This is a genomic window from Jiangella aurantiaca (assembly GCF_004349105.1).
Lineage (GTDB): Bacteria > Actinomycetota > Actinomycetes > Jiangellales > Jiangellaceae > Jiangella > Jiangella aurantiaca.
In genome coordinates, this window is the sequence record NZ_SMLB01000005.1 from 1 (window position 1) to 56431 (window position 56431).

56 protein-coding genes are annotated in these 56431 nt (G+C 72.5%); 29 read left to right on the forward strand and 27 right to left on the reverse strand.

Annotated features, from left to right (window positions below; all coding sequences use genetic code 11):
- The 4 genes from E1262_RS30195 to E1262_RS05050 form a co-directional block, all read right to left on the reverse strand.
- Positions 1 to 262, reverse strand: a 262-nt coding sequence (locus E1262_RS30195; RefSeq protein ID WP_162605777.1) for a hypothetical protein, incomplete at its 3' end; no start/stop codon positions are given.
- Complete coding sequence (locus tag E1262_RS05040) at positions 249 to 2159, reverse strand: multicopper oxidase family protein (protein ID WP_132101953.1); 1911 nt, start codon at positions 2157 to 2159, stop codon at positions 249 to 251. The genes E1262_RS30195 and E1262_RS05040, both read right to left, overlap by 14 nt.
- A complete protein-coding gene (locus tag E1262_RS05045; protein ID WP_132101954.1) occupies positions 2156 to 2578 on the reverse strand; it encodes a DUF6220 domain-containing protein in 423 nt (140 codons plus the stop codon). Before E1262_RS05045 ends, E1262_RS05040 begins: the two co-directional genes overlap by 4 nt.
- Before the next feature lie 150 nt (positions 2579 to 2728).
- A complete protein-coding gene (locus E1262_RS05050; RefSeq protein ID WP_132101955.1) occupies positions 2729 to 3571 on the reverse strand; it encodes a PPK2 family polyphosphate kinase in 843 nt (280 codons plus the stop codon).
- 111 nt (positions 3572 to 3682) lie between these two features.
- Here E1262_RS05050 and E1262_RS05055 point away from each other — a divergent pair, with 111 nt between their 5' ends.
- A complete protein-coding gene (locus E1262_RS05055) occupies positions 3683 to 5923 on the forward strand; it encodes a HelD family protein (RefSeq protein ID WP_238992835.1) in 2241 nt (746 codons plus the stop codon).
- A gap of 8 nt (positions 5924 to 5931) precedes the next feature.
- Here E1262_RS05055 and E1262_RS05060 read toward each other — a convergent pair whose 3' ends face one another.
- Together E1262_RS05060 and zapE are read right to left on the reverse strand one after the other, a co-directional pair.
- The gene (locus tag E1262_RS05060) at positions 5932 to 6492 is read right to left on the reverse strand and encodes a DJ-1/PfpI family protein (RefSeq protein ID WP_132101956.1); all 561 of its coding nucleotides are present in this window, start codon (positions 6490 to 6492) and stop codon (positions 5932 to 5934) included.
- Between the two features lie 74 nt (positions 6493 to 6566).
- Positions 6567 to 7613: a cell division protein ZapE gene (gene zapE, locus E1262_RS05065; RefSeq protein WP_132101957.1), complete on the reverse strand. Its 1047-nt coding sequence runs from the start codon at positions 7611 to 7613 to the stop codon at positions 6567 to 6569.
- Positions 7614 to 7637: 24 nt separating this feature from the next.
- Between zapE and E1262_RS05070 the strand changes: the two genes are divergently transcribed.
- From E1262_RS05070 to ligD, 4 genes are all read left to right on the forward strand, one after another.
- A complete protein-coding gene (locus E1262_RS05070; RefSeq protein ID WP_203453558.1) occupies positions 7638 to 8333 on the forward strand; it encodes a dihydrofolate reductase family protein in 696 nt (231 codons plus the stop codon).
- A 32-nt stretch (positions 8334 to 8365) separates the two neighbouring features.
- Positions 8366 to 9430 carry an ATP-dependent DNA ligase gene (locus tag E1262_RS05075; RefSeq protein ID WP_132101958.1) on the forward strand — a complete coding sequence of 355 codons (1065 nt, stop codon included), beginning with the start codon at positions 8366 to 8368 and terminating at the stop codon, positions 9428 to 9430.
- 126 nt (positions 9431 to 9556) lie between these two features.
- Positions 9557 to 10141 (forward strand): hypothetical protein, encoded by a 585-nt coding sequence (locus E1262_RS05080; protein WP_203453559.1) that lies wholly within the window; start codon positions 9557 to 9559, stop codon positions 10139 to 10141.
- Positions 10138 to 11184, forward strand: coding sequence for a non-homologous end-joining DNA ligase (ligD, locus tag E1262_RS05085; protein ID WP_132101959.1), 1047 nt, complete (start codon positions 10138 to 10140; stop codon positions 11182 to 11184). Before E1262_RS05080 ends, ligD begins: the two co-directional genes overlap by 4 nt.
- Before the next feature lie 19 nt (positions 11185 to 11203).
- Here the strand turns inward: ligD and E1262_RS05090 are convergent, their stop codons facing one another.
- Positions 11204 to 11650: a DoxX family membrane protein gene (locus tag E1262_RS05090; RefSeq protein WP_203453560.1), complete on the reverse strand. Its 447-nt coding sequence runs from the start codon at positions 11648 to 11650 to the stop codon at positions 11204 to 11206.
- 69 nt (positions 11651 to 11719) lie between these two features.
- Between E1262_RS05090 and msrB the strand changes: the two genes are divergently transcribed.
- From msrB to E1262_RS05115, 5 genes are all read left to right on the forward strand, one after another.
- Positions 11720 to 12136, forward strand: coding sequence for a peptide-methionine (R)-S-oxide reductase MsrB (gene msrB / locus E1262_RS05095; RefSeq protein ID WP_132101960.1), 417 nt, complete (start codon positions 11720 to 11722; stop codon positions 12134 to 12136).
- A 4-nt stretch (positions 12137 to 12140) separates the two neighbouring features.
- Positions 12141 to 12590: a GNAT family N-acetyltransferase gene (locus E1262_RS05100; RefSeq protein ID WP_132101961.1), complete on the forward strand. Its 450-nt coding sequence runs from the start codon at positions 12141 to 12143 to the stop codon at positions 12588 to 12590.
- A gap of 175 nt (positions 12591 to 12765) precedes the next feature.
- The gene (locus tag E1262_RS05105) at positions 12766 to 13251 is read left to right on the forward strand and encodes a hypothetical protein (protein WP_132101962.1); all 486 of its coding nucleotides are present in this window, start codon (positions 12766 to 12768) and stop codon (positions 13249 to 13251) included.
- Positions 13252 to 13330: 79 nt separating this feature from the next.
- Positions 13331 to 13834, forward strand: a complete 504-nt coding sequence (locus tag E1262_RS05110; protein ID WP_132101963.1) for a SigE family RNA polymerase sigma factor — start codon at positions 13331 to 13333, stop codon at positions 13832 to 13834.
- Complete coding sequence (locus E1262_RS05115; protein WP_132101964.1) at positions 13831 to 14526, forward strand: hypothetical protein; 696 nt, start codon at positions 13831 to 13833, stop codon at positions 14524 to 14526. Before E1262_RS05110 ends, E1262_RS05115 begins: the two co-directional genes overlap by 4 nt.
- Positions 14527 to 14530: 4 nt before the next feature.
- On the opposite strand, the gene hemQ is transcribed toward E1262_RS05115, so the two are convergent.
- Together hemQ and hemG are read right to left on the reverse strand one after the other, a co-directional pair.
- Positions 14531 to 15235: a hydrogen peroxide-dependent heme synthase gene (gene hemQ, locus E1262_RS05120; RefSeq protein ID WP_132101965.1), complete on the reverse strand. Its 705-nt coding sequence runs from the start codon at positions 15233 to 15235 to the stop codon at positions 14531 to 14533.
- On the reverse strand, positions 15232 to 16710 hold the full coding sequence (hemG, locus tag E1262_RS05125; protein ID WP_203453561.1) for a protoporphyrinogen oxidase: 1479 nt from the start codon (positions 16708 to 16710) through the stop codon (positions 15232 to 15234). Before hemG ends, hemQ begins: the two co-directional genes overlap by 4 nt.
- A 127-nt stretch (positions 16711 to 16837) precedes the next feature.
- Between hemG and E1262_RS05130 the strand changes: the two genes are divergently transcribed.
- The gene (locus tag E1262_RS05130) at positions 16838 to 17767 is read left to right on the forward strand and encodes a DUF4349 domain-containing protein (protein WP_162605778.1); all 930 of its coding nucleotides are present in this window, start codon (positions 16838 to 16840) and stop codon (positions 17765 to 17767) included.
- Here E1262_RS05130 and hemE read toward each other — a convergent pair.
- Complete coding sequence (gene hemE / locus E1262_RS05135; RefSeq protein WP_420810507.1) at positions 17719 to 18813, reverse strand: uroporphyrinogen decarboxylase; 1095 nt, start codon at positions 18811 to 18813, stop codon at positions 17719 to 17721. The genes E1262_RS05130 and hemE overlap by 49 nt on opposite strands.
- Positions 18814 to 18872: 59 nt before the next feature.
- Here hemE and E1262_RS05140 point away from each other — a divergent pair, with 59 nt between their 5' ends.
- Both E1262_RS05140 and E1262_RS05145 read left to right on the forward strand, forming a co-directional pair.
- Positions 18873 to 19475 carry a DUF3000 domain-containing protein gene (locus E1262_RS05140; protein WP_132101968.1) on the forward strand — a complete coding sequence of 201 codons (603 nt, stop codon included), beginning with the start codon at positions 18873 to 18875 and terminating at the stop codon, positions 19473 to 19475.
- Entirely contained in the window at positions 19472 to 20719 is a 1248-nt protein-coding gene (locus tag E1262_RS05145; RefSeq protein ID WP_203453563.1) for an HRDC domain-containing protein, read from the forward strand. Before E1262_RS05140 ends, E1262_RS05145 begins: the two co-directional genes overlap by 4 nt.
- An 86-nt stretch (positions 20720 to 20805) precedes the next feature.
- On the opposite strand, the gene E1262_RS05150 is transcribed toward E1262_RS05145, so the two are convergent.
- Positions 20806 to 22215 carry a protoporphyrinogen/coproporphyrinogen oxidase gene (locus E1262_RS05150; protein WP_132101969.1) on the reverse strand — a complete coding sequence of 470 codons (1410 nt, stop codon included), beginning with the start codon at positions 22213 to 22215 and terminating at the stop codon, positions 20806 to 20808.
- Between the two features lie 156 nt (positions 22216 to 22371).
- Between E1262_RS05150 and E1262_RS05155 the strand changes: the two genes are divergently transcribed.
- The 4 genes from E1262_RS05155 to E1262_RS05170 are packed head-to-tail and all read left to right on the forward strand — an operon-like array spanning position 22372 to position 26760.
- Positions 22372 to 23091 (forward strand): DNA alkylation repair protein, encoded by a 720-nt coding sequence (locus E1262_RS05155; RefSeq protein WP_203453601.1) that lies wholly within the window; start codon positions 22372 to 22374, stop codon positions 23089 to 23091.
- A 22-nt stretch (positions 23092 to 23113) separates the two neighbouring features.
- Positions 23114 to 24340, forward strand: coding sequence for a thiolase family protein (locus tag E1262_RS05160; protein WP_132101971.1), 1227 nt, complete (start codon positions 23114 to 23116; stop codon positions 24338 to 24340).
- On the forward strand, positions 24340 to 26448 hold the full coding sequence (locus E1262_RS05165; protein WP_132101972.1) for a 3-hydroxyacyl-CoA dehydrogenase NAD-binding domain-containing protein: 2109 nt from the start codon (positions 24340 to 24342) through the stop codon (positions 26446 to 26448). The genes E1262_RS05160 and E1262_RS05165 overlap by 1 nt, the downstream gene beginning before the upstream one ends.
- Positions 26449 to 26478: 30 nt before the next feature.
- Complete coding sequence (locus E1262_RS05170) at positions 26479 to 26760, forward strand: hypothetical protein (protein WP_132101973.1); 282 nt, start codon at positions 26479 to 26481, stop codon at positions 26758 to 26760.
- Here E1262_RS05170 and E1262_RS05175 read toward each other — a convergent pair.
- Positions 26757 to 27935 carry an AI-2E family transporter gene (locus tag E1262_RS05175; RefSeq protein ID WP_132101974.1) on the reverse strand — a complete coding sequence of 393 codons (1179 nt, stop codon included), beginning with the start codon at positions 27933 to 27935 and terminating at the stop codon, positions 26757 to 26759. The two genes, E1262_RS05170 and E1262_RS05175, sit on opposite strands and share 4 nt — an antisense overlap.
- A gap of 3 nt (positions 27936 to 27938) precedes the next feature.
- Positions 27939 to 29855, reverse strand: coding sequence for a 1-deoxy-D-xylulose-5-phosphate synthase (gene dxs / locus E1262_RS05180; RefSeq protein WP_132101976.1), 1917 nt, complete (start codon positions 29853 to 29855; stop codon positions 27939 to 27941).
- Between the two features lie 140 nt (positions 29856 to 29995).
- Here dxs and E1262_RS05185 point away from each other — a divergent pair, with 140 nt between their 5' ends.
- Both E1262_RS05185 and E1262_RS05190 read left to right on the forward strand, forming a co-directional pair.
- Entirely contained in the window at positions 29996 to 30490 is a 495-nt protein-coding gene (locus E1262_RS05185) for a hypothetical protein (RefSeq protein ID WP_132101978.1), read from the forward strand.
- A gap of 126 nt (positions 30491 to 30616) precedes the next feature.
- Positions 30617 to 31087, forward strand: coding sequence for a hypothetical protein (locus E1262_RS05190; protein ID WP_132101980.1), 471 nt, complete (start codon positions 30617 to 30619; stop codon positions 31085 to 31087).
- 66 nt (positions 31088 to 31153) lie between these two features.
- Here the strand turns inward: E1262_RS05190 and E1262_RS05195 are convergent, their stop codons facing one another.
- Together E1262_RS05195 and E1262_RS05200 are read right to left on the reverse strand one after the other, a co-directional pair.
- Positions 31154 to 32152 (reverse strand): type IV toxin-antitoxin system AbiEi family antitoxin domain-containing protein, encoded by a 999-nt coding sequence (locus tag E1262_RS05195; protein WP_132101981.1) that lies wholly within the window; start codon positions 32150 to 32152, stop codon positions 31154 to 31156.
- 132 nt (positions 32153 to 32284) lie between these two features.
- Positions 32285 to 35125 (reverse strand): aconitate hydratase, encoded by a 2841-nt coding sequence (locus E1262_RS05200; protein WP_132101982.1) that lies wholly within the window; start codon positions 35123 to 35125, stop codon positions 32285 to 32287.
- 144 nt (positions 35126 to 35269) lie between these two features.
- Here E1262_RS05200 and E1262_RS05205 point away from each other — a divergent pair, with 144 nt between their 5' ends.
- A complete protein-coding gene (locus tag E1262_RS05205; RefSeq protein ID WP_162605780.1) occupies positions 35270 to 36397 on the forward strand; it encodes a hypothetical protein in 1128 nt (375 codons plus the stop codon).
- Between the two features lie 102 nt (positions 36398 to 36499).
- Here the strand turns inward: E1262_RS05205 and E1262_RS05210 are convergent, their stop codons facing one another.
- On the reverse strand, positions 36500 to 36844 hold the full coding sequence (locus E1262_RS05210; protein ID WP_132101985.1) for a hypothetical protein: 345 nt from the start codon (positions 36842 to 36844) through the stop codon (positions 36500 to 36502).
- Complete coding sequence (locus E1262_RS05215) at positions 36841 to 37521, reverse strand: phospholipase A2 (RefSeq protein WP_132101987.1); 681 nt, start codon at positions 37519 to 37521, stop codon at positions 36841 to 36843. The genes E1262_RS05210 and E1262_RS05215 overlap by 4 nt, the downstream gene beginning before the upstream one ends.
- A gap of 136 nt (positions 37522 to 37657) precedes the next feature.
- Here E1262_RS05215 and E1262_RS30765 point away from each other — a divergent pair, with 136 nt between their 5' ends.
- From E1262_RS30765 to glmS, 4 genes are all read left to right on the forward strand, one after another.
- Positions 37658 to 39517, forward strand: coding sequence for a sensor histidine kinase (locus E1262_RS30765; RefSeq protein WP_203453564.1), 1860 nt, complete (start codon positions 37658 to 37660; stop codon positions 39515 to 39517).
- Positions 39514 to 40179 (forward strand): response regulator, encoded by a 666-nt coding sequence (locus E1262_RS05225; protein ID WP_132101988.1) that lies wholly within the window; start codon positions 39514 to 39516, stop codon positions 40177 to 40179. The genes E1262_RS30765 and E1262_RS05225 overlap by 4 nt, the downstream gene beginning before the upstream one ends.
- A 71-nt stretch (positions 40180 to 40250) precedes the next feature.
- Entirely contained in the window at positions 40251 to 40517 is a 267-nt protein-coding gene (locus E1262_RS05230; RefSeq protein ID WP_132101989.1) for a hypothetical protein, read from the forward strand.
- Between the two features lie 67 nt (positions 40518 to 40584).
- On the forward strand, positions 40585 to 42408 hold the full coding sequence (gene glmS / locus E1262_RS05235; protein ID WP_132101991.1) for a glutamine--fructose-6-phosphate transaminase (isomerizing): 1824 nt from the start codon (positions 40585 to 40587) through the stop codon (positions 42406 to 42408).
- A 486-nt stretch (positions 42409 to 42894) separates the two neighbouring features.
- Here the strand turns inward: glmS and E1262_RS05240 are convergent, their stop codons facing one another.
- The 4 genes from E1262_RS05240 to E1262_RS30775 form a co-directional block, all read right to left on the reverse strand.
- Entirely contained in the window at positions 42895 to 43818 is a 924-nt protein-coding gene (locus E1262_RS05240) for an LLM class F420-dependent oxidoreductase (protein WP_132101993.1), read from the reverse strand.
- A 79-nt stretch (positions 43819 to 43897) separates the two neighbouring features.
- Positions 43898 to 45034, reverse strand: coding sequence for a magnesium and cobalt transport protein CorA (locus tag E1262_RS05245; protein ID WP_132101994.1), 1137 nt, complete (start codon positions 45032 to 45034; stop codon positions 43898 to 43900).
- Between the two features lie 205 nt (positions 45035 to 45239).
- The gene (locus tag E1262_RS30770) at positions 45240 to 46508 is read right to left on the reverse strand and encodes a class I SAM-dependent RNA methyltransferase (RefSeq protein ID WP_420810508.1); all 1269 of its coding nucleotides are present in this window, start codon (positions 46506 to 46508) and stop codon (positions 45240 to 45242) included.
- Positions 46505 to 48439, reverse strand: a complete 1935-nt coding sequence (locus tag E1262_RS30775) for an APC family permease (protein WP_420810509.1) — start codon at positions 48437 to 48439, stop codon at positions 46505 to 46507. Before E1262_RS30775 ends, E1262_RS30770 begins: the two co-directional genes overlap by 4 nt.
- Before the next feature lie 200 nt (positions 48440 to 48639).
- Between E1262_RS30775 and E1262_RS05255 the strand changes: the two genes are divergently transcribed.
- Together E1262_RS05255 and E1262_RS05260 are read left to right on the forward strand one after the other, a co-directional pair.
- A complete protein-coding gene (locus E1262_RS05255) occupies positions 48640 to 49305 on the forward strand; it encodes a potassium channel family protein (protein WP_132101996.1) in 666 nt (221 codons plus the stop codon).
- Positions 49305 to 49970, forward strand: a complete 666-nt coding sequence (locus E1262_RS05260) for a potassium channel family protein (protein WP_132101997.1) — start codon at positions 49305 to 49307, stop codon at positions 49968 to 49970. Before E1262_RS05255 ends, E1262_RS05260 begins: the two co-directional genes overlap by 1 nt.
- A gap of 56 nt (positions 49971 to 50026) precedes the next feature.
- Here E1262_RS05260 and E1262_RS05265 read toward each other — a convergent pair whose 3' ends face one another.
- The 5 genes from E1262_RS05265 to E1262_RS05285 form a co-directional block, all read right to left on the reverse strand.
- Positions 50027 to 50758 (reverse strand): DUF3159 domain-containing protein, encoded by a 732-nt coding sequence (locus E1262_RS05265; protein WP_132101998.1) that lies wholly within the window; start codon positions 50756 to 50758, stop codon positions 50027 to 50029.
- A gap of 1 nt (position 50759) precedes the next feature.
- Positions 50760 to 51152, reverse strand: coding sequence for an OB-fold nucleic acid binding domain-containing protein (locus E1262_RS05270; RefSeq protein ID WP_203453567.1), 393 nt, complete (start codon positions 51150 to 51152; stop codon positions 50760 to 50762).
- Between the two features lie 124 nt (positions 51153 to 51276).
- Complete coding sequence (locus tag E1262_RS05275) at positions 51277 to 51987, reverse strand: DUF3710 domain-containing protein (RefSeq protein ID WP_132101999.1); 711 nt, start codon at positions 51985 to 51987, stop codon at positions 51277 to 51279.
- Between the two features lie 19 nt (positions 51988 to 52006).
- Positions 52007 to 52522, reverse strand: coding sequence for a dUTP diphosphatase (gene dut / locus E1262_RS05280; RefSeq protein WP_132102001.1), 516 nt, complete (start codon positions 52520 to 52522; stop codon positions 52007 to 52009).
- Positions 52519 to 53082, reverse strand: coding sequence for a PaaI family thioesterase (locus E1262_RS05285; RefSeq protein WP_203453568.1), 564 nt, complete (start codon positions 53080 to 53082; stop codon positions 52519 to 52521). The genes dut and E1262_RS05285 overlap by 4 nt, the downstream gene beginning before the upstream one ends.
- Before the next feature lie 51 nt (positions 53083 to 53133).
- Here E1262_RS05285 and E1262_RS05290 point away from each other — a divergent pair, with 51 nt between their 5' ends.
- On the forward strand, positions 53134 to 53592 hold the full coding sequence (locus E1262_RS05290; protein ID WP_203453569.1) for a DUF3093 domain-containing protein: 459 nt from the start codon (positions 53134 to 53136) through the stop codon (positions 53590 to 53592).
- A gap of 57 nt (positions 53593 to 53649) precedes the next feature.
- Here the strand turns inward: E1262_RS05290 and E1262_RS05295 are convergent, their stop codons facing one another.
- Positions 53650 to 53949, reverse strand: a complete 300-nt coding sequence (locus E1262_RS05295) for a DUF4193 domain-containing protein (RefSeq protein WP_132102005.1) — start codon at positions 53947 to 53949, stop codon at positions 53650 to 53652.
- A gap of 268 nt (positions 53950 to 54217) precedes the next feature.
- Here E1262_RS05295 and E1262_RS05300 point away from each other — a divergent pair, with 268 nt between their 5' ends.
- Both E1262_RS05300 and E1262_RS05305 read left to right on the forward strand, forming a co-directional pair.
- Positions 54218 to 55174 (forward strand): ABC transporter ATP-binding protein, encoded by a 957-nt coding sequence (locus tag E1262_RS05300; RefSeq protein WP_132102006.1) that lies wholly within the window; start codon positions 54218 to 54220, stop codon positions 55172 to 55174.
- A complete protein-coding gene (locus E1262_RS05305) occupies positions 55174 to 56370 on the forward strand; it encodes an ABC transporter permease (protein WP_132102008.1) in 1197 nt (398 codons plus the stop codon). Before E1262_RS05300 ends, E1262_RS05305 begins: the two co-directional genes overlap by 1 nt.
- Positions 56371 to 56431: the final 61 nt, after the last annotated feature.

Consider the following 56431-nt stretch of genomic DNA (forward strand, 5'->3'; position numbering starts at 1 on the left):
GCGCGGGGCGGGCGGTCACGGGGCCGGAGTCGTCGAAGAGCCGCTCGACCTCGGCGGCGCGGTGCGGCACGGCGCGGAGCCGGGCCAGCACCAGCCGCTCGACCAGCTCGTTGAGCGCCTCCTCGACGACGGCCAGGTCGCGGGGCCCGAGGGTGCCGGCGCGGCCGGCCAGCCGGGTCAGCTCCCGGCCGATGATCTCGTCGCTGCGCCGGCGCAGCCGCTCCACCGTCGCGCCGGCGTCCGCCGGCTCAGTGGCGTGCATGGCCGTGCCCGCCCGCCAGGCCGGTGACGCCGTCGTACCTCAGCTGGAGCATCATCCCCTGGTCGGCGTGCGGCAGGTTGTGGCAGTGGTTCATCCACACGCCGGGGTTGTCGGCCGCGAACGCGACGTCCCAGACCTCGCCGGGCCGCACGTCGAACGTGTCGACCCACAGCGGGCTGCCGGTCGCCGCCCGGCCGTCCCGCGCGAGCACCAAGACGCCGTGGCCGTGCAGGTGCCACGGGTGTGTCTCGAGGCTGCGGTTGACGACGGTGAAGCGGACCAGGTCGCCCTCGGCCACCACCTGCTCGGGGATGGACGGATGGCCGCGGCCGTTCACGGTCTGCGCGAACGCCGGCCGGCCGTCGACCATCGCCGCGCCGCGGTCCAGCACCATGCTGAAGTGCCGGTCGAACCGGGTGTCCAGCGTGAACGGCACCTCGGCCGGCGCGCCGTAGTGCAGCGGGTCCAGCTCGGGCCAGTCACCTGGAGCCGGGTCACCGTCGCCACCGCCGAGGCGCAGCCGTACCTCGCCGTCCACCGTCAGCGCGACCGGGCCGGACGGCATGGTGAAGACGAGGTCGTAGCGGCCGCCCGCGGGCAGCCGCAGCGCCCGCTCGGACACCTCGCCGGGCTCGTGCACGTCGCGCCCGTCGACGGCCGCCAGCCGGAACGCCGTGCCGGCCAGCCCGAACCGGTGCGGCTCGGAGTCGGTGTTCAGCAGCCGCAGCCGGACCGACGCGCCCGGCTCGGCCGCCTCCTCGAGCACGCCGTCGTCGTCGCCGATCGCCACCACCCCGTCGTAGGTGTGCACCGGCAGGACCAGGTCGACGTCGGCCGGCTCGGCGTCGCGTGGCGTGACGACGAGCGTGCCGTACAGCCCGCGGCGGACGCCGGTGTGCGAGACCTGATGCGTGTGGTACCAGAACGTGCCCGCCTGGTCGGCGCGGAAGCGGTAGCCGAACTCGGCGCCCCGCGAGACCACGTCCTGCGTGGTGCCGGGCGCACCGTCCTCGCCGCACGCGACGTCGTAGCCGTGCCAGTGGATCGTGACCCCGTCGTCGATGTCCTCGTTGCGCAGCCTCACCTCGACGAGGTCGCCCTGGACGGCGGTCAGTGGCGGCCCGGGCAGCCGTCCGTCGAACGTCCACGCGTCGACCTCGTGCCCGGAGGTGAGCGCGACGGTCGCCGTCCGGGCGGTGACGGTGTACGGCCGGACGGTGCCGCCGGCGGCCGGCGTCGTTGCGCCGCGCAGGTCGGTCACCGGGGTGCCGTGGCCGGACGGATCCGCGGCGGCCACTCCCCCGCCGGCGTCGATCGACGGGGCGCGGACGAACGCCAGCCCGACCCCGGCCGCGCCCGCTCCGGCGGCGGCGATCCCGAGCAGCCGGCGCCGCGACAGCATGCCCACCGTCGTCGTCTCGTCGGCCGGGGCGGTGTCGTCCGCCGGGGCCATCACCTGCGCCGTCAGCAGCACGGCGCCGCCGACGCCGGCCACGGCGAGCAGTGTGACGCTCCACGTCAGCGGGTAGCCGCCGACGTACGTCACGACGAACCCCGCCAGCGCCGCGTACCCGGCCGCGAACAGCGCCGTCACCGCGCCCGGCGACAACGGTCCGCCGCGCAGCAGCGACCGCCACGTCAGCGCCGCGGCGGCCGCCACTGTCACGACCAGCAGCGGCAGCCCGAGCAGGACCTTCTCCTGCACGAACCACCAGCCCCGGTCGGCCAGGACCGCGACCAGCACCAGCCGCCCGGCCACCGCCAGCACGCCTCCGGCCGCCAGCCCAGCCGCCACCCGTGTTCGGCCGGCCGCCGCCACCGCGCCCGCGGCCAGCCAGAGCGCACCCGTCAGGACCGCGACGACGTGGTCGAGGACGACCAGCTGCCCAGTGCTCACGCTGCGACGGCGGGCCGCTCGGTCCGCACCAGCCGGCGAGCGTCCGCGAGCACCCGGCCGCTCAGGCCCATGATGGCCAGCCCGTTCAGTGCGTGCAGCCCGAACACCAGCGTGCCGGCGGTCGTCGACGTGTCGCCGGACTCGTTGAACGCGTCGGCGAGCACCCGGATCAGGCTCTGCAGCATCGTCAGGCCGGCGATCCCGGCGGTCATGCCGATCAGCCGGCCGCCGACCCGGGCGACCGCCGCCACGATCGTCGCCAGCACGGCGAGCGCGAACAAGATCGAGCCGAAGATCGCGTGAGCGTTGAACGCCTCGTCGTTGGGCGCGGTGTCGAACGCGCCGACCGCCGCGAGGTAGAACTGCACCGCGACCGCCGCCAGCATGAGCACCGCGAAGCCGAGGTAGACCTTCCGCATGACCCGCTCCCTCCGGGCCGGCTCCGCCGCCGGTCCCGGGAACGATCATTCGCCGGCGCGGGAGGCACGTCGTCCGCTCCGGAACGGCGTCGCGTACGCAGATCTGCGTACGCGGGCCGCGTGTCGTCTACTCCCGCGGGCGTAGCCGGGTCACGACGACTCCAGCCGCGCCTTCTCGGCCTCGACGTCGAAGTCGGCCGGCGGCCAGTCCAGTTTCAGCGCCGCGAGGTGCTCGACGAGCAGCTGCGTCACCGCGAGGTTGCGGTACCACTTGCGGTCGGCCGGCACGAGGAACCAGGGCGCGGTCTCGGTGTTGCAGCGCTCCAGCGCGATCTCATACGCGCGCTGGAAGTCGGGCCAGAGCCGGCGGTCGTCGATGTCGCCAGGGTTGTACTTCCAGTACTTCGCCGGGTTCTCGAGCCGCTCGGCAAGCCGGGCCTTCTGCTCGTCGGCGGAGATGTGCAGCATGACCTTGACGACGACGACGCCGGCGTCGACGAGTTCTCGTTCGAAGTCGTTGATCGCCTCGTACCGGCCCTCGATCACTGCCGGCCGGACCAGCTTGCGCACCCGCGCGGCCAGGACGTCCTCGTAGTGGCTGCGGTCGAAGACGCCGACCTGGCCGGGCTCCGGTAGCGCCTGGCGGATGCGCCAGAGGAAGCCCCGGCGCCGCTCGTCCGCCGTCGGCGCCTTGAACGCCCGGATGCTGACGCCCTGCGGGTCCATGATGCCCACCGCGTGGCGCATGGTGCCGCCCTTGCCGGAGGTGTCCATGCCCTGAAGGACCAGCAGCACCCGCTGGTCGCCGCCAGTGCGGCCGGCCGCGAACAGCCGCTCCTGCAGGTCGGAGATGACAGGGTCGAGCTCCTGCAGCGCCGCCTTCCCGTCGGCCTTCGTGCCGTCGAAGCCCGGGGTGGCGCGGGTGTCGACCGACGCGAGGTCGACGGGTCCCGGCGGGAGGCGGAGGAGCGACGACCACGTCGGCTGACTCATCGATCCAGCGTAACGGACGGGGTGAGCGCGGGGGCCGCTACAATTGACGACTCGGTCGGCTGGACCGAACGGCTTCGGAAAGGGAAAGTCATCGACGCCGAGAAGCATGATGTGGCCGCACGGCCGGTGGCCGGTCACGACGACGCCGTCGACGAAGAGCAGCCGTACATCACCCACCTGTACGAGCGGCTCGATGAGCTCAAGGCGCGGCTGACGGCCCGGCTGGCGACGCTGTACCGCGAGCACGGCGGCACACACGCGTCGGTGTGGGACCGCGAGGCGTTCGTCGCCCGCGACGTCGAGCGGCTGGAGCGGCTCGGCTCGGTCGACCGCGGGCTGTGCTTCGGCCGGCTCGACTTCCGCGACGGCCACACCAGCTACATCGGCCGCATGGGGCTGACCGACGACGACTACGAGCAGCTGCTGGTCGACTGGCGGGCCCCGGCCGCCGAGCCGTTCTACCGGGCCACCGCCGCCGATCCCGGCGACCTCGTCCGCCGCCGGCACATCCAGACCCGGCTGCGCAAGGTGCTCGCCGTCGACGACGAGGTGTTCGACCTCGAGGCGATGCCGGCCGGCGGCCAGGGCACGCTGCGCGGTGAGGCGGCGCTGCTGGCGGCGCTGACGGAGCACCGCACGGGCCGCATGTCCGACATCGTCGCGACCATCCAGGCCGAGCAGGACCGCATCATCCGCTCGCCGCTGGCCGGCGTGCTGGTCGTGCAGGGTGGTCCGGGCACCGGCAAGACGGTCGCGGCGCTGCACCGCGCGGCGTACCTCCTCTACACCCACCGCGACCGCCTGGGCTCCAGCGGCGTGCTGGTGGTCGGGCCGAACCGCACGTTCCTGCACTACATCGACCAGGTGCTGCCGTCGCTGGGTGAGACCGGCGTCGTGCTGGCGACGGTCGGCGAGATGGTGCCCGGCGTCGAGGCGGCCGGCGACGACCCCGCCGACGTCGCCGTCGTCAAGGGCGACCCCCGCATGGCCGACGTCATCGCCGTCGCCGTCCGCGACCGGCAGCGGCTCCTCGACGGTCCCGTCGAGCTGAAGGTCGACCGCGTCGAGCTGACGCTGGCGCCGTCCGCCGTCCGGGCCGCGCGCACCCGTGCCCGCCGCGCCCGCAAGCCGCACAACGTCGCCCGCCGGGTGTTCGTCCGCGAGCTGCTCGACCACTTGGCCGACGAGCAGGCGCGGGCGCTCGGCGAGTCGCTGGACGAGGACGACCTCGCGGAGATCCGCGCCGACCTCGCCGCGGAGCCGAGTGTCGCCGCCCTCGTCGACGAGCTGTGGCCGGCGCTGACGCCGCAGCGGCTGATCGGCGAGCTGTTCGCGTCGCCGTCGCTGCTCGCCTCGGCCGGCGGCGACCTGACGGCGGCCGAGCGGGCGCTGCTGGCGCGGGGCCCGGGTGCGGCCTGGACGACGTCCGACGTGCCGCTGCTGGACGAGGCGGCGGAGCTGCTCGGCGAGGTCGACGACCCCGACGAGGCGGCCCGGCTGGCCCGGCAGCGCGAGGAGGCGGAGATCCAGTACGCCCGCGACCTGCTGGACGAGCTGTCGCTGGAGGTCCCGGTCGACCCCGAGCTGGTCGCGCAGCGGTACCGCGGCGGCGAGGCGCGTCGCAGCGTCGCCGAGCGGGCCGGGCTGGACCGCTCGTGGGCGTTCGGGCACGTCATCGTCGACGAGGCGCAGGAGCTGTCGCCGATGGCGTGGCGGATGATCATGCGCCGGGCACCGGGCCGGTCCATGACGGTGGTCGGCGACATCGCCCAGACGGGGGCGGCTGCCGGTGCGCGGTCGTGGGCCGACGTGCTGGAGCCGCACGTGCCCGGCCGCTGGCGGCAGGAGACGCTGACGGTCAACTATCGGACGCCGAGCGAGGTGATGGATCTCGCTGCGCGGGTGCTCGCCTCGATCGACCCGGCGCTCGAGCCGCCGACATCCGTGCGCTCGACCGGCGAGCCGCCGCGCACGGTGCCGGTGTGGTCGTCGCTGGACCTCGTGGAGCAGCTGGCGACGGAGGTCTCGGCCGAGCTGTCCGACCTCGGCGCGGGTCGGCTGGCGGTGCTCGTGCCGGCCGCGCGGCTCGATGAGGTGCACTCCGGGCTCGCCGCGGCGCTGCCGGCCGCGGTGTCGCGTGCGGAGTCGGCCGACGCACTGGACGCGCCGGTCGCGGTGCTCACGGCCGGCCAGGCGAAGGGCCTGGAGTTCGACACCGTCGTCGTGGTCGAGCCGGCCGAGCTGCTGGCGGAGTCCGTGCGCGGCGCGACCGACCTCTACGTCGCCGTCACCCGGCCGACGCAGCGGCTGGTGCTGGTCCACGCCGAGCCGCTGCCGCCCATGCTCGCCTGAGACCTCGATCAGACCGGGGCGGTCTTGCGCAGCTGCTCCATGAACGCGCCGAACCACTGGGGATGGTCGGGCCAGGCGCGGCCCGTCACCAGGTTGCCGTCCACCACGCCGGCGCCGTCGACGAACGTGCCGCCGGCGGTCTCGACGTCGACCGCGAGGGCCGGATAGGCCGCCGATCGCCGTCCGTTCAGCGTCTTCGCGGCCGCCAGCAGCAACGGGCCGTGGCACAGGGCGGCCGTCGGGGCGCCGCTGTCCATGAAGTACTTGACGATGCGCTGGGCGTCGGGGTCGTTGCGGATGTACTCGGGCGCGCGGCCGCCGGGCACCACGACCGCCACGTAGTCGTCGACGTTCACGTCGGCGAAGGCGATGTCGGCGGGCCAGCTGTGGCCGGGCTTCTCGGTGTACGTGTCGAACCCGTCGACGAAGTCGTGCACGACGAACTGCAGCTTCTTCACCGACGGGGCGGCGACGTCGACCTCGTAGCCCTCCTCGAGCAGCCGCTGGTACGGGTAGAAGAACTCCAGATCCTCGGCCGCGTCACCGGTCAGGATGAGCACCTTGGGCATGGGTCGGACCTCCTCGTCGCGACGGACTCTGCACGACGCCAGTCTCCGCCCGCGCGGCGGCCGTGACCAGTGCTCTATCGCGATCCGAGAGCGGCCGCGCCGTCCCGGCTCAACGCCGTCAGCCGCGACACCGCCCGGAAGTACTTCTTCCGGTACCCACCGGCCAGCAGCTCCGGGGTGAACAGCCGGTCCAGCGGCACACCGCCGGCGACGACGGGCAGGTCGCGGTCGTAGAGGCGGTCGGCCAGCACGACCAGCCGCAGCGCCGTCGACTGGTCGTCGACTGTACGCACGCCGCGCAGGTGCACCCGGCTGACGCCGTCAAGCAGTGGTCCGTACCGCGACGGGTGGACGGTGGCCAGGTGCGCCACCAGCGCGTCGAAGTCGTCGAGCGTGACGCCGTCACCCTCCGCGGACGCGGCGACGACATCGTCGGACACGGGCGGCGGCGATGACGGCAGCCCGCGGTGCCGGTAATCCTCGCCGTCGACGCGGACGACGGTGAACCGCGCGGCCAGCCGCTGGATCTCGCGCAGGAAGTCCGCGGCCGCGAACCGGCCCTCGCCGAGTTGGTCGGGCAGCGTGTTGCTGGTCGCGGCCAGCCGCACGCCGTGCTCGGACAGCCGGCTGAGAAGCGTCGACACCAGCACGGTGTCGCCGGGGTCATCCAGCTCGAACTCGTCGACGCAGACAAGCCGGTGCGCGGACAGCGCCTCGACGGTCGCGGCGAAGCCGAGCGCGCCGGCGAGGTTGGTGAGCTCGACGAACGTGCAGAACAGCTTCCGCTCCACCGGCACCGGCGCCGCGTGCCACAGCGACGCCAGCAGGTGCGTCTTGCCGACCCCGAAGCCGCCGTCCAGGTAGATCCCCGGCCCGGCGATGTCGGCGGCTGCGCCCGCACCCCGCGACCGGAACCACCCGCGGCGCCGCCCGCTCACACCGTCACCGACGGCGGCGGCGAAGGCCCGCGCGGCCGCGACGGCGGCGGCCTGGCTGGGGACGGCGGGATCGGCCCGGTAGCTGTCGAAGCTGACGTCGCGGAACCGCGGCGGCGGCACCATATCCGTGACGAGCCGCGACGCCGGCACGTCCGGACGACGGTCGGCGATGCGGTCCGGCATGGCGTCAATCGTAAGGTTCTTCCCGTGCAGCAGCTCTATCCACCGGTCGACGACACCGGCCCCGCCGACCTCGAGGCGGCCTACGCCTATCCGCCGCTCGCCGACGGCGCGACCTGGCTGCGGGCCAACATGGTGACCAGCCTCGACGGCGCCGTGCAGGGTCCCGACGGCCGGTCGGCGACGGTGTCCAGCCCACCCGACCGTGTGGTGCTGTCCCTGCTGCGACGGCTGGCCGACGTCGTCGTGGCCGGCGCGGGCACCGTCCGGGCCGAGCACTACGGCCCCGCCGGCCGGCCGATCGCCGTCGCCAGCCGGTCGCTCGACCTCGACCCCGCGGCGCCGCTGTTCACCGAGGCGACGCACAGGACCATCGTGCTGACCTGCGCATCCGCACCGGCCGACCGCATGACCGCGCTGCGGGCCGTCGCGGACGTCGTCGTCGCCGGCGAGACGTCGCTGGACGTGCCGGCCGCCGTCCGGGCGCTGGCCCAGCGCGGCCTGACCCGGATCCTGTGCGAGGGCGGCCCGCACCTGCTGGCGGCGATCGTCGCGGCCCACGCGCTGGACGAGCTCTGCTACACGCTGACGCCGGGGATGGTCGGCGGCCGGTCGCACCGCCTGCTGGAGGCTCCGACGACGCTGCGCAGCGACTGGTCGCTCGGCCACGTCATCGAGGACGGCGGGACGCTGCTCATGCGCTGGGTGGCGCGCCGAGTCTGAGCTCTGTCGGCGGCGTGGTACAGACTGGGCGCATGCGACTCCCGGTCCTGCCGCCCGTGCCGCCGATGCTGTCCAAGCCCGTCAAGGCGATCCCCGACGGCGACTTCAGCTTCGAGCCCAAGTGGGACGGCTTCCGGTCCATCATCTTCCGCGACGGTGCCGAGGTCGAGATCGGCAGCCGCAACGAGAAGCCGATGACCAGATACTTCCCCGAGCTGGTCGAGGCGGTGAAGGCGAACTTCCCTGAGCGCGCCGTCGTCGACGGCGAGATCGTGCTGGTCGGCGCCTCGGGCGACCGGCTCGACTTCGAGCTGCTGCAGCAGCGCATCCACCCCGCCGCCAGCCGGGTGAAGATGCTCTCCGAGACCACGCCGGCCAGGTTCGTCGCGTTCGACCTGCTCGCCCTCGGCGACGACGACTTCACCCAGCGGCCGTTCCGCGAGCGCCGGGCCGCCCTCGTCGAGGCGTTCGCCGCGGCGCGGACGCCCATCCACGTCACCTCCGCCACCACCGACAAGGCGCTCGCCGAGCAGTGGTTCCACCAGTTCGAGGGCGCCGGGCTCGACGGCGTCATCGCCAAGCCGCGCGACGGCGTCTACGAGCCGGACCGGCGGGTGATGTTCAAGATCAAGCACGAGCGCACCGCGGACTGCGTCGTCGCCGGCTACCGCGTGCACAAGAGCGGCCCCGACCGCATCGGCTCGCTGCTGCTCGGCCTGTACGACGACGACGGCGTGCTGGCGAGCGTCGGCGTCATCGGGGCATTCCCCATGGCGCGCCGCCAGGAGCTGTTCGAAGAACTGCAGCCGCTGGTCACGTCGTTCGACGACCACCCCTGGTCGTGGGCGAAGCAGGAGGAGGGCACCCGCACGCCGCGCAACGCCGAGTACAGCCGCTGGAGCGTCGGCAAGGACCTCTCGTTCGTCCCGCTGCGCCCCGAGCGGGTCGTCGAGGTGCGTTATGACCACATGGAGGGCGTCCGGTTCCGGCACACCGCGCAGTTCGTCCGCTGGCGGCCCGACCGCGACCCGTCGTCGTGCACCTACGCGCAGCTGGAGGAACCGGTCAAGTTCGACCTCGCGGACGTCCTCGCCTGACCGTCCGTGCCGAACCGCGCCGCCGACTCGCCTAGGCTGCGGCATCTGAGCCAGAATGGAGACGGGCCCGGTATGGTTCCGGAACTTGCTGACGCCGGGCCCGGTGCCGACCCTGGGAGGTGGGCCATGTCGTACAACATCGTGGTACTCGTGGAAGAACCCGTTGCCGACTGGGACGCGCGCCAGATCGTGGCGCTGCACGCCGACACACCCGAACCGGTCCGCTATCACGTGCTGATCCCGGTCGAGGACGCCGCCAGCCGGGTCGAGTCGACCATCGGGTCACTCGCGGCCAGCGAGGTCATGGGCACCGCCGCCATGTACGTCGACGAGGCCGACCTCGAGCGCGTGCACGAGGAGATCCGGGCCGCGAGCAAGCGCGCGCTGGCCCAGTCGCTCGAGGCGTTCGCCACGGCCGGCGCCCAGGCCGGCGGCGAGGTCACCGCGACCGACCCGCTCGACCGCCTGTGCGCACTCTCACAGGAGTGCGGCGCGGCCGAGATCATCATCCTCACCCGCCCGCACGTCGTCGCCGAGCTGTTCCACGTCGACTGGACCGCCCGGGCCCGGCGCCGGCTCAAGGTGCCGGTGCTGCACCTGCTGGCCCACGGCGAGCCCGACTGGGAGTCCGAGGTCGAGGCCGAGCATGCCGCCGAACGCGAGCGGCGGGCGTCGAACGGCACCGGCTCCGACGCCGCGGGAACGGCATGAGGGAAGCGATCGAGGTCGAGGCCGGCGGCCGCAAGGTCCGGGTCTCCAGTCCCAGTAAGGTCTACTTTCCCGAGCGCGGCCTCACCAAGCTCGACGTCGTGCAGTACTTCCTCGCCGTCGGCGACGGCATCCTCGGCGCGCTGCGCGAGCGGCCGACCACGCTGGAGCGCTGGCCCGGCGGCGTCTTCGAGGGCGCGAAGCTGTCGACGCGGCAGGACAACCGCGGCGACGCGTTCTACCAGAAGCGCATCCCCAAGGGCGCACCCGACTACGTCGAGACCGCGACCGTCGCGTTCCCCAGCGGCCGCACCGCCGACGAGGTCTGCCCCACGGAGGTCGCGGTGGTCGTATGGGCGGCGAACCTCGGCACGCTGACGTTCCACCCGTGGCCGGTCCGCCGTCCCGACGCCGAGCACCCCGACCAGCTGCGCATCGACCTCGACCCGCAGCCGGGCACCGACTACGCCGACGCCGTCAAGGTCGCCCATGAGGCCCGTGCGCTGCTGCAGGAGCTCGGCATGGACGGCTTCCCGAAGACGTCCGGCGGCCGCGGCATGCACCTCTACGTCCCCGTCCGGCCCGAGTGGGACTTCGTCCAGGCCCGCCGCGCCGTCATCGCGTTCGGGCGCGAGCTGAACCGGCGGATGCCCGACCAGGTGACGGTGGACTGGTGGAAGGAGGAGCGGGGCGAGCGCATCTTCATCGACTTCAACCAGATGGCCCGCGATCGCACCATCGCCTCCGCCTACTCCGTCCGCCCCAAGCCGCGGGCGACGGTGTCGGCGCCGCTGTCCTGGGACGAGATCGACGACGCCCGGCCTGAGGACTTCGACATCACGACCATGCCAGCCCGGTTCGCCGAGGTCGGCGACCTGCACGCCGGCGTCGCGGAGGTGGCGCACTCGCTGGAGCCGCTGCTCGAGCTGGCCGCCCGCGACGAGCGCGACCACGGCCTGGGCGACCTGCCCTATCCGCCGGAGTACCCGAAAATGCCCGGCGAGCCGCTGCGCGTGCAGCCGTCCCGCCGGGCGACCTTCGACTGACAGCGTCCCAGCGGCGGCGTCAGCCGACGTCGAAGAGCGGGTCGGTGATGGTCAGCGGGGTCGCGTCGCCGAGCTCCCACACCAGGAACAGCAGCATCAACGACGCGCCGGTCAGCGCGGTGTCCTTGAAGAACTGCGTCTGCTCCTGCTGCCGCGACATGGGTTCCTTCTCCTTCCAGAACCCGTGCATGAGCACCGCGGTGAGCAGCGTGAACAGCCCGAGCAGGATGGCGCCGACGTCCATCCAGACGCCCAGCAGCACCGACAGCCCGCCGAGCAGCATTTGCGCACCGGTGACCAGCACCGCCGGCCGGGCTGGGCGGACGCCGCGGCTCTCCGCGTAGCCGGCCATCGCCCCCTTGTCGGTGAGGTGGGCCGTCGCGCTGGCGAGGAACAGCGCGACGAAGAGAATGCGGCCGATCAGGAACACGACGTCCATGTCGCCTCCGGGGGTGAGGAGTTCCACCCCCATCATGCTCGCGGCGAGGCGCTCTCACACTGGGAATCCGGCCGTTGCCGACGGGGTTCTCCAGGTATGAGCTACGAGATCCAGAAGAGCGACGCCGAGTGGCGCGCCGAGCTGACGCCGGAGGAGTACCACGTGCTGCGCGAGGCGGGCACAGAACGCGCCTTCACCAGCCCGCTGGAGCACGCCGACGAGCAGCCGTACGTCTATTCCTGTCGGGCCTGCGGCGCCGAGCTGTTCGAGTCCGCCACCAAGTTCGACGCCCAGTGCGGCTGGCCGTCGTTCTACGCCCCGCTGGCCGAGGACCGCGTCGAGTACATCGACGACCGCAGCCTCGGCATGGTCCGCACCGAGGTGCGCTGCGCCCGCTGCGGCTCGCACCTGGGCCACGTCTTCCGGGGCGAGGGCTTCCCCACCCCGACCGACCTGCGCTACTGCATCAACGGCATCTCCCTGCAGCGGCGGGCGGCCGATCCGGCACACTGAGCCGGTGACCGCCGACCTCACCCTGCACATCGCGACCATCGACCAGCTCGACGCCCCGACGCTGTACCGGCTGCTGCGCCTGCGTACCGACGTCTTCGTCGTCGAACAGGCCGACCCCTACCCCGAGCTGGACGGCCGCGACCTCGAGCCGTCCGCCGTCCACCTCTGGCTCGCCCACGGCGACGAGCCGGTCGGCTACCTGCGCATCCTCGACGACCCCGGCGGCGCCGCCCGCATCGGGCGCGTCGTGGTGGCGGAGTCCGCGCGTGGGTCCGGCCTGGCCGGGCGGCTGATGTCGGCCGCCCTGGAGCACATCGGCGAGCGTCGATGCGTGTTGGACGCCCAGTCCCACCTGGCCGACTTCTACACCCGCTACGGCTTCTCCGTCACCGGCCCCGAGTTCCTCGACGGCAGCATCCCGCACCTGCCGATGGCCCGCCCGGCCGCTCATTGACGTCCGTCGATCCCGATCGACGCGATCGCGGGTGGATGTGCGTTCGTGCGTGTTGACACAGCCGCCAACTGTTGGCGTTCAGGTCAACACGCCGTTCTGCATTCTCGCTCCGCGACGTGCGACTGCCGGCTGCTCTCCTGAGCGGGCGCAGCACCCGGTTGCTACCGTGCCGTCCGTGCAGCGAGCGTTCAAGCCCGGGGAATGTGGCCGGCCGGTGACCATGCTCGGCCCGGCGCCGGACGCTCCGCTGGAGCTGACGGTGCGGCTCGCGGACAGCTACGCCCGCAATCACAGTGGTCCGCTTGGCACGTTCACTGTCACCAACATCAGCGACCGGCAGGTCAGGGGCATGAGCGGACCGGCCTCCTGGGTCTGGGTCAGCCGCGACGGCGTGACCGTCACCGGACCGGGCGCCATGCCGGCCGTCAACGTACCCGTCGAGCTGGCGCCCGGCGAGTCGTTCACCTCCGACCTGCACTCGGTGCTGCGGCAGTGCGACGCGACGCCGGCCGACCCGGCGCAGGTGCCCGGCATGCCGTATCCCTGGGATCCGCCGCTGGCGCCAGGCCGCTACGAGGTCTACGTCACCTGGGACCTGCGCGGCCACGACGGCGTCGAGATCGTGCTCTACGCCGGCCCGATCGGGATCGATGTGCGGTGACCTGACGCCGGGTTTCCCAGCCGCACCCCAACCGGATCGCCGCGCCGCTCGTCCTAGGTGATGAGAGGCGGGTGATCGGGTGGCGGACTGGGAGCGGGTCTTCACCGACCTGGCGGAGAGCCGCGGCCAGGCGCTGCTCCGTTACGCCTACCTGCTGACCGGCGACGCGGCCGAGGCGGCCGACCTGGTGCAGGAGGCGATGCTGCGCGCCTTCGGCAGGACGACGCGAGGGCTGACGTTGGAGTCGGCCGAGGCCTACGTCCGGCGGGCGATCCTCACCCTCCACATCGACGGCCGGCGCCGGTCGGGTCGGTGGCTGCTGGTCCGGCACCTGGTCGCCGACCGCGAGGACGTCTCCGGGCCGGAAGGTGCGGTGGTCGACGGCGCTGACCTGCGGTCCGCGCTGGCGGCGCTGTCGCCACGGCAGCGGGCCTGCGTGGTGCTGCACTACTACGAGGACCTCTCGGTGGCGCAGGTCGCCGACGTGCTCGGCTGCGCGCCCGGCGCGGTCAAGCGGCACCTCAGCGACGCCCGCGCCCGCCTCGAACCCCTACTCAGCGACTCGCCGGAGGGACTGCGATGACCCTGCGTACCCGACTCGACGACCTCGCCGCCGACGCTCCCGACCCGGGCGTGCTCGACGTCGACCGGCTCCGCGGCCGCATCGCCCGCCGCCGCCGGACCCGCTTCGCCGCCGCCGGCGCTGCCGCCATCCTGACGGTGGCAGCCGTGGGCACGGCGACGGCCACGCTCCTGCCCCGCGACGGCGGTGATGATTCCGCTGACCTGCCGGTCTCCACGTCCGACGCCACACCTGCCCAGGTCCGGTTCCGCGCTCTCACCTGTGGCTCGCCGATGATCGTGAGCGAGCGCGACGACGTGCCGCCGCTCGCCCTGTCGGTCGACGTCCCGTCGGTCGTCGGCCATATCGACGAACAGCTGGCCGTCACGACCGTCACCAACGTCAGCGCCACCAGGATCCAGGGCACGACGGGGTTGGGCCCGACCATGTGGGTCACCCGTGACGGCGAGACCGTCACCGCCGCCGCGTTCGTGCCTGAGGGCGCTCATCTGGTCGACCTGGAGCCGGGCGAGAGCATGACCTTCGACACGACCAACCACATCGGCTGGTGCGGGCCGACGCTGACCTCGGGCCTCGGGGAGGTCGCCACGGCACCGGGCAGCTACCAGCTCTGGTTCACCTGGCGGATGACCACGCTCGATGGCGAGGAGATCGTCCTCTACGAGGGGCCCGTCGACGTCGAGGTGGAGTGACCGGCTACGGCAGCGCCGCCACGAGTTCGGTTAGCTCGAGGCGCCGGCCGGTGTAAAAGGGGATCTCCTCGCGGACGTGCCGCCGGGCCGCCGAACCGCGCAGGTGACGCATGAGGTCGACGATGCGGTACAGCTCGTCGGCCTCGAAGGCGAGGATCCACTCGTAGTCGCCGAGGGAGAAGGAGGCGACGGTGTTGGCGCGCACGTCGGGGTAGTCGCGGGCCATCTTGCCGTGCTCGGCGAGCATCTGGCGGCGCTCGGCGTCGGGCAGCAGGTACCACTCGTACGACCGCACGAACGGGTACACCGACACGTATGCGCGCGGCTCCTCGTCGGCCAGGAATGCGGGGATGTGGCTCTTGTTGAACTCGGCCGGGCGGTGCAGGGCTGCCTGCGACCAGACGGGGTCCAACTGGCGGCCGAACGCGGTGCCGCGGAACCGGTGGTACGCCGTCTGGAGGTCCTCGATGGCCGGCGCGTGCCACCAGATGAGCAGGTCGGCGTCGGCGCGCAGGCCGGCGACGTCGTAGGTGCCGCGGACGACGACGTCCTTGGCGGCGAGCTCGGCGAACAGCGCCGTCACCTCGTCGGCGAGATCGGCCCGCGACGTGTCGCCCAGCGGCGAGCGCAGCCGGAACACCGACCACATGGTGTAGCGGATGACCTGGTTCAGCTCGCGGGCCTTCGGCATGGACGCGGTGTCGCTCATGTCTCGATCCTGGCACGCCGCTCCGACAGGTAGGCGGCCACCCTCCCCGCAGCATCGCGGGCCGCCCCGACGCAGGCCGCCACGCCGACGCCGTCGTACACGGCGCCGCAGACCGCCAGCCCGGGCACGGCCTCGACGGCGGCCCGTACGCGCGCGACGCGGTCCAGGTGCCCGACGGCGTACTGCGGCAGCGCGCCGCCCCACCGGGTCACGCGTGAGTCGACGACGGAGCCCGCGTAGCCGGTCGCGGCCCGGACGTCGGCCAGCGCGGCCTCGACCAGCTCCCCGTCGTCGCGCTGCAGGTCGCGGGCCTCGCCGTGCCGGCCGAGCGACGCGCGCAGCAGCACCAGTCCGCCGGCCCGCCCGCCCAGCCACGGCCACTTCGCCGACGAGAACGTCACCGCCTTGATGGTGCGCCCGTCGATCGGCGGCACCAGGAACCCCGACGACGACGGCGCCGCCGGGAACCCGTCCGCCGGCAGCGCCAGCGTGACGATCGCCATGCTGGCAGCCTCCACGCCACCGAGCTCCGCCGCGGCCGCCGGGGCCGCCGACGCCAGCACTCGGGCGGCCGCGACCGCCGGGGTCGCCACGACCACCGCATCGACGTCCAGCACGGACGGCGCCGGGACCGGGCCGGTCACCAGCCGCCAGCCGTCGGCCGTCCGCTCCACCGAGCGCACCGTCACGCCGGTCCGCACGTCCGCCCTGGACGCCACCGCCACCGCGCCCGGTAGCCGGCCGACGCCACCGGCCAGCCCCGCGAACACCGGCCCCGGCCCACCAGACGTGGCGCCACCCGACGACGCCGGCGTGCCGGACCCCCTCCCCGGCCCGTTGCCCGCCGCACCGCCCGACGTCACCGTCGCGACCGCCTCGCGCAGCGTCCGCGCCGTCCGGGCCGCCGCGCCCAGCGCCGGCACCGTCGCGTCCAGGGACAGCTCGTCCGCCCGTCCGGCGTACACGCCGCCGAGCAGGGGCTCGACCAGCCGATCGGCCACCGCGTCGCCGTACCGCGACCGCACCAGCCGCCCGATCGCGACGTCCTCCGCGACCGGCAGCCCCGCGTCGCCCCGAGCGTCCAGCGCCTCCGCCCGCGCCACCTCCGACGGCGTCAGCAGGCCGGCCAGCCGCGCGGGGTCGGCCGGCACGCCCATCACCGTCCCGACGGGCAGCGGCACGATCTCGCCACGGCTCCACAGCCCGGCGCCGACGGCAGCCGGATGCACGATGTCGTCGCCCAGGCCCACGGCGACGGCCAGGTCGACCGCCTCGGGCCGCCGCGCCAGCAGCGACTCCGCACCCTCGTCGACCGGCAGCCCAGCGACCTCGGAGACGCGCAGGTGACCGCCCACGACCGGCTGCTTCTCCAGGACGACGATCTCGGCGTCCGGTCCCAGCGACTGCCGCAGGAACCACGCCGCCGCCAGTCCGCTGATCCCGCCGCCGACGACCGCCACCCGCACACCGCTCACGCGCCCCAGCATCGCACGCGCGGGCCGCACGCCCGTGACCAGGTCGTTCCCCGATCGTGACCAGCGGATGAGCAACCCCGGCGCACGCCAGGCCGTCGAACAGGCAACACGAACCTCGGGAGGTGTCATGACACGACGGACGGTGTTCGGCACGACGATGACCCTGCTCGCGGCGCTCGCGCTGGCCGGCTGCGGTGGCGCCGGTGACAGCGGCAACGACAGTGCCAGCGGCGCCGCGGCCGAAGCGCCGGCCCAGGCGCCGGCAGAGGGCAACGGCGAGGCCGCGCCCGACGAGTCGGGCGGGGACTCCGCCGCCCGGGCTGAGGGCGGCGTGCTCGCCGAGGTGACGTCCGCGGTCGCCGACCGGTCGATCATCTACACCGTCGACCTCACCATCAGCACCGACGACGTCGTCAGCGCCGCCAACCGCGCCGCGGCGGCCGCCGTCACCGCGGGCGGATACGTCGTCGACGAGCAGGTCAACGGCGACCACGACGCCGTCCTCACGCTGAAGATCCCGTCGGCCGGGCACCAGGAGACCGTCGCCGACCTGGAGGCGCTCGGCGAGGTCACCAGCCGCAGCCGAGGCACCGAGGACGTCACCCAGGAGGTCGTCGACGTCGCGTCGCGGATCGAGTCGCAGCGGGCCAGCATCGCCCGCATCCGCGCCCTGCTCGCCGAGGCCACGCAGCTCGCCGACGTCGTCAGCATCGAGTCCGAGCTGGCCGGCCGCGAGGCCGACCTCGACGCGCTGCTGAGCCGGCAGGAGCAGCTGGCCGGGCTGACCTCGATGGCCACGGTGACGTTGCACATCTACCGCAGCGACGAGGCCCCACCGCAGCAGGACGACGATGACGGCGGCTTCCTCGCGGGCCTGGCCGGCGGCTGGGAGGCGTTCGTCACCGTCGGCGGCGGGTTCCTGACCGGGCTCGGCGCGGTGCTGCCGTTCGCCGCGTTGGCCGCGCTGATCGGCGTCCCCGCCTACCTGGTCGCCCGCCGCCGACGGGGTCAGGCCGCGCCCGTGCCGGAGCCGGTACCGGGTCCGCCGGCGGCCTGAACGGTCTCGACCACCCGGGCCAGCACGTCCGGGTCGGTGGTCGGGAGCACGCCGTGGCCGAGGTTGAAGATGTGCGCCGGCGCCCGCCGGCCCTCGGCCACGATGCGGTGCACCTCGCGCTCGATGACCGGCCAGTCCGCGCCCAGCAGCGCGGGGTCGAGGTTGCCCTGCAGCGGCTTGCCCGGCACCCGCAGCGCGGCCTCGTCCAGCGGCAGCCGCCAGTCGACGCCGACGACGTCCGCACCGGCCGACGCCATCAGCGGCAGGAACTCAGACGTCCCGACGCCGAAGTGGATGCGCGGCACGTCGATGACGCTGTCGAGCACCTCGGCACTGTGCGGGTGCACGTACTTGGCGTAGTCGGCGGCCGACAGCGCGCCGGCCCACGAGTCGAACAGCTGGACGGCGCTCGCGCCGGCCCGCACCTGCACGTCGAGGAACATCGCGGAGATGCCGGCGACCCGGCTGAGCAGTTCGTGCCACAGGTCCGGGTCGCTGTGCATGAGCGCCTTGGTGACCTCGTGGTGCTTCGACGGCCCGCCCTCGACGAGGTACGACGCCAGTGTGAACGGCGCGCCGGCGAAGCCGATCAACGGCGTGCCGCCCAGCTCGCCGACCAGTGCGCGCACCGCCTCGTCGACGAACGAGACCTCGCCGGGCTCCAGCGGCCGCAGCCGGTCGAGGTCGGCCCGGCTGCGGATCGGCTGGTCCAGCACCGGTCCGATGCCCGGCTTCACGTCGACGTCGACGCCCACCGCCCGCAGCGGCACCACGATGTCGGAGTAGAAGATGGCGGCGTCGACGCCGTACCGCCGCACGGGCTGCAGGGTGATCTCGGTCACCATGTCAGGGCGGGTGCACGACTCCAGCATCGGCACGCCCTCGCGCAGCCGCCGGTACTCGGGCAAGGAGCGCCCGGCCTGCCGCATGAACCACACTGGTGGACGGCTGGTGCGCTCGCCGCGGCAGGCGCGCGCGAAGAGGCTGTCGGACGGGTCCGCGGGCGCGGCGGCGTTCTCGTCGTAGGTCACGGTCACATCACTGATCGTCGCATGGCGGGCGTGCCTGCCTGACGGGACCGCCAAACGGGCCTAGTCTGCCAATTGTGGCAAGGGACACCGAGGGTCTCCAGCCGGAGGTACCGGCTGTCTTCAGGCGTGCCGTGCGTTCATTGACGTCCGCCCAGTTCCGGCCCGAGGTCCGGCTCGAGGAGACCCCCGCACCGAAGCGGCTGGCGCCGCACACCCACGCGCTCAGCGCCGACGTCCTCGTCGACGAGGCCGACGAGGACGCCACCGCCACCGGCCGGCTCGTGCTGCTCTACGACCCCGCCGGCCAGGAGGCCTGGCACGGCGAGTTCCGTCTCGTCACGTACCTGCGGGCCAGCCTCGAGCCCGAGATGGGCGCCGACCCGCTGCTGCTCGCCGTCGGCTGGACTTGGATCACCGACTCCCTGGCCGGCCGGTCCGCGCCGTACACCGCGGCCAGCGGCACCGTCACCCGGGTCGCCTCCGAGGGCTTCGGCGGCATGGCCGGCGAGCTGGCGAGCGCCGAGATCGAGATCCGCGCGTCCTGGACGCCGCTCGAGCCCGACCTCACCGCACACGCCCTGGCCTGGGGCGACGCGCTGACGACGGCGGCCGGCCTGGTGCCGCTGCCGGCCGGCGTGGTCGCGATGCCACCCACACGCCGTAGGCGGAGCCGTTGACGGACGACGTCTCGACTCCCTTGCTGGAGCCGCGCGACGGCCTTCCGGAGGTCATCACCGACGGTGACGCCTTGAAGGCCACGATCGCGGCGTTCGCGGCCGCCGACGGACCGGTGGCCGTCGACGCCGAGCGGGCGTCCGGCTACCGCTACGGCCACCGCGCCTACCTCATCCAGCTGCGTCGGCGGGGCGCGGGCACGGCGCTGATCGACCCGATCCCGCTGCCCGACCTGTCCGCGCTGGGCGCCGCGCTGGCCGACGCCGAGTGGGTGCTGCACGCCGCGTCGCAGGACCTCGCCTGCCTCGCCGAAGTCGGCATGAAGCCGAGGCGGCTGTTCGACACCGAGCTGGCCGGCCGGCTGCTCGGGCTGCCGCGCGTCGGACTCGGCCCGCTGGTCGACAGCGTGCTCGGCTACACGCTGGAGAAGGGCCACTCGGCCGCCGACTGGTCCACCCGGCCGCTGCCCGAGGACTGGCTGCGCTACGCCGCCCTCGACGTCGAGCTGCTCATCGAGCTGCGCGACGTGCTGGAGGCTCGTCTGCGCGACGCCGGCAAGCTCGGCTGGGCGCACGAGGAGTTCGCGGCCATCGCCGCCGCTCCCCCGCAGGAGCCCCGCTCGGACCCGTGGCGGCGTACGTCCGGGCTGCACCGCATCCGCGACCGCCGCCGCCTTGCCGTCGTCCGTCAGCTCTGGTTCGCCCGCGACGAGCTGGCCCGGCAGCGCGACCTCTCGCCCGGCCGGGTGCTGCCCGACGCCGCGATCATCGAGGCCGCGCTCACCATGCCGACCAGCGCCGAGGCGATGTCGGCGATGCCGGTCTACCGGGGCCGGGCGCAGCGGCGCGAGCTGTCCCGCTGGTTCGGCGCCGTCGCCGACGCCCGCGCCCTGCCGGACAAGGAGCTGCCGCCGCAGACGGCCCCGTACGACGGCCCGCCGCCGCCGCGTGCCTGGGCGGCCCGGCAGCCCGACGCCGCCGCCCGGCTGGCGGCCGCGCGCGCCCGCGTCGCCGAGATCGCCGAGGCCAACGAGCTGCCGGTCGAGAACCTGCTCACCCCCGACACCCTGCGCCGGGCCGCCTGGCAGCCGCCGTCGCCCCTGACCGCCGAGACCGTCGGCGAGGTGTTCCGCGCCCGCGGCGCCCGGGCGTGGCAGATCGAGCTGACCGCGGCCGCCGTCGCCGAGGCGTTCGCGAACCCGGTGCCGCCGGAGCCACCCGAGCCGCCCCCGCCGGCACCCTCATGATCATCGGCGCTTGACCACATCATGACGTGGTCAAGCGCCGATGATCATGGAGAAGCGCGGCGACGCCCGGAGCGGGAGCAGCCGGGTCAGCCGTCGACGTAGCCGGAGCGGGCGAACCGTTCGCGTGCCACCGTCCACGCGTACCGGTCGAACCGGCCATCATCGCGGATGGCGTCGACCGCACCGTAGGCCATGAGCAGCGCCTGGTCGATGTTGTCCAGGACGAACAGTCCCTGCCGGCCCAGCGTGACGACGCGGCGGATCATCCGTGCCCAGGTGTCGACGTCGCTGAGGTCGTGCTCGTAGCCGACGCGATAGATCGGGTGCACCTGGCCGATGCGGCGGCTCTCGACGTGAACGCGGTTGACCTTCGGCAGCCCGGTGAGCCCCAGCGTCTCGTCGACGAGGTCGGCCAGCGACTCGTCGTCGAGCCCCCACACGTCGTCGGTCATGGAGCACGGGATCTCCGCGCACAGCACGGACCGGTCGACGGGGTCGTCGGGGTTGACGCGGTAGTTGGGCGGCTCGGAGATGCGGATGACCGGCGTGCGCGGGTCGGGGATGTCGTGGGAGTCGTGCGGGCTCCACCGGCCGCCCTGGTGCACGACGTAGACCAGCAGCATCGCGCGGTAGCGCAGCCGGGCCGACGACTCGATGGACGTCAGCGACGGCGCCGGCCGGGCGATGCGGGCCAGCACCGGGAGCGGCAGCGTCGAGAACACCAGTCCGCCAGTGATGACGTCGCCGTCCTGCGTGCTGACCTCGACCTCGTCCTCGGTGACGCGGACGCGGTCGACCTCGGCCTCGCACCGGATGTCCACGCCGGCCGTGACGGCGGCGTCGGCGAGCGCCTCGACCAGCTGCCCGAACCCGTTGCGCGGGTAGTAGTAGCCCCCGCCCGTCGCCGACGTCCCGCGTGTGCGGCTGCGGCGCAACGCCCTGGCCGCGACCCGCCAGGTGCCGAGCCGGTCGGTCTGCCGGCGGGCCTGCTCGGCGCTGATGCGGTCGCCCGGCATGCCCCACAGCTTCTCGGCCAGCGGCCCGTAGACGGACTCGTACAGCGCCGGCCCGACGCGGCTGCGCACCAGGCCGCCATAGGTGTCGCCCTCCTCGCGGCGGAACCGCGACACCGCGGAGTCGCGGGCGACCTTCGCCAGGAACGACGCCGGCAGTCGCCGCGCGACCTCGTCGGCCCGCAGCGGCAGCGCCAGCCACTGGTCGCCGACGCGGATGCGGCTGGTCCGCCGCCGCTGTTGCAGGTCGTCGCCGAGGAGGGCGCGCAGGTCGTGCAGGATGGCCGGCGGCGTGTTGGGGTCCAGCCGGTGCGACCCCTGGTCGACCCGTACCCCGCCCACCTCGAACGACGCGGCCAGCCCGCCCACGTGATCGGCCCGCTCGAGCAGCGCCACCTTCATGCCGCGCTGGGCAGCCCTCCAGGCGGCGGCGAGCCCCGCGGGCCCCGCGCCGATCACGATGAGATCGTACGAGCCGGTCATGTGAAGGCTCAGCCTAACCAAGCCGGCCCCCGCGACACGCCGCCGCCCGCGCCGGCGATCGTCACGGATGCAAGTTGTGACGGCGCCGGTCGCCATATGGCGGAGGATGCGTCAGCGCCGCCGGTGTGGGTGCGGGCGCCTAACGTTGTGGTCGTGATCACCGCCGACACCGCCCTCGTCGACGCCGTCCGGACGGCGCTGCGCTCGGCCGCCGATCCCGCGGCCGCCGAGCCGATGCGCGCCTACATGAAGTCGGAGATGCCGTTCCTCGGCGTCCCCAAGCCCGCCCGCACGGCCGCGCTCAAGCCGGTCTTCACCGCCCATCGGATCGACGACGGCGACAGCTGGCGGGCCACGGTCCTCGAGCTCTGGGACAGCGCCGAGTTCCGCGAGGAGCGCTACGCCGCCGTCACGCTGGCGCAGCTGAAGCCGTACGCCGCCTTCGCCACCCGGCCCGGCGCTCTCGACCTCTACGACCACCTCGTCGTGACCGGCGCCTGGTGGGACCACGTCGACGAGGTCGCCATCCGCTCCGTCGGCCCCGTCCTGCGCGCCCACCACGACGCCGTCGCCCCCGTCGCCAGGCACTGGGCCCGCGACGCCGACCGCTGGCGCCGTCGGGCGGCGGTCATCTGCCAGATCGGGTCAAAGGCCGAGACCGACACCGCGCTGCTGGCCGAGGCCATCGAGGCCAACGCCGACGACGAGGACTTCTTCCTGCGCAAGGGCATCGGCTGGGCGCTGCGCGAGTACGCCAAGATCGACCCCGACTGGGTGCGCAGGTTCGTCGCCGCGCACGAGGGCGAGCTGTCGCCGTTGTCACGCCGCGAGGCACTGCGTAACATCGACCCACCGAGTATTGTTACTCGTGGGTAGCTTCCGATCCGAGGAGGGCCACGTGCCACGCTCCACCAGGCCTGTTCGCGACGTGCTGTTCGTCGACGGCGTGCGGACGCCGTTCGGCAAGGCCGGCCCCAAGGGCATGTACCACGAGACCCGCGCCGACGATCTCGTCATCAACTGCATCCGCGAGCTGCTGCGCCGCAACCCGAGCCTCCCACCGGAGCGGGTCGACGACGTCGCCATCGCCGCGACCACCCAGCTCGGTGACCAGGGGCTGACCATCGGCCGGACGGCGGCGCTGCTGGCCGGGCTGCCCAAGTCGGTGCCCGGCTACGCCATCGACCGCATGTGCGCCGGCGCCATGACGGCCGTGACGACGACGGCGGGCGGCATCGCGTTCGGCGCCTACGACGTCGTCATCGCCGGCGGCGTCGAGCACATGGGCCGCCACCCCATGGGCGAGGGCGTCGATCCCAACCCGCGCATCCTCGCCGAGAAGCTGGTCGATCCGTCCGCGCTGGTCATGGGCAGTACGGCCGAGAACCTGCATGACCGGTTCCCGCACCTCACGAAGGAGCGGGCGGACGTGTTCGCTGCGGCCAGCCAGGCCAAGTACGCCAAGGCGGTCGCCGACGGCAAGGTCCAGCCCGACCTCGTCCCCGTCGCCACCCGGAGCGTCGAGCAGGGCTGGGGGCTGGCCACCGCCGACGAGCCGCCGCGTCCGGGCACCTCCGTCGACGACCTCGCCGTGCTCAAGACGCCGTTCCGCCCGCACGGCCGGGTCACCGCCGGCAACGCCGCGGGTCTGAACGACGGCGCCACCGCCGCCCTGCTGGTCAGCGACGAGGCGGCCGCCGAGTTCGGGCTGACGGGCAAGATGCGGCTGGTCTCGTACTCCTTCGCCGGCGTCGAGCCCGAGGTCATGGGCGTCGGCCCGGTCCCCGCGACGGAGAAGGCGCTGGCCAAGGCCGGCCTCACCATCGACGACATCGGGTTGTTCGAGATCAACGAGGCGTTCGCGGTGCAGGTGCTGGCGTTCCTCGACCATTTCGGCATCGCCGACGACGACCCGCGGGTCAACCCGTACGGCGGCGCCATCGCCGTCGGCCACCCGCTCGCGTCGTCCGGCGTCCGGCTGATGAACCAGCTGGCCCGCGAGTTCGGGGAGCACCCCGAGGTCCGCTACGGCGTCACCACCATGTGCATCGGCATCGGCATGGGCGGCACCGTCGTCTGGGAGAACCCGCACCACGCCGACTACTCCGAGGAGGCCGCGGCCTGATGACCACCGACCTCGCCACCGTCTTCCCCGACGAAGTCGTCACCACCTCGCACGTCCGTTTCATCGAGCTGCCGCTGGGCGCCGGGAAGGCCGCGCTGATCACGCTCGACAACGGCCACGACCACACCAAGCCGAACACGCTCGGCCCGGCCACGCTGCTGGGCCTGGAGCAGGCCATCGACGCCGCATACGCCGAGCCGGGCGTCGTCGCCGTCGCCGTCACCGGCAAGCCGTTCATCCTGGCCGCCGGCGCCGACCTCAAGGGCATGTCGCTGGTGACGGAGCGCGTGCAGGCGGTCGCGCTCGGGCGGCTCGGGCACCGGGTGTTCGGCAAACTCGCCGATGGCCCGGTACCGACGTTCGCGCTGATCAACGGCCTGGCGCTGGGTGGCGGGCTGGAGATCGCGCTGCACTGCACCTACCGGACGGTGTCCAAGGCGGCGCAGGGCATCGCGCTGCCTGAGGTGTTCCTCGGCCTGGTCCCGGGCTGGGGCGGCGCCTGGCTGCTGCCGAACCTCGTCGGCGCCGACAAGGCCGTCACCGTCATCGTCGAGAACGCGCTCAACCAGAACCGCATGCTTCGCGGCCCGCAAGTGGCCGAGCTGGGCATCGCCGATGTGGCGCTCGACGGCGCCGATTTCCTCGAGCGGTCGCTGCACTGGGCGGCGCAGGTGCTGCGCGGCCACGTGGAGGTGTCGCGGCCGCAGGTGGACCGGTCCGAGGCCGCATGGGACGCCGCCGTCGCCCGCGGCCGGGCGGCCGCAGACGGCCGGTTGCACGGCGCGACACCGGCCCCGTACCGCGCGCTGGAGCTGATCGCCGCGGCGCGGACGGCCTCGCGCGAGGAGGGCTTCGCGGCCGAGGACGAGGCGCTCGGCGACCTCATCATGGGCGACGACCTGCGGGCCGGCGTGTACGCGTTCGACCTCACCCAGCGGCGGGCCAAGCGGCCGGCCGGCGCGCCGGACGAGTCGCTGGCCCGGCCGGTGACGAAGGTCGGCATCGTCGGGGCCGGGCTGATGGCCAGCCAGCTGGCGCTGTTGTTCGTCCGGCGGCTCGAGGTGCCGGTCGTGCTGACCGACCTCGACGAGTCGCGAGTGGCCAAGGGCGTCGGCTGGGTGCACGCCGAGATCGACAAGCTCGCCGCCAAGGGCCGGTTGTCGCCCGACGCCCGCAACCGGCTGACCGCGCTGGTCAGCGGCTCGACCGACAAGGGCGTCTTCGCCGACGCCGACTTCGTCATCGAGGCGGTGTTCGAGGAGATGAAGGTCAAGCAGCAGGTCTTCGCCGAGCTCGAGGCCGTCGTCTCCCCCGAATGCGTGCTCGCCACCAACACGTCGTCGCTGTCGGTGACCGAGATGGCGTCCGTACTGCGGCACCCGGAGCGTGTGGCCGGGTTCCACTTCTTCAACCCGGTGGCCGTGCTGCCACTGGTCGAGGTGGTCCGCGCGGCCGCGACCGACGACGCGACACTGGCGACGGCGCTGGCGGTCGGCAAGACGCTGAAGAAGTCGTGCGTGCTGGTCAAGGACGCCCCGGCGTTCGTCGTCAACCGGGTGCTGACCCGGTTCATCGGTGAGATCACCCGCGCGGCCGACGAGGGCACTCCCCTCGACGTCGCCGACCACGCGGTCGCGCCGCTCGGCCTGCCGATGACGCCGTTCGTCCTCCTCCAGCTCGTCGGCCCGGCCGTCGCCCTGCACGTCGCCGAGACGCTGCACGACGCCTACCCCGACCGCTTCCCGGTGTCCGAGAACCTGCGCCGGCTGGTGGCGGCGGGCAAGCCCGGCATCTGGTCGTGGAACGAGCAGGGCAAGCCCTATCTCGACGACGCGACCGCGGCGCTGTTCGAGCAGGGCGACGTCGCACTGACGGCCGACGAGGTGCGCGAGCGTGCCCTCGCCGCCGTCGCTGAGGAGGTCCGCCTCATGCTCGACGAGGGCGTGGTCGCGGAGGCGCAGGACATCGACCTCTGCATGCTGCTCGGCGCCGGCTGGCCGTTCCACCTGGGCGGCATCACGCCGTACCTCGATCGCAGTGGCGTGGCCGAGCGGGCCACCGGCCGGCGCTTCCTCCCACCCGGCGTCGCCAGCGTCGTCCGCACCTGAGGCCGTCACCACCCGCTTTCCTCTCCTTGCGTGCAAACACCTGACCCCGAGGGTGGCGTTGACACAGTAGAGAGGGAGAGGAGCGGGCCGGGTGAGCACACCGCCGTTCGAGGACTGGGCGACGGGCGCGCCGTCGTCTACGACGACACCGGCCGGCCACGAGCGCGCGAGGGCGACACGGTCGGCCTCGGCGGCGGCAACCTCGACTACGACAACGCGTTGATGCCCATCGATCCCAGCCATCCATGCGCTCTCGGCGAGTACCGGTACTTCTTCGCCAGCGGCGAGATGGACCCCGAAGTGCTTCCCTAACGCGACGGGGACTCGAGCGGCGACGGCGGGTCTGCCGACGGCGGTGCGGTCGCGTCGGCTGGCGGCGGTTCGCCGCTCCCGCCGGTTGGCTCGCCACTCTCGGCCAGTTCGCGCGCCTGCGTGACCCGTCGCCACGCCAGCACCGCCGCCACGATCGCACCCGTCACCGGGACCGCGAGGAACAGGCCGACCAGGCCGAACGCCGCGGCCGCCGCCGTCGTGAGGATCAGTGTCACGACCGGGTGGAAGTTGAGCGCCCGCGACATGAGCAGCGGCGACAGCACGTTGCCCTCGATCTGCTGCACGATGATGACGATGACCAGCGCCCACAGCGCCGTCGTGAAGCCACCGGAGAACAGCGCCACCAGCACCGCGACCGCGCCGGCCAGCGTGGCGCCGACCAGCGGGATGTAGGCCATGATGAACGTCAGCGCGCCGATAGGAACGGCCAGCGGCACGTCGAGGATCAGCAGCCCGACGCCGATCAGCACGCCGTCGACCAGGCCGGTGAGCGTCGAGGCGTAGAACCAGTTGCCGGCGGTGCGCATCGACGCCCGGAAGGCGGCGTCGGCCGGTTCGCGGTGGCTCGGCGCCAGCGCCCCCACGAACTGGTTCCACAGCTTGTCGCCGCTGGTCAGTGCGAAGATCGCGAAGAACGTGGCGATGAGGATGACGGTTGCGAAGTTGCCGACCAGCGACAGCCCACCGACCGCCGCGCTGGTGACGTCGCCGAGGACGTCGCCCAGCCGCGACTGCAGCTCGCCGAGGAGATCCTGGACGCTCTGCGTGTCCATGCCGAACGGCCCGCCTTCGAGCCATTCGTTGATCTCGTTGACCGAGCCGGTGATGGCGTCGACCATGCGCGGCCAGGAGTCGACCACCTCGGTGATGACGAAGACCAGCAGCCCGGCGAAGAACGCCAGGAACAACAGCACGCACAGCAGCGCCGCCAGGACGGCCGGCACCCGCTTGCTGCGCAGCCAGCGGGCCAGCGGCCAGAGCAGCGCCACCTCGGCGAAGCCCAGCACGACCGCCGTGGCGATGAACTGCACCTGCAGGACCAGCCACATCGCGGCGGCGACGGCCACGCCGATGATGAGCAGCCGCCCGGCGATGATCGCCTCGGGCCGCAGCCAGTCAGGGTCCGGACGACGCCGGGAAGTAGTGGTGGCCACCGATCACACCGTCGTCGTCCGGTCGTGCGGCGTGCTGTCGAGCGCCGCGACCAGCCCGGACACCTCGCGCGCCAGGTTCTGCGCCGTGAGCCCGGCGGCGGCCAGGATCTCGTCGCGTTTGGCGTGCTCGAGGAACTGCTGGGGCAGTCCGTAGTCGTGCACCGGGACGGTGACGCCGGCGTCGCGCAGCACCTGGGCCAGCACCGAGCCGACCCCGCCGACGCGGCCGTTGTCCTCGACGGTCACGACCAGCCGGTGCTGCCGCGCGAGGTCGACGAGCGCGTCGTCGAGCGGCTTCACCCAGCGCGGGTCGACGACGGTGACGCCGACGCCCTGCGCCTCGAGCCGCTTCGCGGTGTCGACGCCGACCTTGCCCATGGCGCCGACGGCGACCAGCAGCACGTCGCGGGTCTCGCCGCGGGCCAGCACGTCGACCGTTCCGATGCGCTCCAGCGCCGGCACGTCCGGCCCGACCGCGCCCTTCGAGAACCGCACGACCGTGGGCGCGTCGTCGACGTCGAGAGCCTCGGCGAACTGCTCGACCAGCTGGTTTCCGTCGCGCGGAGCGGCCAGCCGCAGCCCTGGTACGACCTGCAGGATCGACATGTCCCACATGCCGTTGTGCGACGGCCCGTCGTTGCCGGTGACGCCGGCGCGGTCGAGCACGAACGTCACGCCCGCCTTGTGCAGCGCGCAGTCCATCAGCACCTGGTCGAACGCGCGGTTGAGGAACGTGGCGTAGACCGCGACCACCGGGTGCAGGCCCATTGCCGCCATGCCGGCCGCGGACGTGGCCGCGTGCTGCTCGGCGATGCCGACGTCGAAGCAGCGGTCGGGGAACGCCCGCGCGAAAGGCTCCAGCCCGGTCGGGCCGAGCATCGCGGCGGTGATGGCGACGATGTCGGGCCGCTCCCGTCCGGCGCGCACGAGCGCGTCGCTGAACACGTCGGTCCACTCGCGCACCGGCTTGCCCGCGGGGGCGCCGGTGAGGGGGTCGAACGGCCGCGGGCTGTGCATCTGGTCGGCCTCGTCGCGGACGGCGGGGTCGTAGCCGAACCCCTTCTGCGTCAGGCAGTGCACCAGCACCGGTCCGCCGAACCGCTTCGCCTGGGTGAGCGCCTGCTCCACCTGTGTGCGGTCGTGCCCGTCGATGGGCCCGATGTACTTGAGCCCGAGGTCCTCGAACATGCCCTGCGGCGCCAGCAGATCCTTGAGGCCCTTCTTTGCCCCGTGCAGCGCGTCGTAGAGCGGCTGGCCGACCAGCGCGGTGCGCCCCAGCGTGCGCTTGACGACGTCGAGCGCCTGCTCGTAGCGCGGGTCGGTGCGCAGCCCGGTGAGGTGCCGGGCCAGGCCGCCGACCGTCGGCGAGTAGGAGCGGCCGTTGTCGTTGACGATGATGACCAGCGGCCGGCGGTCCGGACCGGTCTGCGGGCCGCCGGCGATGTTGTTCAGCGCCTCCCAGGCCATGCCGCCGGTCAGTGCGCCGTCACCGATGAACGCGACGACGGTGCGGTCACGCTCGCCGCGCACGGCGAACGCCTTGGCCATCCCGTCGGCGTAGGACAGCGCCGTCGACGCGTGCGAGTTCTCGACCCAGTCGTGCTCGCTCTCGGCCCGGCTCGGGTACCCGGACAGCCCGCCGGACTGCTTGAGCCGCGTGAAGTCGTGCCGGCCGGTGAGCATCTTGTGCACGTAGGCCTGGTGGCCGGTGTCGAAGACGATGGGGTCGCGCGGCGAGTCGAACACCCGGTGCGCCGCGATGGTCAGCTCGACGACGCCGAGATTGGGTCCGAGGTGACCGCCGTTGGAGGCGCAGGTGGCCACCAACCGGTCGCGGATCTCCGCGGCCAGCGACTCGAGCTCGTCATCGGACAGTGCCCGCAGCTCGCGGGGGTCCTTGATGCGGTCGAGAAGTCCCACGCGTGCTGCCTCCAAGTCGCGTCGGTGCTGACTGCCGAGTCTAGAGGGCGAACGGCTCTCGATCACGTTCAGGTCTCCTTGTTGAGCACGTTCAGGTCTCCTTGTTGAGCACGCGCCTCGCGGGCCATTACCCTTCCGCTGTGTCTCACGAGGAACGGGCGCGGGGGCCGGTCGGCCGACTGGGACGCCGGGCGACCGGGGCCATCATCGCTGGCGTCGGCAGCCTGCTGTGCGCGCTGAGCGCGTACGTGGCGTGGTTCGGCGACCGCGCGCCGCACGACCTGCCCATCCGGCACCTGGCCGAGACCGGCGCGCCCGGCCTGGCGACCGGCTACTGGACGTCGGTCGCGGCGCCGCTGGCGGTCGTCGGCGCGTTGGGGGCGCTCGGAGCGCTGGTGCGGTTCCGGTTCCTGCTCGGCCTGGCCTGGATGGTCGGCGTCGCGACGCTCGCGCTCTGGGGGCTGATGCGCGCCATCGGCAACGCGACCGACAACGCGCCGGCCGGCGTCGGGGTCGGCGCGGGCGTGTGGCTGTGCGCGGCCGGGCTGCTGGCCATCCTGGTCGGCATCGTCGTCATGGGACCGCGCAAGGAAGAGGTCGACGCCCCGCTGTCGATGTTCGGCGACGACGACTGACTCGCGCTCTTCACCGTTCTGACGTGCGTGGTTCTGGGACGCGTGGCACAGTGGAAGTGCGGCACGTGCCGCCCGGCGCGAGGCCGTGAGCGAGTCGTCTGGACCCTCGGCGAGGAGGCGATCCACATGACCACACGTCAACGTGTCGCTGGAGCCGTCGTCGCCTTCGTCGGCGCCCTGGGCGTCACGGCGAGCGCATACCTCGACTGGCACGGCGGGCGCGACGCCACCGAGATCCCGCTCGAGCGGCTCTTCCAGACCTCCCCCGTCGGCGAACCGTCCTCGTACTGGAACTCGATGGCGCTGGCGCTCGCATCGGTGACCGTCCTCGGCCTGCTCGGCGCGCTGCTGCTGTCGCGGTTCGTCCTGGGTCTGGGCTGGCTGGTCGGACTGGCGACGCTGGTGCTCTGGATCGTCATGTCCGCCAACGACGACTCGCTGTCGGTGTCGGTGGGCGACGTCCAGGCCGGCGCCTGGGTGTGTGCGGCGGCACTGCTGGTCATGCTGATCGGAATCATCGGCATGGGCCGCGCTGCCCGTTCCCGCGAGCCGGCCGACGACACCCGCATCGAGCCCCTCCCGCCACCCGCCCCCTGACGTCGTGGGTCTGCGTCACGACTTGGGTCTATGTCGCGCTCCACGGCGTCAACAGGCCCGAACACGTCACCCAGACCCAAGACGATGCGGTACGGGGCCACGCCACCACGGCACCGGCTCGGGACGCACGGGGCATCGCTCGATCGCCCGTGCAAACCGCGCCGCCAACCGCCTATGGTCGTACCGGGCTAGGTCCCAGCCGTAGCGCACCACCTCCAGCCCCAGCTCACGCAACTGCCATTCGCGTTCTCGCTGGTCGGCGACCACTCGGCCGGCGTCCAAGCGGTTGTCGTACTTGAGCGCCCCGTCGCCTTCGAACACCAGCCACCGGTCGGGCAGCAGGTGATCGACGCGGTAGCGCCCCTGCCCGGTGTCGATCCAGGCATTCGACACCGGCACTGGCAGGCCGTACTCGATGAACGCCAGCCGCCCCAGCGTCTCCAACGGGCTCTCCGCGAAGCCGTCGGCATGGTCGACCACCCACGTGGCGGTCCGGATCCCGCGCCAGCACGCCTGGAACTCCACCACCGCTCGCAGCTCCGCCACGGTCGCACCCGCGGCCAGCGCCGCATCAGCGGCCACCAGAGCCTCCGCGCGCGACGACGTCCGGGCGACATCGACGATGGTCCGCGGCGCGGACGTCACCCGGCATCCGTTGGCGTAAGTGCGATGATGCGGCGCCAGCGCTACCGCCCTGAGCCGGCCGGCCACGTTGTCGCTGGCCATCCGGGCGCCGACCGGCACCACGGCCAAGGGCTGCGCCGGCGGCGTGCCGATGACAGGCAGGCCAAGCACGGCGGCCGCCGACCAGCCAGCGGCCGCAGCCCAAGGGCCACAGGCCAGCGTGAAGGCACGCGAGCGCTGGGTGAACGCCGTCCACTCGTCTGCTGCCGCGTACTCCGCCGCGTCGGCATACACCCCCTTCGCCAGGCGCACCAGGAGCGCGGACCGCTCCAGCCGCGCCAGCCGCGATCGTGTGATCCCGCGTGCCTGTGCCTCGGTGACGCTGAACACGCCGTGCCCCGAACGGAGCAGGCGGCCGACGTCGTGGGGCAGCGTGCGCATGCCGTCGAGATCACCAGAACCGAGCGGCCGCCACCACCGCCGATCGCGGAAATGTGGACAAAGCGGCGCCGACGGCCGGCCTGTGGACGACCAGGACCGGCCGGCGGCGCCGTACCAAGAATCGAACGAACCTCAGAGCAGACTGCGCAGCACGTACTGCATGATGCCGCCGTGGCGGTAGTAGTCCGCCTCCCCCGGCGTGTCGATGCGCACCACCGCGTCGAACTCCACGTCATCAGCGCGGACGTGCACCGTCGCCGGCGTCTCGCCGTCGTTCAGCGCCGTCACGCCGGTGATCTCGAACGTCTCCTCACCGGTCAGCCCCAGGGAGTCGGCCGACTCCCCCTCCGGGAACTGCAGCGGCAGGACGCCCATCCCGATCAGGTTGGACCGGTGGATGCGCTCGTACGACTCCGCGATCACCGCGCGGACGCCCAGCAGCGCCGTCCCCTTCGCCGCCCAGTCGCGCGACGAGCCGGAGCCGTACTCCTTGCCGGCCAGGATGACCAGCGGCACGCCGGCGTCCGCGTACGCCACCGACGCGTCGTAGATCGTCGTGACCGGCGCGTCGGCCGGCGTCGAACCCTGGGTGAAGTCCCTGGTGAAGCCGCCCTCCGTCCCCGGCGCGATCTGGTTGCGCAGCCGGATGTTGGCGAACGTCCCGCGGATCATCACCTCGTGGTTGCCGCGCCGCGACCCGTACGAGTTGAAGTCGCGCCGCTGCACGTCATGCGACGACAGGTACTGCCCCGCCGGCGAGTCGGCCTTGATGGCGCCCGCCGGGCTGATGTGGTCCGTCGTCACGGAGTCGCCCAGCTTGGCCAGCACCCGCGCACCGGCGATGTCCGACACTGGCGACGGCGACACGCCCATGCCCTCGAAGTACGGCGGCTTGCGCACGTACGTCGATTCGGCGTCCCAGGCGAACGTGGTGCCCGATGGCGTCGGCAGCGACTGCCACTGCTGGTCACCGGCGAACACGTCGGCGTAGTCGCGGGTGAACATCTCGCTGGCGATCGCCGTCTCGACGACCTCCTCGATCTCCGTCGGCGACGGCCACAGGTCGCGCAGATAGACGGGCTGGCCGTCGCTGTCGGTGCCCAGCGGCTCGGTCGTGATGTCGATGTCCATGCTGCCGGCCAGCGCGTACGCGACCACCAGCGGCGGCGACGCCAGGTAGTTCATCTTGACGTCGGGGTTGATGCGCCCCTCGAAGTTGCGGTTGCCCGACAGGACGGAGACGACGGCGAGGTCGTTCTCGTCGACGGCGGCGGACACCGCCTCGGGCAGCGGGCCGGAGTTGCCGATGCACGTCGTGCAGCCGTAGCCGACCAGGTGGAAGCCCAGCTTCTCGAGGTACGGCGTCAGGCCGGCGCGCTCGTAGTAGTCCATGACGACCTTCGACCCCGGCGCGAGCGTCGTCTTGACCCACGGCTTGCGGTTCAGGCCGCGCTCGACCGCCTTCTTGGCCAGCAGCGCCGCGCCGATCATGACCGACGGGTTCGACGTGTTCGTGCAGGACGTGATGGCCGCGATCACGACGGCGCCGTGGTCGATCTCGCACTCGGTGCCGTCGTCGAGCGTCACCTTGATCGGTGCCGACGGGCGACCCTCGGCGCCGACCGCCGCCGACACCGGGGTTCGCGGCTGCTCCGCGCCGTTGCCGTTGTGGTGCACGGCGACGGGGTCGCTGGCCGGGAAGGTCTCCTCGACGGCCTCGTCGAGGGCTGTGTGTGGGCCGCCGTCGTGCGCCACGTAGTCGCGCAGCGAGATGCGGAACGCCGTCTTGCCGTCGGTGAGCGAGACGCGGTCCTGCGGGCGCTTCGGGCCGGCGATGGACGGGACGACGGTGCCGAGGTCGAGCTCGAGGTACTCGGAGTACGTTGGCTCCTGCGCGGGGTCGTGCCAGAGGCCCTGCTCCTTCGCGTACACCTCGACCAGCGCGACCTGCTCGTCCGTCCGGCCGGTGAGGCGCAGGTAGCGGACCGTCTCGTCGTCGATCGGGAACACCGCGATGGTGGAGCCGTACTCGGGGCTCATGTTGCCGATGGTGGCGCGGTTGGCCAGCGGCACCTCGGCGACGCCGGGGCCGTAGAACTCGACGAACTTGCCGACGACGCCGTGCTTGCGCAGCTGCTCGGTGATGGTGAGGACGAGGTCGGTGGCGGTCGCGCCCTCGGGCAGCGAGCCGGACAGCTTGAAACCGACGACCCGCGGGATCAGCATGCTGACCGGCTGGCCGAGCATGGCCGCCTCGGCCTCGATGCCGCCCACGCCCCAGCCGACCACGCCGAGGCCGTTGACCATGGTCGTGTGGCTGTCGGTGCCCACGCAGGTGTCCGGGTAGGCGACGCCGTCGCGGACCATGACGGTGCGGGCCAGGTGCTCGATGTTGACCTGGTGCACGATGCCGGTGCCCGGCGGGACGACCTTGAAGTCGTCGAACGCGCCCTGACCCCAGCGCAGGAACTGGTAGCGCTCCTTGTTGCGGCCGTACTCGAGCTCGACGTTGCGGGCGAACGAGTCGGGCGCGCCGAACACGTCGGCGATGACGGAGTGGTCGATGACCAGCTCGGCCGGCGCCAGCGGGTTGATCTTCGACGGGTCGCCGCCGAGGTCGCTCATCGCCTCGCGCATGGTGGCGAGGTCGACGACGCACGGCACACCGGTGAAGTCCTGCATGACGACGCGCGCCGGCGTGAACTGGATCTCGGTGTTGGGCTGCGCCTCGGCGTCCCAGTCGACCACCGCACGGACGTGGTCAGCGGTGATGTTGGCGCCGTCCTCGGTGCGCAGCAGGTTCTCCAGCAGGATCTTCAGGCTGTACGGCAGCCGCCCGACGTCGCCCGCGGCGGCCAGCCGGTACACCTCGTAGGAGGCGTCACCGACCTGCAGGATTCCCTTCGCGCCGAAGCTGTCCTTGCTGGTCACGTTCGATCCCCAACCTCTCGCGTCATGGTTCGCTCCGCTCATCGTCGCGCACGGCGGTGACGCCGGCGCGCTGAGGCTCGCCTAACCGGAAGTCTCTTGACTTCAAGATATCACGTCGAGATCTTCTTCGCCCCGGCTGTCACATTCGCCCTTCCCGATTGACCCATAGGAGGTGTGAAGACATGGATGCTGCTGTGGATCGTCCTCGTCCTGGCCGCGTGCGGGGTGGAGATGCGTCCGGCGGCCGATGTGACGCCGCCGATCGCGACGACGGGTGCGGCGACGGGGTCAGGGTCACCCTCGCCGGCGGTTCCGGTCGAGGTCACGCCGGGTGCGGCGGTGCTGATGCCGGCGGACGACGTCGGCGGACTGGAGCCGCTGTCGCCGCCGCTGCGATTGGTCACACCGGCCGCCACGGTGACGGTGGAGGCGGTAGGTGGGTGGGATCTCCGCGCCCGCACCGACGACCTCGTCGCGCGGGTGTGGCGCGTCAGGGTCGCCGCTCCCACGGCCCTCGCGCCGTCAGCCGATCCGTTCCTGACCGGCACCGGTACGGACCGGCCGCCGCGCGACGCCGCGACGACCCTCTGGCTCGACACCGGGTCCGAGCGGCTGCCGGTCACCCGGGACGGCATCGACGACCCGCTGGTCCTGCCCTGCGACGATCTGCCCTGCGCCGACCGCGGACCCGAGGAGCATCTGCTGGTCGCCGCGACCGCCGACGACGCGGAGCCCGCCCTGATCGCCACGGTCGACGGGGCCGACCAGCGGCTCGACCTCGACACGGGCGAGGTGACGTCGTCGGTGTCCCGGGTCGCGTACGACCGGCCCACCACCGTGCCGGTGTCCGTGCCGGGCTGGCCGCCGCGGACCATCGCCGTGCGCACGCAAGAGCAACTGGAGGCCGAGTTCGGCACCGGCGCCGGCGACATCACCCGTGGTGGGCTCGACGTCGGCTACGGCGGCAGGGTCGCCGAGATGTACCTGTCGCCGTTCGATCGCTACGAGGGCTGGGCGCCGCCGGGGCATGCCTGGCTGGTCCTCCGGGTCGACGATCACTTGCGCCAGCCCGCCAACACCTCCTGGCGGGCCGAACTCGACGCGGCCGCCAGCTGGACCGTCGCCCACGACGCCGGCATGGCGACGCCCGCCTACCCGCCCGCCCTCTCCAACGTCCTCGCCTTCCTCGTCCCCGACGATCTGCGCTCGGTGACCCTCGCCTACCGCCCCATCGGCACGGTCGGCCTTCCGCCCGATGCCCAGTACGATTTCCAGGCGCCGGAACCCCTCACCGCAGAGGTCCCGCTCCCATGACGATGCCCGCCGGCCGCACGCCCGCCGCCCACGGCGCCGGGCGACTCAGCCAGCGCTGCAATCGCGGACGAGCCAGCAGGATGGACGCGCCTTGGCCGACGCTCAGGACGAGGACGCACACGGTCGCGGCGACATGGTGGACAGTTGCCCAGGCAGGCCTACCATGCCGACCGCCGGAACCACCGGCAGGAACCGCGCCACCGGCCGCCACAGGCGGGTCAGCCTCGACCGCACGAACGCCGCGTGGTCGCCGCCGGCCGCTGGCACGGACACCGACGCCATCAGCCAATGACCGAGGACCACCACCGCCACGCTTGCAGCACGGACCGCGTCCACCAGCCGATCCCGCGCCGTCCCCGTTTCGCGGCCCGCGGCATCCAGCACCGCCGCGCTAGGGGTCGTGACGCCGGGCGCCGCGCCGCCTGGGACCGCGTCGACCGGCCTCATCGCGACCACCGCTGCCGACACCGTACGGCGATCGAGGGGCCGGCGGCGGCGCCGGCGATGAGGACCGCCGACACCAGGTACGGCCAGACCGCCTCGCTGCCCGGGTTGCCGTAGCCCTGCCGCCACGAGTTGAACCCGACGGCGCTGGTGGTCAGGCGGGCGAGCGCGGAACAGGCGGCGCCGCCGTCCACCTCGGCGCAGCGAGACCGAAGATCTGCGGCGAACCGCTCGTCGATCGCCCGGCGCGCCCAGGGCCCCAGTTCGCCGCCCTTCGCGGTCGCGTAGCGGAGCAGGTCGTAGCCGAGGTCATGCGATCGGCACGCGCGGTCGAAGCCGTAGGTCGTGTCGCCCAGCCAAGAACAACCGCCGTCGGGATCGGTCACGTGAACGGAGCCGTCCGGGTCGGTCACCACGAGCGGCTCATAGCCCACGACCGCGGCGAGGTCGGCCGGGAGCACCGCCGCGACCTCGCCGCCCGAGGCGCCCGCACGGCCCAAAGTGCCGACACCGCCCGAAGCGCCAACACCGGCCGGTACGCCGGACCCGCCGGTGAGCACGGCGACGGCGTGGGCGGCGCGTTCGTTCTCCGGCGCGGACGGCGTCACCACCTGGCCGGCCCCGGTCAACGCGAACGACGCGAGTAGAGCGGCCGCGAGAAGTCCGATGCGATTCCTCATGCCGCCGGACGCTAAGAACGCGACTGCGGCCGATCGTCACGCCGCGGAGCCAGGTTCGAGGTACCCCGCCGGTATCCCTGAGGGACACCTCCGTAGTACGACGCCCGGCGGGGGTCGCCGCCCTAGTGTGAGTCGCGTGAACGGCGAACGGCGCACCATCGGGTCGTGGCTGCCGTGGCTGGGGGCTGCGGCGGCGTTCGTCGTGACCCTGCAGACGGCGGGCGACGTGCTGGACGTGCCGCTGAACGCGACGCCGCTCGTCGCTGTCGCGGCGGCCGCGCCGCTCGGCCTGATCACGACGCTGCCGGCGCTCGGCTGGCTGCTGTCGGCCGGGTCGGCGCTGCTGGTGTCGCGCGTCTACGACGTGGTCGATGGCGACCCGTGGCCGTGGCCGACGGTGCACGGAGTGGTGCTGCTGGCACTGCTGTTCGCGACGGCGCTGCAGCCGCTGCCCTGGTCGCACTCCCCCGGCGACGCGGACGGACGGGACGACCCTTCCGGGCGCCGGCGGCGATCGCGGGCGGCGACGGTGCTCGGCGAGCTCGCCGTCCCGGTCGTGGCGGCCGTCGCGACCGCGGCGCTGTTCGCCGCCTCGGTGCCCGATCACCTACGGGCCGGATGGGCGGTCGGCGCGGCGGCGGCCGGTGTGGCGGGGATGGTGGCGCGGCGCCTGCCGGTGTTCCGGGCCCTGCCGGCCGAGGCGCCGGTGTCCGCCGGCGACCTGCCCGCCCTGCTGCGCGCCGGGCTCGGCCGGGTGGCGTTCGACTGGGGTCCGCCGCCGGCCGCCGAGCCGAGCGGGGTCGCGCCGTGGGTGCGCCGCTACGTGCCGTGGCTGGCCGCGTTCGTCGTGTTCTGGGTGGCGTTGTCGACAGTCGAGGCGTCGGTCGCGATCCATCCGCTGCTGGTGCCGGTCGCCGCGATGGCGATGGCGCTGCCGGCCGGCCTGGTCGACCGGTACCCGCTCGTCGGCTGGCGCATCGCCACCGTCCTCGGCGTCGTGCTGCTCACGCTGGGCGCGCCGAGCGACGGCGAGTACGACGGCGCCTGGCCGGTGATCTTCCAGTGGATCTGGCTCGCGACGGTGTTCTTCGTCGCCGTGCGGTACGACCGGTGGACGACGGTCTGCGTGTGGGCGATCACCATCGCGGCGATGCTCACGGGCATGGGCGACGACGCCGGCACGGCGGTCACGATGATCGTGGCGGTGACGGCGACCGCGGTCATCGGCGACCTCGTCCGCGCCCGCCGGACCACCAGCCGCGACCTCGAACGGCAGACCGAGCTCAGCGAACTGGAGAAGGCCCGCCGCACGGTCCTGGAGGAGCGCAGCCGCATCGCCCGCGACCTGCACGATGTCGTCGCGCACCACATGTCGATGGTCGTCGTGCAGGCCGAGACCGCGCCGTACCGGATCGAAGGGCTGTCCGACGACGCGCGCGCCGAGTTCGCGTCGATCAGCGGGTCGGCCCGGCAGGCGCTGGACGAGATCCGCGGCCTGCTCGGCGTGCTGCGCGGGGCGGACGAGACGGTCGCGCTGGCGCCGCAGCCGGGCCTGGCCCAGCTCGGCGACCTGGTCGACGGCGCGCGGCGGTCCGGCGTGGCGGTCGAGTTGACGACGGCCGGGGTGCCGGTGACGGAGGTCTCGGGCGCGGTCGGACTGTCGGCGTACCGGATCGTGCAGGAGTCGCTGGCCAACGCGGTTCGGCACGCCTCCGGCACCGAGGTCACCGTCGACGTCTCGTACACGGCACAGGCGGTCGAGCTGCGGGTCCGCAACACCGCCCCGGCAACCCCGAAGAGCGGGGCGACCAGGGCGAATGGGCACGGGCTCCCCGGCATGCGCGAGCGCGCCGCCGTGGTGGGAGGAACACTGGGCGCCGGGCCGACCGCGACGGGCGGGTTCGCCGTCACCGCCGTCCTCCCCTATCGGGCCGGCCCGCCGCCGGACCCCGACGGCGCCGAACACCACACCGACACCGAGGAGCCCGACGCATGACGACGCGGGTGCTGATCGTGGACGACCAGGCGATGGTGCGGGAGGGGTTCGGGGCGTTGCTCGCCGCGCAGGACGACCTGGAGGTGGTCGGGAGCGCGGCCAACGGGGCCGAGGCGGTCGACGCGGTGTGGAGGAAGCACCCGGACGTGGTGTTGATGGACGTGCGGATGCCGGTACTGGACGGGCTGGAGGCGACCCGGCGCATCCTCAAGGCGCCCGGCGACCAGCACCCCAGGGTGATCATGCTCACCACGTTCGACCTCGACGACTACGTGTACGAGGCGCTGCGGGCCGGCGCCAGCGGCTTCCTGCTCAAGGACGCGCCGGCCGCCGACCTCGTGCACGCCGTCCGGGTGGTGGCGGCCGGCGACGCGCTGCTGGCGCCGTCGATCACGCGCACCTTGATCGCCGACTTCGCCCGCCGCCCGCAACAGAACCGGCCCCGGCCCGAGCAGCTGCGGGTGCTGACCCCGCGCGAGACCGAGGTGCTCAAGCTCATCGCCGCCGGCCGGTCGAACGGCGAGATCGCCGACACGCTCGTGCTGGCCGAGCAGACGGTCAAGACGCACGTCAGCCGGATCCTCATGAAGCTCGACCTGCGCGACCGCGCCCAGGCCGTCGTCGTCGCCTACGAGACCGGACTGGTGCAGCCAGGCGGCTGAACACCGAGATCCCTGCCCGATTCCGGGCAGATTCTTGGCGATCCGCCCGTCGTCCGGGCATGGTGTGACCCGTGACCCACACCGCCGCGGATCTCGTCGAGCAGATCATCCGGTCGACGGGGCTGCCGGCCGGCGAGGTACGGCGGATCGTCGCCGACGTCGCGGCGTACTTCTCCGAACCGGTCGAGGAGTACGTGCGGCGACGCCACCACGAGCTGCGGCTGCGCGGCGGTAAGAACGAGGAGATCTTCGAGCGCATCCGGGCCGAACTGACTCATCGGCCGGTCCGCGCGCCCGAACTGTCGGCCCGGCAGCTGCGCCGCATCGTCTACGGCTGACGCCGTCCCCTGGCCGCATCCCGGCCCACCCGATTAGACACCAACCCAACGAGAGGACCACGCGACCATGTGCGGAATCGTCGGATACGTCGGCGCGAAGCCGGCCGCCCCCATCCTGGTCGACGGCCTGGCGCGGCTGGAGTACCGCGGCTACGACTCCGCCGGCGTCGCCGTCCTGGGACCGAGCGAGATCAGGCTGCACCGCGACGCCGTCCGGGTGCGCGAGCTGGAGGCGTCGCTGCCGAAGCGGTTCGGCGGCAAGGTCGGCATCGGCCACACCCGCTGGGCCACGCACGGCGTCCCGTCACAGCGCAACGCCCACCCGCAGCTCAGCGCCGACGGCCGGGTCGCGGTCGTGCACAACGGCATCATCGACAACGCCGCTCAGCTGCGCGCCGAGTTGACGGCTGACGGCGTCGAGCTGAGCTCCGACACCGACACCGAGGTGCTGGCGCACCTCATCTCCCGAGCCCGGACGAGCAACGGCTCCCTGGAGGACGCCGTCCTCGCGACCCTCGACCGCATCGAGGGCACCTACGGCCTCGCCGTCCTCGACCAGGCGCACCCGGACCGCATCGTCGTCGCCCGCAACGGCAGCCCGATCATCATCGGCATCGGCGACCGCGAGATGCATGTCGCCAGCGACACCGCCGCCCTGGTCCGCTACACCCGCCAGGTCGTCCACCTCGACGACGGCGAGCTGGCCACGCTGCGCGCCGACGGCTACCAGACGTTCACCCGCAACGCCCGCACCACGAAGACCGCGGTCACCGTCGACTGGGACGCTTCCGACTACGGCACCGACGGCCACGAACACTTCATGCACAAGGAGATCGCCGAGCAGCCCGACGCCGTCCGCCGCGTCCTCAAGGGCCGGCTGGACGAGCGGTTCCACACCGTCCGCCTCGGCGGCCTGGAGATGGACGCCCGTGAGCTGCGCGAGTTCCGCCGGGTCAAGATCCTCGGCTGCGGCTCGGCCTACTACGCCGGGCAGGCCGGCGCGCAGTTCATCGAGGAGGTCGCCCGCATCCCGGCCGACGCCGAGCCGGCCTCGGAGTTCCGCTACCGCAACCCGGTCATCGAGAAGGACACCCTCTACGTCGCCGTCAGCCAGTCCGGTGAGACGTACGACACGCTGGTCGCCGTCCAGGAGCTGAAGCGGAAGGGCGGCCGGGTGATCGGCCTGGTCAACGCGGTCGGGTCGAGCATCGCGCGCGAGTGCGACGGGGGCGTCTACCTGCACGCCGGCCCGGAGGTCGCGGTCGCCTCGACGAAGGCGCTGACGAACATGCTGGTCGGGTTCGCGCTGCTCGGCCTGCACCTGGGCCGCATCCGCGACGTCTCACCGGCAGACGGGCGCCGCCTCATCACCGCGCTGCAGGCGCTGCCGGAGCAGATCGAGGCGATCCTCGACGGCGAGCCGCACCTGGCCGCCGTCGCGAAGGAGCTGGCACAGGCGCCGAGTCTGTTCTTCGTCGGCCGCACCCGCGGCTTCCCGGTCGCCCGCGAGGGCGCGCAGAAACTCAAGGAGATCTCCTACCGGCACGCCGAGGCGTACCAGACGTCCGAGCTCAAGCACGGGCCGCTGGCGCTGGTCGGGCCGGAGCTGCCGACCGTCGCGATCGTCCCCGACGACGAGCTGCTCGACCGCAACCTCGGCGCGCTGCAGGAGATCACCGCACGGTCCGGTCCACTGGTCGTGGTGACGCACGACGGCGTCGACCTCGGCGTCGTGGCCGGCCAGGTGATCACCGTGCCGAAGAGCGAGCCGGAGCTGGACCCGCTGCTGCTGACGATCCCGCTCCAGCTGCTCGCCTACCACGCCGCCCTGACGCTCGGCCACGACGTCGACAAGCCCCGCAACCTCGCGAAGTCGGTCACCGTCGAGTAGGGCGTCCGCTCAACGTGATCGTTCCAGCTCTTCGACCCGATCCGTGGGTCGGTCGCGACCGGTTCGCCGGAGGATGCAGCGTTGGCCGGGGCTGCGGCGTTGGCCGTCCCCATGCTGGCCATTCTCTTGGCCGCGCACCCGCGCCTCAAGCGGACTGTTGGGCGCTTCGCGCGGCGATGACCGCTTGACCCGCAGCTCCGCGGCCCTGGGCGCTATCAGGGGGACGGGGCGAGTCTGGGCACACCTCGACCCGCGCCGGCGTGGTTCGGTGTGCCGGCGGTGGCTGTGGACAGCGTTGATCATCAACGATCGCGTACATCACCAGGATCACCCGAGCCTCAACACGATTGCAGGCGTGTTGAGGCTCGGGTAATCCTGGTGACGGCCCCACGAACGCCGCGCCGCCCTTCTGTGGACACCCGTGATCATCAACCTTTGGTGCTGCTCAGACGACGCAGAAGGTTGATGATCAAGGGGGCCCGAGCGTCAGGCGACGTGCGGGGCGACCTCGGCCGCGATCAGCTCCAGGTGGTCGAGGTCGCCGAGGTCCAGGATCTGCAGGTAGACCCGGCCGCCGCCCAGCTCGCGGATGGCGTTGATGCCGTCGACCACCTCCTGCGGCGTGCCGGCCAGGCCGTTCCTCCGCACCTCGGCCGGCTCGCGCCCGATGGCGGCCGCACGGCGGGCGAACTCCGCCTCGTCGGCCCCGACGCACGCCACCAGTGCGACCGAGTAGACCAGCGAGTCGGGGTCGCGACCAGCCTCCTCACACGCCTTGCGCACGGCCAGGAACCGATCGCCGATCTCCGCCTTCGGCGGGAACGAGGTGTTGTACTCGGCGGCATACTTCGCGGCCAGCGCAGGCGTGCGGCGTGGGCCGTTGCCGCCGACGATGAGCGGCACCGGCTGCTGCACCGGCTTCGGCAGCCCCGGGGAATCAGACACCGTGTAGTGCGAGCCCGAGAAGTCGAACGTCGAGCCGGTCGGGGTGTTCCACAGCCCGGTGATGACGGCGAACTGCTCCTCGAGCAGGCCGAATCGCTTCTCCGGGAACGGGATGCCGTAGGCCGCGTGCTCCTGCGCGTACCAGCCCGCGCCCAGCCCCAGCTCGACCCGGCCGCCGGACATCTGGTCGACCTGCGCGACCTGGATGGCCAGCACGCCGGGGTGCCGGAACGTCGCCGACGACACCAGCGTGCCCAGCCGGATGCGCGACGTCTCGCGGGCCAGCCCGGCCAGCGTCGTCCACGCGTCGGTCGGGCCGGGCAGTCCGCTGACGCCGCCCATCTTCAGGTAATGGTCGGACCGGAAGAAGGCGTCGAAGCCGAGCCGCTCGGTCGCCTGTGCGACGGCGAGGAGGTCGTCATAACTCGCGCCCTGTTGGGGCTCGGTGAAGATCCGCAGCTGCATGGGTCCAGCCTCTCATCCGGGGACAGACGTCAGACCTCGCGGTCGGCTGCCAGGCCTTCACGACCCTGCCGGCGTCGGCTCAGAGCCAGTCCTTCTTCCGGAAGATCACGAACAGGGCGGCGCAGACGAACGCCATGAGCAGCAGCGCGAACGGGTAACCGAACGCCCAGTGCGTCTCAGGCATGTTGTCGAAGTTCATGCCGTAGATGGTCCCGACGAGCGTCGGCGCGAACAGGATGGCGGCCCAGGCGGAGATCTTCTTGAGCTCCTCGTTCTGCTCGAAGCTGGCCTCGGTCAGCGACTTCATCTCCTCGTTCTGCTGCTGCGTCACCAGCGTCGCGTTGACGGCCAGGATGTCGGAGAGCACCTGGCGGAAGCTGTCGACCCGCTCCGTCACCTCCGTGACATGGTCGGCGACGTCGCGCAGGTAACGCTGCAGCTCCTCGTCGGTGCCGTACTTCTCGAAGCCGCCCTCGAGCCCGGACATCATGCTGGCCAGCGGCCGGGTGGCCCGCTGGAACTCCAGCACCTCGCGCGACAGCTCGTAGATGCGCCGCGACACCTTGGGGTCGCGGCCGAACACCTGCACCTCGATCTCGTCGACGTCGTTGCTGACGCCGTTGACCACCGGGACGTAGCCGTCGACGACGGAGTCGAGGACGGCGTACAGCACGGCCTCGGGTCCGAGGCGCAGCAGGTCGGGATCGTCCTCCATGCGCCGGCGGACCGACGACAGATTGGGCGCCGCGCCGTGCCGGACGGTGATGACGAACCCGGGCCCGACGAACAGGTGCAGCTCGGCGAAGTCGACCTCCTCGACGGCGTCGAGGTAACGCGCCGCACGCAGCACCACGAACAGGGTCTCGCCGTAGCGCTCCAGCTTGGGTCGCTGGTGCGCCTCCATGGCGTCCTCGACGGCCAGCGGATGCAGGTCGAACTCGTCGGCCAGCGACAACAGCTCGGCGTCGCTGGGCTTGTAGAGCCCGATCCACGCCATCGCCTCGGCGTCGGTGCGCAGCTGGCGGTACGTCTCGGCCAGCGAGCTGGGCGTGCTGATGCGCTTGCCGTCGCGGTACAGCGCGGCGTCGACGATGCTCGACCGGGGCTCAGTGGCCTCCGGCTCCTCGGTGGAGTGGTCGGTCACCGAGTTGCCCCGGCCCTGACGGCGCAGGGCGGGGGGGATGACGCGCAAGGCGCGCTGACGACGAGGAGGCATGGCGTCGCTCCCATAGCGGTGAGGCGGACGGAGACGGGTGTCGAGGAACGCAGGAACACCCGGCCGTCGGACATCAGGTGTCCTCGGCCTCGGCGTCCTGCGTCGCATGACTAGGAGGCTCACTGCGCATGGCAGCCTCACCTCCCGTTACGTCGCTCTGGTTCGCCGCCGTCAAGAATAGTCCACGGGCGGCCGGGACGGGCGATCAGCTCACGGGATGCAAGATCGCGACGCACTCGACGTGGTGCGTCATCGGGAACAGGTCGAACGCGCGCAGGCCGGTGAGGCGGTAACCGAGACCGGCGAACGTGGCGAGGTCGCGGGCAAGCGCGGCCGGATCGCAGGCCACGTAAGCGACGACCCGCGGTGCGCGCTCGGCGATCCGGCCGACGACGGCGGCCTTGGCCCCCTCGCGCGGCGGGTCCAGCACGACGACGTCGACGGTGTCGGGCACGCCCGCCGGCCCCGTCCCGGCCAGCACCCGGTCGACCCGGCCGGCCAGCAGCCGCACCCACGGGACGTCGTGCAGGTTGCGCTTCGCGTCGGCGACCGCCTGGCGCGACCCCTCGACGCCCACGAGCGTCCCGGACCGGCCGACCAATGGCGCCAGCGCGCCGGCGAACAGGCCCACGCCACAGTAGAGGTCCAGCGCCGACTCGCCGGGCCGGGCCTGGACGCCGTCCAGCACGGCACCGACGAGCGTGGCCGCCGCACCCGGGTGGACCTGCCAGAACCCGCCGCCGCTGACCCGCCAGCGCCGGTCGGCGGCCTCCTCGACGACGTACCCGCGGCCCTCGACGACCTCACCGTCGACCAGGAGCTGCCGCTCCCCGGTGTTCGCCGCGACCACCTCGACCGACGACGCGCCAGGCCACTCGCCGTCCTCGACGCGGGCCGCCCGGACGTCGGGGTGCGCGATGCGGCAGTAGTCGATCGGCACGACCTCGTGTGACCGGTGCGCCCGCAGCCCGGCCCGTCCGATCGCGTCGACGGCGTAGGTGACGCGGGTCCGCCAGCCCAGGCCGTCGTCGTGGCCGGCCGAGGTACGCTTCTCAGCCGAGGCCGGAGATCGAATTGCCACCGGCTCCACCTCGACCGGCCAGTCGATGCCGGCCAGCCGGGACAGCTGCTCGGCGACGACGGCCGCCTTCAGCCGCCGCTGCGACGGCAGTGCGGCGTGCTGCCAGTCGCAGCCGCCGCACTTCCCAGGCCCGGCCCACGGGCACGGCGGTGTGACGCGGTCCGGCGACGGCGTCAGGACGGCGACGGCGTCGGCGCGCCAGAACCGGTCCTCCGTGCCGCCCTCGGTGACCCGGATCCGGACCCGCTCGCCGGGCAGCGCGTGCCGGACGAAGACCGCGCGGCCCTCGTGCCGGGCCACGCAGACGCCGCCGTGCGCGACGGGGCCGACGTCGACCACGGCCTCCGTGCCGACGACGGAGTCGCCCCGGACAGTGCGCGTCCGCCCGCTCAGCGGGGACCGCCTCGCCGCACGTCGCCCGGCGCCCGGGGCGCCGGCTTGGCCTTGTCCCGGGCCTTCAGCGCCGCCGCGGAGCGCAGCTGCCAGGGCACGCTCGTCACCATGACGCCCGGCGTGAACAGCAGCCGACCCTTGAGCCAGAAGACGCTCTGGTTGTGCAGCAGCCGCTCCCACCAGTGCCCGACCACGTATTCCGGCACGTACACCGTCACGATGTCGCGCGGGCTGGCCCGCCGGATCGCCCGCACGTACTCCACGACCGGCCGCGTGATCTCGCGGTACGGCGAGTCGAGCACCCGCAGCGGCACCGGGATGTCGTGCCGGTCCCACTCGTCCAGCAGTGCGGCGGTCGCGTCGGTGTCGACGTCGACGGTGATGGCCTCGATGATGTCCGGCCGGGTCGCCCGCGCGTAGGCGATGGCCCGCACCGTCGGCTTGTGCAGCCGCGACACCAGCACGACGGCGTGCACGCGCGACGGCAGCAGCGACTCCGCCGGCCAGTCCTCGACCTCCAGCTCCCGCGAGGTGGTGTCGTAGTGCCGCCTGATGCCGCGCATCAGCAGGAACAGCACCGGCATCATCGCGACAACCAGCCAGGCGCCGTGCGTGAACTTGGTGATCAGCACGACGACGAGCACGACGCCGGTGAGGCTGGCGCCGGTGGCGTTGATGGCGCGTGACCGCAGGATCTGCCGTCGTTCCGGGCCCGATGGGCCGGCCGCGAGCAGCCGGTTCCAGTGCCGCACCATGCCGGTCTGGCCGAATGTGAACGCCGTGAACACGCCGACGATGTAGAGCTGGATCAGCCGGGTCACCGAGGCGTCGAACGCGACGATCAGCAGCCCGGCCAGCACCGCCAGCACGATGATGCCGTTGCTGAACACCAGCCGGTCGCCGCGGGTGTGAAGCTGACGCGGCGCGTACCGGTACTGGGCGAGGATCGAGCCGAGCAGCGGGAAGCCGTTGAACGCGGTGTTCGCGGCCAGGATCAGGATCAGCGCCGCGGCGCCCTGGACGTAGTAGAAGGGGATGGTGTCGGCGCCGAACACCGCCTCGGCCAACTGCGAGATGACCGTCGGCTGCGGCTGCGAGCAGTCGAACCCGACGAGGTCGCAGGGGTTCTCGACGTAGCGGACGTCGGCGATCACGGCCAGCGCGGTGATGCCGCTGAACATCGTGATCGACAGCGTGCCCATGATCGCCAGCGTCGTCGCGGCGTTCTTCGCCTTGGGTTTGCGGAAGGCGGGCACGCCGTTGGCGATCGCCTCGACGCCGGTGAGCGCCGTACAGCCGGACGCGAACGCGCGCAGCACCAGCAGCATCAGCGCGATGCCGCCGAGATCGGTCATCTCGGCCTGGACGTCGTACGAGGCCGACTCCGCGACGGGGTCGGTGCCGAACGCCGTCTTCCCCAGGCCCCAGACGATCATTGCGCCCATGCCGACGATGAACAGGTAGGTCGGGATGGCGAACGCGGTGCCGCTCTCGCGGATGCCGCGCAGGTTCATCGCCGAGAGCAGCACGACGATGCCGATGGCCATGGGCACGCGGTAGTCGTTGAGCTCCGGCACGGCCGAGATCAGGTTGTCCACGCCCGCGGAGACCGACACGGCCACCGTCAGGATGTAGTCGATGAGCAGCGCGCTGGCCACGACGATGCCCGCGGTCGGGCCGAGGTTCGTGCTGGCGACCTCGAAGTCGCCGCCGCCCGTCGGGTAGGCACGCACCAGCTGCCGGTACGAGAGCACGACGGTGATGAGCAGCAGCACGACGACGATGGCGACCCAGGGCGTGTACGTCAGGTAGGCCAGCCCGCCCAGCGTCAGGATGACCAGGATCTCCTGCGTGGCGTACGTGACCGACGACAGCGGGTCGCTGGCGAAGACCGGCAGGGCCAGCCGCTTGGGTAGCAGCGTGTGCCCCATGCGGTCGCTGGGGAGTTTGCGACCGATGAGCAGCCGCTTGGACAGATCGCCGAGGCTCGGCACGATCGGCAATGGTATGCCTTCTCTGGCGGACGTGTAACGTCGACAGCACCATGGCGGGCCCGGGCGCCACTGGGCGAGGTTGACAGCCGGCCGCGAGGTCCGACGTCAGTCCCGGAAAACAGGGTGAGAGGACCACAGTGCACGTCGTCATCATGGGCTGCGGCAGGGTCGGTTCGACCGTCGCTCACATCCTCGAGTCGCACGACCACACCGTCGCGATCGTCGACCAGAACCCGGAGGCGTTCCGGCGGCTGCAGCCGGGCTTCGAGGGCTCGACGGTGGCCGGCGTCGGGTTCGACCGCGACGTGCTCATCGAGGCCGGCATCGAGCGCGCCGACGCGTTCGTCGCGGTCAGCAGCGGCGACAACTCCAACATCCTGGCCGCCCGGGTGGCCCGCGAGACGTTCGGCGTCGACAACGTGGTGGCCCGCATCTACGATCCCGGCCGGGCCGAGGTCTACCAGCGGCTGGGCATCCCGACGGTGGCGACGGTGCGGTGGACGGCCGACCAGATCCTGCGCCGCTTGTTCCCCGAGGGCGCGCAGACTGAGTGGGTCGACCCCACCGGGACGGTCCAGCTGGCCGAACTGCACGTCAGTACCGGTTGGATCGGCCAGACCGTCGACAAGCTGGAAGCGGCGTCCGGCGCCCGCATCGCGTTCCTCACCCGCTACGGCGAGGGCGTCCTGCCGACCGCCGACACCGTCGTCCAGGACGGCGACCTCGTCCACGTCCTCGTCAACACCGAGCGCATCTCGTACGTCGTCCAGGTGCTCTCCAAGGACCCGGAGGTGGAGATCTGATGCGCGTCGCCATCGCCGGCGCCGGGAACGTCGGCCGCTCCATCGCGTCGGAGCTGCTGGCCAACGGCCACGACGTGCTGCTCATCGACAAGGACACCAAGGCGATCAAGGCCGCCAGCGTGCCCGAGGCCGAGTGGCTGCTGGCCGACGCCTGCGAGTTGTCCATGCTCGAGGAGGCGGCCTTGGACCGCTGCAACGTCGTCATCGCCGCCACTGGCGACGACAAGGTCAACCTGGTCGTGTCGCTGCTGGCCAAGACGGAGTTCGGCGTGCCCCGCGTGGTGGCCCGGGTGAACCACCCCCGCAACGAGTGGATGTTCAACGAGTCCTGGGGCGTCGACGTCTCGGTGTCCACGCCGCGCATCATGAGCGCGCTGGTCGAGGAGGCCGTGAGCGTCGGCGACCTGGTCCGGCTCTTCAGCTTCCGGCAGGGCGAGGCCAACCTGGTCGAACTGACGCTGCCGAGCGACTCCCCCATCGTCGGGACGGCGGTCGCGGACGTCGCCTGGCCGGTCGACACCTCGCTGGTCTCGATCATCCGTGGCAAGCACGTGCACAGCCCGCTGCCCGACCTCCCGCTGGAGGCCGGCGATGAGCTGCTCTTCGTCGCCGCGCCGGAGCGGGAGAAGCAGCTCGAGGACCTGCTCTCCCCCCACTTCTCCTGACTCGTCCCGTGATCATCAACCTTTTGAGCTGCGATAGCGACCCAAAGGGTTGATGGTCACGGAAGCGGGTCTGGGTCGGGCTTGGCGGGCGGCTTGACGACGGCGGCCGCCTCGCGCTCCTGGTGGGCGCGGTACGCGGGCCGGATGATCAGCCACGACAGGTACGCGACCAGCAGGAACAGCGGCCAGCTCATGACCAGCCGGGCGCCGGCCAGCCAGCCGATCTGGTCCTCGCCGGACAGATACAGCGGCACCTGGACCGCCAGCCGCAGCGCGAACATTCCCACCCACAGCAGGCTGGCCTGCGTATACGCGCGCAACAGCGCCGGATCGCGACGCCAGCCCATGCCCTGGCCGGTGACCAGCCCGATGAACACGCCGAGCAGCGGCCAGCGGGCCACGATCGACACCAGATAGGCCAGCCCGTAGCCGACGTTGATGAGCAGGCCCGGCAGGAACACGTCCTCGGCGCGGCCGGTGCGGTTGGCCATGAACGCGGCGATGCCGACGCCGAGGAAGCCGGCGATGACGTTCTGCAGCGGCTCCTTGCGCAGCAGCCGGACCCCGGCCAGCACGACGCCGGAGGCCAGCGCGACCCACAGCGACAGCGTGAGGTCGCGACCGGCCGCGGTGTAGACGACGGTGAAGATGGCCAGCGGCAGCCCGGCGTCCAGGAGGGCGGCCGGGCCGAGCACGTCCTTGGGGCGGAACCGCTCGTCGGCGGCGATGGCCTGGACCCAGCTCGGCCGGCCGGCGCGGTCGGGTGCGCCGGGATCGTTCTGACTCATCTCACTCCATGCCTGCGGGCAGCAGCTCGTATCGCGGGTTGTACATGACCCTGCGGCCGTCGAGGGAGGCCACCCGTCCGGTTGCGACCAGCCGGCGCCCGCAGCTGATGCCGGCGATGCGCCTCCGGCCGAGCCAGACCAGTGTCACCGCACCAGAGCCGTCGTACAAGTCGGCCTCGAGGGCAGGGGTGCCCATACGGGGCTGCAGCGTGACGGACTGCAGCACCCCGCGGACGCGCACGGTGGTGCGGTCCTGGACGTCGGCCAGCGGCTGACAGCCGGCCTCGCGCGCGTCGCCGCGCAGTTCCTCGGCTTCGACGTCCTCGTCGGAGGCGACCCACCGAGTGATGGCGCCCCAGATCCCGCGGCGCCCAGTATTTTCCTGCGTGTTCACGAGCCCTCCCCGGGCGGGGTCCTGCTGGCGCTCTCTTCCGTGTTCACGAGCCCTCCCCGGGCGGGGTCAAGCTCACTGTCCCCTCCCACGCTTAAGAGCCTAGTCCGACCGGCAAATGCGCTGCTCAGGCTTGCAACGGCTGGGACGGGTCGGTCGCCGCGCGGTTGCCGGCCGGCGGCTTCAGCACGATGACGTCGCCCGGCGCCATCGGCGACTGGCCGCGGATCACCACCGTCTGCTTGACCAACTCGACGAACCGCTGGAACACGGCGGCGTCATTGGTGGCCTTGCCGAGGAACGTGGCCCGCAGCATCCAGCGCGGGCCGTCGATGGCCGACACCCGCGACGGTTGCAGCACCTGCTTGCCGTCAGGCGCCTGCACCGGGATCACCAGCCGGATCTCGGGGCCGAACGGCCCGGGCGCCTCCTCGGCGCGGCCGCCGCGGCGCTTGGCGTCCTGGGTGATCTGCAGCCGCGTCTGCCCCCACAGCCCGGAGCTGCGCGGCGCGGCGACGGCGATCAGCTGCACTGCGGCGTCCTCGATGGCGAGGACGGCGCTGGTGGCGTTGCCGGTGCGCTGGTCGACCTGCAGCTGCAGCTTCATGCCGGGCTCGGCCTTGATCAGCAGGCCGCCGAGATCGACGCGGCCCTTGCGCGCTTCGTCGAGATCGACCTCGGACTCGTCGAACGGGCCGCCGCTGCGGTCGCTCTTGGGCGACTCGCCCTCGTCTCCGGGCTCGCCGGCCCCCGCGCCCGACGGCGTCGACGTCGCCTCCGTGGTCTCCTCGACCCCGAGCTCGTCCTCATCGCCGTCGCGGCGCCGCCGTCCCCACACCCTGACCGTCCCCTTCGTCTCAACGACCGCCGGCGCTGCCGCCGGCCTGGCTTGCCGTCCCCGTCGACCCGTACCCGCCGTCGCCCCGCGCCGAACCGGGCAGCCGCTCGACCTCGTGGAACCGGGCCCGCTCGACGCGCTGGACGACCAGCTGAGCGATCCGGTCGCCGCGCGCGAACACCGCCGGTTCCCGCAGGTCGTGGTTGACCAGCACCACCTTGATCTCGCCCCGGTAACCCGCGTCGACCGTGCCCGGAGTGTTGACGATGCTGACCCCGAGCCGGTGCGCGAGACCCGAGCGCGGGTGGACGAATGCAGCGTATCCCGCGGGCAGGGCGATCGCGATGCCCGTCCCGACCATGGCCCGCTCCCCCGGCGGGATGCTGACGTCGCTGGTCGTGACCAGATCGGCCCCGGCGTCGCCGGGATGCGCATAGCCCGGCAGCGGCACCTCCGGGTCCAGCCGGGTGATGAGGACGTCGACCAGTCGATTTCCGCCCTCGGCGGAGAAGCGTGCCTCGGTCGGGTTCGTCACGGGTTCACCTCCGCGACCTTGGCGGCCGCCGGGGACAGCTCCGACGCGGCCACCAGGCGGCCGTGCTCGGTGAAATGGGTGGGCGGGACGACGACGAAGACGGCCGACGCGGTGACGCTGACAGGGCCGTCGGGCGCGTTCTCGCGCCCGATTGCGGACATGAAGATCTTCCGGCCCTCGGCGCGGTCGATCGCGGCGTCGATGTGCAGCGTCGTGCCGACCGGGACCGGGCGGCGGTAGCTGGTCTCGAGGTGGCCGGTGACGGCGGGCTTGCCGATCAGCCAGATCAGCGAGCCGAGCACCTCGTCGAAGGCCAGCGACAGCATGCCGCCGTGCGCCAGGCCGGGCGCGCCCTGGTGGTCGTCGGTGACGGTGAACGTGCCGGCCACAGTCAGGCCCTCGCCGGCGACGACGGTGACGTGCAGCCCCGTCGGGTGGTCCGGGCCGCAGCCGACGCACATACGGTAATGCGAGGCGATGGTGCTGCCGGGCGCCGGCGCGTCGGGATGCCGCACGATCGCGCCGTCGGGACGCGGCTCCCGGTGCTGCCGTTCGGTCACGATCGACGACCCTACCCGCTCGGCTCCGGCGATCCGTGGCACCCTGCAAGAGTGACTCGTTACCGCGAACGCCTGGTGGTGCCGGCTCGATGGTGGCTGCTGCTGGTCGGGCTGGCCGCGTCTGTCTGGCTCGTCTACGAGCTGCCCTTCGGCCCGGGTGTGTCGCTGCCGGCGGCCGGCGGGGTGTTCGCGCTCGGCGCCGTCGCGCTGCTCGCGTACGGCCGGCTGGCGATCGCCGTCGGAGACGACGGCGTCAGCGTCGGGCGGGCCCGGCTGCCGCTGACGGCGCTCGGCTCGGCCGAGGCGCTCACCGGCGAGGACGCCCGGGCGGCTCGTGGCCCCGGCCTCGACCGGCGCGCCTACGTGGCGATCCGCGGGTACGTGCCGGGGGTGGTGCGCATCGGGGTCGACGACGCCGCCGACCCGACTCCCTACTGGCTCGTGTCGACGCGCCGCCCCGAGCGGCTCGTGGCCGAGCTCGAGGCGGCGCGTCAGACCGCCGGCCGGTGAGGGGAAGGGAAGGTGGCAGCCGACCGCATGGTCTGACGCCAGTCTCCGATGAATGGCTCAGGCCGCGCAGTCGCGGCAGATGAGCCTCCCGTCCTTCTCCTTCGCCAGCTGACTGCGGTGGTGCACCAGGAAGCACTGCGAGCAGGTGAACTCGTCAGCCTGCCGCGGCAGCACCCGGACCGCCAGCTCCTCGTTCGACAGATCCGCTCCGGGGAGCTCCATGGACTCGTTCAGGTCGGACTCGTCGACGTCGACGATGCCCGACGACTTGTCCATGCGCCGGTTCTTCAGTTCCTCCAGCGAGTCCTCGGACAGATCGTCGTCGGTCTTGCGTGGCGCGTCATAGTCGGTTGCCATTGATCTATTCCCCCTCACTGGGCGCATCGTATGTCTGTGGCCGGGCCGGTTGGACTCCGAGCCTCTGTAACGCACGACGGCCCGCGGTTGTGCCCGCTCCGAGCGGGAGATTCTGCCTGATGCGGTACCCCATTGGCACGGCACCCCACACTGTGGAAATTCGTGTCGTCCTCTGGACCGACGGATCAGACCGTCCTCGGGGACGAGGGATGCCACGATTCCAGGCGAGAGGCTGTCAACAGACCACCCTGTACCGGAGAGGAACCGCATGCTCGAGCTCGACCGGCTGTCCCGCCGCTATGGGGACGTCGTGGCCCTCGATGATCTCTCGTTCGCGGTCCGACCAGGGCAGATGTACGGTTTCGTCGGCACCAACGGCGCCGGCAAAACCACCGCGATGCGCATCGTCCTGGGGGTCCTCGAGCCCCACAGCGGCGAGGTCCGGTGGAACGAGGCCCCCCTGAACCAGGACATCCGGCGTGAGTTCGGTTACATGCCAGAGGAGCGCGGACTGTACCCGAAGATGCAGGTGCACGAGCACCTCGTCTACCTCGCGCGGCTGCACGGTGTGTCAGGCATCACAGCCACGAAGGCCGCATCGGACCTGCTCGAGGCGCTCGCTCTGAGCGAACGTGCGTCTGATCGCATCGAATCGCTCTCACTCGGCAACCAGCAGCGGGTGCAGCTGGCCGCCGCGCTCGTGCACGAGCCCACGGTCATGGTCCTCGACGAGCCGTTCAGCGGTCTCGACCCGATGGGCGTCGACTCGATGGCCGCGGTGCTGCGCGCCCGGGTCGACGCCGGCGCCGCCGTGGTGTTCTCCAGCCACCAGCTCGAGCTGGTCGAGCGGCTGTGCGACGCCGTCGGCATCATCCGGGCGGGGCGCCTGGTCGCCGACGGCACCGTCGACGAGCTCCGCGGCACGGGCGCGCCCCGGTACCGGCTGGACGTCGGCGCGCCGCCCGGCTGGACGGCGTCGCTGGCCGACGCGGTGCCCGGTCTGAGCGTCGTCGAGGACGGCGGCCGGACCGCGCTGGTCGAGCTGCCGCCGTCGGCCGACGACCAGGCCCTGCTCGACGCCGCCCGCGCGCTGGGCACAGTCCACCAGTTCACGCCGGTGCGCCCGACCCTCGCCGAGCTGTTCCGTTCCGTCGTCGCCGAGCCGGCCGGCGCGGAGAGGGCCGGCGCGGAGAAGGCCGGCGCGGAGAAGGCCGAGGCCGCCTGATGTCGCGCCCGGTGTCGTTCCGCGAGGCCGTCACGCTCGTCGCGAGGCGGGAGTTCGGGCAGCGGATCCGCGAGCGGTCGTTCTTCATCTCGCTGCTCATCACGCTCGGCATCATCGCGGTGGTCGTGCTGCTCCCCCGGTTCAGCGACTTCGGCTCCGACAGCTACGACGTCGCGCTGGTCGGCGACTCGTCGGCGCTGGAGGAGGCGGTGTCGCGGCAGGCCTCCGTCGCGGACGTGGAGGTGAGCTTCCGGTCGGTGAGCGATGCCGACGAGGCCGAGCGGGCCGTCCGCGACGGTGACATCGACGCCTACGTCGACGGTGACTCCGTCGTCGTCGACCAGTCGCTCGACAGCTCACTGCGCGCCGTCCTGGAGAACGCGTACAGCCAGGTCGAGGGCGCGCGAGCCCTGGAGTCGGCCGGCATCGACCCGGCCGAGGTCTCTGCCGCGCTGACGTCGGCCACGCTCGAGACGGTGACACTCGACCCCGACGCCGACGAGCGCGAGACCCGCGGCGCCATCGCGTTCTTCGGCACCATCGTGCTGTTCGGCCAGCTCATCACCTACTCGATGTGGGTCGCCATGGGCGTCGTCGAAGAGAAGTCCAGCCGGGTCGTCGAGGTGATCCTCGCCACCATCCCGGCCCGGGCGCTGCTGGCCGGCAAGATCATCGGGATCGGGCTGTTGGGTCTCGTGCAGCTGGCGCTGATCGGCGGGCTGGGCCTCGTGCTGGCGTCGGCGCTGGGGGCGCTGGAGCTCAGCGGGCCGATGATCACACCGGTCCTGACGGCGCTCGCCTGGTTCGTGCTCGGCTTCGCCGCCTACGCGTCGCTGTCCGCCGCGGCCGCTGCCCGGATCTCCCGGCAGGAGGACCTCCAGAACGTCACCACGCCGGTGAACACGCTGATGATGGTGTCGTACTTCGGGGCGTTCTACGTGTTCCTCAACCAGGACAGCCCGGTCGCCGGGGTGCTGAGCATCGCGCCGCCGTTCAGCGCGCTGATCATGCCGTTGCGCATGGCCCGCGGCGATGCCGCCGGCTGGGAGATCGCGCTGGCGCTGGCCCTGATGGTCGCGTTGATCGGGGTGCTGGTGGTTCTGGCGGCGCGGATCTACGAGGGCGCGGTGCTACGGATGGGCGCCAAGGTGTCGATGAAGGACGCGTGGGCCGCCCGGCGCCGCGTGAGTCCATAGGGCCTGGTTCGCCGCAACGATCGCTGACATCCCCAGGAAAACCCGACCCTCAACACGATTG

Coding starts and splice junctions, on each gene's coding strand:
- E1262_RS05045 (WP_132101954.1), bottom strand. CDS start 2,578: ATGCGGAAGGTCTACCTCGGCTTCGCGGTGCTCATGCTGGCGGCGGTC.
- E1262_RS05050 (WP_132101955.1), bottom strand. CDS start 3,571: ATGAGTCAGCCGACGTGGTCGTCGCTCCTCCGCCTCCCGCCGGGACCC.
- E1262_RS05060 (WP_132101956.1), bottom strand. CDS start 6,492: ATGCCCAAGGTGCTCATCCTGACCGGTGACGCGGCCGAGGATCTGGAG.
- zapE (WP_132101957.1), bottom strand. CDS start 7,613: ATGCCGGACCGCATCGCCGACCGTCGTCCGGACGTGCCGGCGTCGCGG.
- E1262_RS05075 (WP_132101958.1), top strand. CDS start 8,366: ATGCGACTCCCGGTCCTGCCGCCCGTGCCGCCGATGCTGTCCAAGCCC.
- E1262_RS05080 (WP_203453559.1), top strand. CDS start 9,557: ATGTCGTACAACATCGTGGTACTCGTGGAAGAACCCGTTGCCGACTGG.
- ligD (WP_132101959.1), top strand. CDS start 10,138: ATGAGGGAAGCGATCGAGGTCGAGGCCGGCGGCCGCAAGGTCCGGGTC.
- msrB (WP_132101960.1), top strand. CDS start 11,720: ATGAGCTACGAGATCCAGAAGAGCGACGCCGAGTGGCGCGCCGAGCTG.
- E1262_RS05115 (WP_132101964.1), top strand. CDS start 13,831: ATGACCCTGCGTACCCGACTCGACGACCTCGCCGCCGACGCTCCCGAC.
- hemQ (WP_132101965.1), bottom strand. CDS start 15,235: ATGAGCGACACCGCGTCCATGCCGAAGGCCCGCGAGCTGAACCAGGTC.
- E1262_RS05130 (WP_162605778.1), top strand. CDS start 16,838: ATGACACGACGGACGGTGTTCGGCACGACGATGACCCTGCTCGCGGCG.
- E1262_RS05150 (WP_132101969.1), bottom strand. CDS start 22,215: ATGACCGGCTCGTACGATCTCATCGTGATCGGCGCGGGGCCCGCGGGG.
- E1262_RS05165 (WP_132101972.1), top strand. CDS start 24,340: ATGACCACCGACCTCGCCACCGTCTTCCCCGACGAAGTCGTCACCACC.
- E1262_RS05190 (WP_132101980.1), top strand. CDS start 30,617: ATGACCACACGTCAACGTGTCGCTGGAGCCGTCGTCGCCTTCGTCGGC.
- E1262_RS05195 (WP_132101981.1), bottom strand. CDS start 32,152: ATGCGCACGCTGCCCCACGACGTCGGCCGCCTGCTCCGTTCGGGGCAC.
- E1262_RS05200 (WP_132101982.1), bottom strand. CDS start 35,125: ATGAGCGGAGCGAACCATGACGCGAGAGGTTGGGGATCGAACGTGACC.
- E1262_RS05205 (WP_162605780.1), top strand. CDS start 35,270: ATGCTGCTGTGGATCGTCCTCGTCCTGGCCGCGTGCGGGGTGGAGATG.
- E1262_RS05210 (WP_132101985.1), bottom strand. CDS start 36,844: ATGAGGCCGGTCGACGCGGTCCCAGGCGGCGCGGCGCCCGGCGTCACG.
- E1262_RS05215 (WP_132101987.1), bottom strand. CDS start 37,521: ATGAGGAATCGCATCGGACTTCTCGCGGCCGCTCTACTCGCGTCGTTC.
- E1262_RS05225 (WP_132101988.1), top strand. CDS start 39,514: ATGACGACGCGGGTGCTGATCGTGGACGACCAGGCGATGGTGCGGGAG.
- glmS (WP_132101991.1), top strand. CDS start 40,585: ATGTGCGGAATCGTCGGATACGTCGGCGCGAAGCCGGCCGCCCCCATC.
- E1262_RS05240 (WP_132101993.1), bottom strand. CDS start 43,818: ATGCAGCTGCGGATCTTCACCGAGCCCCAACAGGGCGCGAGTTATGAC.
- E1262_RS05245 (WP_132101994.1), bottom strand. CDS start 45,034: ATGCCTCCTCGTCGTCAGCGCGCCTTGCGCGTCATCCCCCCCGCCCTG.
- E1262_RS30775 (WP_420810509.1), bottom strand. CDS start 48,439: ATGGGGCACACGCTGCTACCCAAGCGGCTGGCCCTGCCGGTCTTCGCC.
- E1262_RS05260 (WP_132101997.1), top strand. CDS start 49,305: ATGCGCGTCGCCATCGCCGGCGCCGGGAACGTCGGCCGCTCCATCGCG.
- E1262_RS05265 (WP_132101998.1), bottom strand. CDS start 50,758: ATGAGTCAGAACGATCCCGGCGCACCCGACCGCGCCGGCCGGCCGAGC.
- E1262_RS05295 (WP_132102005.1), bottom strand. CDS start 53,949: ATGGCAACCGACTATGACGCGCCACGCAAGACCGACGACGATCTGTCC.
- E1262_RS05300 (WP_132102006.1), top strand. CDS start 54,218: ATGCTCGAGCTCGACCGGCTGTCCCGCCGCTATGGGGACGTCGTGGCC.
- E1262_RS05305 (WP_132102008.1), top strand. CDS start 55,174: ATGTCGCGCCCGGTGTCGTTCCGCGAGGCCGTCACGCTCGTCGCGAGG.